This is a genomic window from Kitasatospora sp. NPDC059462 (assembly GCF_042749955.1).
Classification (GTDB): domain Bacteria; phylum Actinomycetota; class Actinomycetes; order Streptomycetales; family Streptomycetaceae; genus Kitasatospora.
On the sequence record NZ_JBHYUU010000004.1, the window covers coordinates 1 to 53,549 of the forward strand.

Here is a 53,549-nt window from a genome sequence, read left to right on the forward strand (position 1 = left end):
TTTTATATAATAACATCCTCACACCCCAACCCCCCCCCCCCCCCCCGCCGCCCCCCCCCCCCCCGCGCGGCGGGGGGGGGGGGGCCCCACGCCGTGGAGCGGCACTTCACCTGACCCGGGTCGCCAGGGGGCGGCCCGCGCACCCAAGGGGGATCCACCCATGAGCACGCTTCGTCGTCTTGCCGTGGTCGCCGTGTCGACGGCGGTCGTCTCGGCGGCCTACGTGGCCACCGCCGCCGGCGCCTTCGCCGGAAGCATCGGCAACTGCCCCTGACGGGGCACCACGGGCGCGGACCCGGGCCGTCCACCGATGCGGTGGGCGGCCCGCCGTGCGTCCGGTGGCCGGAATTGACCGGTGCGGGTTTCCGCGGAGGCGGCCTCAGGTGGCGGGGAGGGGCGAGGGGCCGGCCCGGCGTGCTGGTCCGGTCCGTCCCGCGGACTCGGCCCCGGCGGCGCCCTCGAAGGCCGTTCCGCCGACCGGGGCCGCAGGGGTGACGTGCTCGGGGCGGGCGGTCCACTCGCGGCCGCCCTCGGGCGGGCGGAGGTAGTGCTCACCGCCGATGGTGTCCATGTAGATGCCGGTGCGTCCGGTCCTGGTGTCGAGGACGGATTCCCCCACGCGCGGCCGGTAGGCCGCGGCGGCGCGCTTTCGGATGCTCACCGCGCTGCTCCTTGCTGCTCCGGTGCGGGCGCGGCGACGGGTGGCGGCCGGCCCTGGTCGCTGTCGTGGCTTGGCTTGGTTCGGCACTGCTCGGCGACTACCCAGCATCTCTAGAGAAGCTAATATCTCTAGAGATGTCAACGGTCGAACCGGTCCTATCGGCTTACCGCAGACCGAAGGCGCGCCTACGATTTCCGGCGAGGGACGAGGGAGACGGCGATGGTCGGCAGCAGCAGTGGCGAGAAGCAGCCCAAGTACCAACGGATCGCCGACAGCCTGAAGGCGGCCATCGACGCCGGCGAGTACCGCGCGGGCGACCGGCTCCCCGGCGAGAACGACCTGATGGACACCTACGACGTCGCCCGGATGACCGCCCGCCAGGCGCTCGGCGTGCTGCAGAGCGAGGGCATCGCCGAGGCCCGCCGCGGGGCGGGCGTCTTCGTCCGGGACTTCCGGCCGCTGCGCCGGCGCGGCATCCAGCGGCTCGCCCAGGGCCAGTGGGGCTCGGGCCGCTCGATATGGTCGGCCGACATCGACCGCCGCAGCCTCGTCGTCGACCAGGTCTCGGTGAGCGAGCGGGGCGCGCCCGAACACGTGGCCCGGGTGCTCGGCGTGGACCCGGGCGAGCCGATGTGCGTCCGGCACCGGCGCTTCGTCCTGGACGGCAAGCCGGTCCTGCTGTCGACCTCCTACCTGCCGGCCGGCCTGGTCGCGGGCACCGCCATCACCCGTGAGGACACCGGCCCCGGCGGCACCTACGCCCGGCTGGCCGAGATCGGCGCCAAGCCCGTCCACTTCCGCGAGGAGGTCCGCTCCCGGATGCCCAGCGCCGACGAGTCCGCCCGCCTCGACCTCTCCGCCGGCACCCCGGTCATCCTCATCTGCCGCACCGCCTTCGCCGACGAGGGCCAGGTCGTCGAGCTGAACGAGATGACCCTGGACGCCGCCTCCTACGTCCTTGAGTACGACTTCGACGCCTGACGGCGCACGACCGTCACCGGTAGTGGTAGCGGGCCTTGAGGATCTTCACTTCCTTCTCGTCCGCCCGGTAGACGAGGCGGTGCTCGTCATCGATCCTGCGCGACCAGTAGCCCGCGAGGTCGCCCTTCAAGGGCTCCGGTTTGCCGATCCCGCTGAACGGGTCGCGCTGGATCTCGCCGATCAGGCGGGCGATCCGCTGCGCGGTCCTCCGGTTCGAGCCCAGCCAGAACAGGAAGTCCTCCCAGGCGTCCGGATCGAAGTGGACGCTCCTCACACCTCACCCGCCAGGGCTTCCAACTCCTCCATGGTCCGGGTGACGCCCGGATCGCCCGCCCTGTCGCGGGCGACGGCCGCCATGAGGCGCTGGGCGTTCGCGGGGGAGCGCAGCAGGTAGATCGTCTCCTGCCAGGAGTCGTAGTCCTCGGCGGACATCAGGACGGCGTCACCGCCCCTGGAGGTGATCCTTATCGGGACGTGGTCGTCGTTGACCTTCTTGATCAGGGGAAAGAGCTGCGTGCGTGCGTCGCTGGCGCTGATCGTCATCGGTGTGCCCTCCTCGGACGGCTGATCCCGTACCACAATGGTACGGGTTTCCGGTACGGGGTGCGAGGCCGAATCCGGGTGGGAACGGGCCCGCCCCGGGCGCGGGGGGCGGCCGGGGCGGGGGCGGTGTGCGGGGGAGGGCTACTCCTTGGAGCGGACGCGGAGGTTGGTGATCAGCGGGCCCTCGGTGGTCTCGCGGAAGAAGTCGTTGCCCTTGTCGTCGACCACGATGAAGGCCGGGAAGTCCTCGACCTCGATGCGCCAGACGGCCTCCATGCCGAGCTCGGCGTACTCCAGGACCTCGACCTTCTTGATGCAGTCCTGGGCGAGGCGGGCGGCGGGGCCGCCGATGGAGCCGAGGTAGAAGCCGCCGTGCTGGGCGCAGGCGTCGGTGACCTGCTTGGAGCGGTTGCCCTTGGCGAGCATGACCATCGAGCCGCCGGCCGCCTGGAACTGGTCGACGTAGGAGTCCATCCGGCCGGCCGTGGTGGGGCCGAAGGAGCCGGAGGCGTAGCCCTCGGGGGTCTTGGCCGGGCCGGCGTAGTAGACCGGGTGGTCCTGGAGGTACTTGGGCATGCCCTCGCCGGCGTCCAGGCGCTCCTTGATCTTGGCGTGGGCGATGTCGCGGGCGACGACCAGGGTGCCGGTGAGCGAGAGGCGGGTCTTCACCGGGTACTTGGAGAGCTCGGCGCGGATCGCGGACATCGGCTGGTCGAGGTCGATGCGCACCACGCCGTCGTCGCCCCCGGCGGAGCCGCTGACCAGCAGGGCCTCGTCGGTGGTGTCCGGCAGGTACTTCGCCGGGTCGGTCTCCAGCTGCTCCAGGAAGACGCCCTCGGCGGTGATCTTGCCGAGCGCCTGGCGGTCGGCCGAGCAGGAGACGGCCATCGCGACGGGCAGCGAGGCACCGTGGCGCGGGAGGCGGACGACGCGCACGTCGTGGCAGAAGTACTTGCCGCCGAACTGGGCGCCGATGCCGATCTTCTGGGTCAGCTCGGTGACCTTGGCCTCCAGCTCCAGGTCGCGGAAGCCGTGGCCGGTCTTCGCGTCGCCGGAGGTCGGCAGGTTGTCCAGGTAGTGCGCGGAGGCGTACTTGGCGGTCTTCAGCGCGAACTCGGCGCTGGTGCCGCCGATCACGATCGCCAGGTGGTACGGCGGGCAGGCGGCGGTGCCCAGCGAGCGGATCTTCTGCTCCAGGAACGCGAGCATGCTGGCCTCGTTCAGGATCGCCTTGGTCTCCTGGTAGAGGTACGACTTGTTGGCGGAGCCGCCGCCCTTGGCCATGAAGAGGAACTTGTAGGCGTCGCCGTCGGTGGCGTACAGCTCGATCTGCGCCGGCAGGTTGTTGCCGGTGTTCTTCTCGTCCCACATGGTCACCGGGGCCATCTGGGAGTACCGCAGGTTCAGCTTGGTGTACGCGTCGTAGACGCCGCGCGCGACGGCGGCCTCGTCGCCGCCCGCGGTGAGCACGTTCTGGCCGCGCTTGCCCATGACGATCGCGGTGCCGGTGTCCTGGCACATCGGCAGGATGCCGCCGGCCGAGATGTTGACGTTCTTCAGCAGGTCCAGCGCGACGAAGCGGTCGTTCGGGCTGGCCTCCGGGTCGTCCAGGATGCGGCGCAGCTGGGCGAGGTGGGCGGGGCGCAGGTAGTGCGAGATGTCGTGCATCGCCTCGGCGGTGAGCAGCCGCAGGGCCTCGGGCTCCACCTGGAGGAAGGTGCGTCCGCCGGCCTCGAAGGTGGAGACGCCTTCGGAGGTGAGCTTGCGGTAGGGGGTCGGGTCAGCGCCCAGGGGGAGCAGGTCGCTGTACTCGAAGTCCGGCGTGGGAGCCATGGGGGCGGTCCTTAGGTGTCCAGTGTTGCCGGTGTTCCGGCTGCGTCGGCGAAGCACCCTGGAGGGGCGAAAGCACCCTCAAGGGTAGGACCCGCCGATATCCCGCACGCGGGAAGGTCCGCCTGCGTGACCAGGGTCACCCGGGGGCGGTACGGGGGTTGCCCCGTTGACTAGGCTTGCCCCCGTGGACAACTCGCCGTCGAAGGACCCGCAGGACCAGCAGATGGACGATCAGGGGCAGGGGCCCGTACCGATGACCAAGCCCGCGGCGGCGCCGCCCGCGCGGGCCGCGCACGCCCCGGTGGCGGAGGCCGAGATGCGGGCCTCGGACGCCGACCGCGAACGGGTGGCGGAGCTGCTGCGCGACGCCTACGCCGAGGGGCGGCTGGACGTCGAGGAGCACGCCGAGCGGATCGAGGCGGCCTACGCGGCCAAGACCCTGGGCGACCTCGTGCCGCTGACCCGGGACCTCCCGGTGCACCGCGAGGTCTCCTTCGAGAAGCCGCCGCTGGGCGGCCCGGAGCAGGCGGCCGGCCCGCGGCCGGAGGGCCCGGTGCGGCTGCCGGCCCGCAACGAGGCGCCGACCATGCTGGCGGTCTTCGGCGGCTCCTCCCGCAAGGGGCGGTGGCGGGTGGGTTCCCACCTGCGGGCCGTGGCGATCTTCGGCGGGGTGGAGATCGACCTGACCGACGCCGTCTTCGAGTCGCCCGAGGTGGTGATCGACGTGGTGGCGATCTTCGGCGGGGTGGAGGTCAAGGTGCCGGAGAACGTCAGCCTGCACGGCGGCGGCGTCGGCATCTTCGGCGGATTCGACGTCAAGGAGCAGACCGCGGCGGACCCGTACGCGCCGGTGGTGCGGGTGAAGGGCACCGCCGTGTTCGGTGGGTGCGAGGCCAAGCCGCGCCGGGGCAAGAAGCTCAAGGAGTGGGTGCGCAAGCAGCTCGGCGCCGACTGAGTCGCGCGTGCGGGACGGGCCCGGTGCCCGGTCGGAGGCAACTCCCGGCCGGGCACTTGTCGTTGCGGCGGGTGCAGGCTGTAGTCGTTTGCGTGCAGTGTGCATGAATCCCGCGGGCGCGGGGTAGTTCCTCTGGCACATCGCTTCTTGTACGGCTGCGTACCGGAGGCGGCCTGAGGCCGGCCCGGGGGTGTGAACGGGGGCCCGCAGCTGGGCATGGGAGCGAGCCTTCCCCGTGTCCGAGAGCCTCGTCAGGAGTACGGCCGTGCTGCATCCGATCGAGTCCCGCACCACCTCGTCCGCCGCCACCGCGCCGGCTGCCCCGTCGCCGGTCGCGCGGCCGTCCACCGCGGCCTCGCCGGTGCTCGCGGCCCAGCTGATGGAGCGGCGCCCGGCCCCGCAGTCGGCGGGCGAGGACAACCCGTGGCACACCGCCGCGGCCTGTCGGCGGGACGAGGTGGGCCTGTTCTTCGCGCCGTCCAAGGAGCCGACCGCGGCCCGGCTGTCGCGCGAGGAGCAGGCGAAGCAGGTGTGCGCCCGGTGCCCGGTGCTGCTGGACTGCCGGGAGCACGCGCTGGCGCAGCCGGAGCCGTACGGGGTCTGGGGCGGGCTGACGGCGGCCGAGCGCCGGGTGGTGCTGGCGCGGCGCCGCCGCCGCGACGTCGAGCTGCGCGAGGCGGCCCGGGTGCCTGGGGCGCGCGGACTGATCGCCGGGTGACGCCGGGGCGCCCGGCGGAGGACGTCCCCGAGGAGGACGCGCCGACGGGGGACGTCCCGGCGGAAGACGTCCCGGCGGAAGACGCACCGCGGTCCCGGCGAAGGGGGATTTCGCCGGGACCGCGGACCGTGTGGTGCGTCAGTTGGCGCGGTCGAAGTCGATCGCGCTGTAGGCCCGCAGCTTGGACAGCTTGTGGGTGGAGTGGATCTCCCGGATGGTGCCGCTCTTGGAACGCATCACCAGCGAGCTGGTGGTGGCGGTCTCCTGGCGGTAGTGCACGCCGCGCAGCAGCTCGCCGTCGGTGATGCCGGTGGCGACGAAGAACACGTTCTCGCCGCTGACCAGGTCGTCGGTGGAGAGCACCCGGTCGAGGTCGTGCCCGGCGTCCAGCGCCTTCTGGCGCTCGGCGTCGTCCTTGGGCCACAGCCGGCCCTGGATCACGCCGCCCATGCACTTCATCGCGCAGGCGGCGATGATGCCCTCGGGGGTGCCGCCGACGCCCATCAGCAGGTCGACGCCGGTGCCCTCGCGGGCGGCCATGATGGCGCCGGCGACGTCGCCGTCGGAGATGTACTTGATCCGGGCGCCCGCCTCGCGGATCTCCTGGATCAGGCCCTGGTGGCGCGGGCGGTCGAGGACGACCACGGTGACGTCCTCGACGGCGATGCCCTTGGCCTTGGCGACCCGGCGGATGTTGACGGCCGGCGGCGCGGTGATGTCGACGAAGTCGGCGGCCTCCGGGCCGGCGACCAGCTTGTCCATGTAGAACACGGCGCTCGGGTCGAACATGGTGCCGCGGTCGGCGACGGCCAGGACGGCGACCGCGTTGTTCATGCCCTTGGCGGTGAGGGTGGTGCCGTCGACCGGGTCCACCGCGACGTCGCACTCGGCGCCGGTGCCGTCGCCGACCCGCTCGCCGTTGTAGAGCATCGGGGCCTCGTCCTTCTCGCCCTCGCCGATGACGACGACGCCGTTCATCGAGACGGTGGAGACGAGGGTGCGCATGGCCCGGACGGCCGCGCCGTCGGCGCCGTTCTTGTCGCCGCGGCCGACCCAGCGGCCGGCCGCGAGCGCCGCGGCCTCGGTGACCCGGACGAGTTCGAGCGCGAGGTTCCGGTCGGGAGCCTCCGGCGCGACCTCCAGGGCGCTGGGCAGGTGGTGCGGGTACTGCGTGGTCATCGTCGTTACCTCTCTGTACGCGACGGCCAGTGAGCGCCCGACTACTGCCTGGTCGAACGCCGTGGTGAGGGTGTTGCGATCGTATCTGCCCCCGGCAGGGGTGTCTGTGGCGCGGTCCCCCCGCGGGGGCGGCGGGGGCTGGTTCCGCCCCCGTTCACCCGGACGCGGACACCCCGGGTGCGGGGGTGCGCGCCGCCATGAGTCACCATGTGGGGGTGGCTGGAGAGAGCAAGGGCATGAGGGGCCGGCAGACCGTACGGGACATGATCCTGTCGATGCTGGCCGTCGGCGTCGTGGTCTGGGTCGGGTACCTGTTCCTGCCGCACGACGCGGACGGCGACGGGGTCCGCACGGTGGAGTACTCGGTCGCCGCGGCCTCGGCGAAGCGGGCCGCGCCGTATCCGCTGCTCTCCCCGGAGGGCCTGCCGGCGCAGTGGCGGGCCACCTCGGTGACCTACAACCCGGCGTCGATGAGCGGCGGCAAGGGCAACGCCTGGCACCTGGGCTTCGTCACCCCCTCCGGCCAGTACGCGGCCGTGGAGCAGAGCGACGCCGCGCCCGAGGACATGCTCAAGGCGGCCGTGGCCGGCGGCAAGCCGGACGGCACCGCGGAGGTCGCCGGGCAGACCTGGGAGCGGGTGCAGGGCCCCAAGGCGCGGGCGCTCACCGTGCAGTCCGGCGGCGCGACGACCGTGCTGACCGGCACCGCCTCCTACGAGGAGCTGGCCGAGCTGGCGCAGGCGCTGAAGTAGGCCGGTTTCCGCCCGGGGAGCGGAGACCTCCGCTCCCCGGGCGCCCCGTGGAGGGCGAACGCGGAAGGGCCCCGCACACCTCGTGTGCGGGGCCCTCGCGCTGTCCGTCCGGACCGGGATCAGACGGTGGTGACGACCTCGTCGTAGGCCAGGCGCGGGGAGCGCGGGTACCAGGCGTTCTCGCCCGGCTTGCCGATGTTCACCACGGCCAGCACGGAGTGCTCGCCGTCACCGAAGAACTCCTTGTTGATGCCCTCGGCGTCGTAGCCGGTCATCGGGCCGGCGGCCAGGCCGGCGGCGCGCACGCCGATGATGAAGTAGCCGGCCTGCAGGGCGCCGTTCATCGCGGCCGAGGACTCACGGGCCGGACGCTCGGCGAAGAAGTCCTTGGCGCCGGGGAAGTGCGGGAAGACGGTCGGCAGCTCCTCGTGGAACTCGTTGTCCACGGCCAGGATGGCGGTCAGCGGGGCGGCGGAGGTCTTGGCCTTGTTGCCCTCGCCGAGGTGCTGGACCAGGCGCTCGCGGGCCTCGGCCGAACGGACCAGGACGACGCGCAGCGGCTGCTGGTTCATGGCGGTCGGGCCGAACTTCACCAGCTCGTAGATCGCCTGGACCTGCTCGTCGGAGACCGGCTCGTCGGTGAAGGTGTTGGCGGTGCGGGCCTCGCGGAACAGCAGGTCCTGGGCGGCGGCGTCGAGAACCAGGGCGTCGGTGGTCATGTCTTTGCACCTCAAGGAGGAAGGAGAACGGTGGGGTCCGTTTGTCGGTACGACCGGCCGGGGCCGGTCACCAGGTCCCAACATGGATGAACCTTCAACTGTTCCCCCTTCCGGATGTGACCTGCATCACACCCTCGGGGTCGCGGCCCCGCTCCCGGGTCAGCCCTGCGGCGGGGCCGCCTCCTCGGCGGCCAGCGCGGCGTCCAGCCGCTCCCGCGCGCCGTCCAGCCAGCGCTGGCAGACCTTCGCCAGCTGCTCGCCGCGCTCCCACAGCGCCAGCGACTCCTCCAGCGAGGTGCCGCCGTTCTCCAGCTGCCGGACCACCTCCAGCAGCGCGTCCCGGGCGTGCTCGTAGCCCAGCGCGTCGTCCGCGGTCGGGGTCCGCACGGCGGCGGCCGCCGCGTCCTGCTCCTGATCTGCCATGCCAGCCAGCGTAGGGGGCCGGACCGACAGCGCGGACCGGCGACCCGGCGCGCCGCCGCCCGGCCGCCCGCCGCTCAGCCGCCCGCCACCGTGACGTCGAAGCCGCCGCCCGCCACCCGGGCGTGCAGCGCCTCGCCCGGCGCGGCCTGCGCCGGATCGGTCACCACCGTGCCGTCGCCCCGCTGCAGCACCGCGTAGCCGCGCTCCAGGGTGGCCGCCGGGGAGAGCGCCACCACCCGGGCCAGAGTGTGCCCGAGATCGCTCTGCGCGTGGTCCAGCCGGTGGCGCAGGGTGCGCCGGGCCCGCTCCAGCAGCCCGTCCACCTCCTGTCCGCGCCCGTCCAGCATCCGCTGCGGCGCGGCCAGCACCGGGCGGCTGCGCACCCCGTCCAGGCCGTGCTGCTCGCGCTCCACCCGGGCCAGCACGTGCCGCCGGGCCCGGTCGCGCAGCTGGCGGACCTTGGCCAGCTCCTCGCCGACGTCCGGGACCACCCGTTTGGCGGCGTCGGTCGGGGTGGAGGCGCGCAGGTCGGCGACGAAGTCCAGCAGCGGCTGGTCCGGCTCGTGGCCGATCGCGCTCACCACCGGCGTCCGGGCGGCCGCGACCAGCCGCACCAGGCCCTCGTCCGAGAACGGCAGGAGGTCCTCGACGCTGCCGCCGCCCCGGGCCACCACGATCACGTCCACCTCGGGGTGCTCGTCCAGCTCCCGGACGGCCGCGCTCACCCGCTCCACCGCGCTGACGCCCTGCACCGGCACGTTGCGGATCTCGAAGCGGACGGCCGGCCAGCGCCGCCGGGCGTTCTCCAGGACGTCCCGCTCGGCCGCCGAGCCCCGGCCGGTGACCAGGCCCACGCACTGCGGCAGGAACGGCAGCGGCTTCTTGCGGTCCGCGGCGAACAGGCCCTCGCCGGCCAGCCGCCGCTTCAGCTGCTCCAGCCGGGCCAGCAGCTCGCCCAGCCCGACCAGCCGGATCTCGGCGGCCCGCAGCGAGAGCTGGCCGCGCGCCGCGTACCACTCCGGCTTGGCGTGCACGATCACCCGCGAGCCCTCCTGCACCGCGTCCGCGACCTGGTCGAAGACGGAGCGGAAGCACGTCACGGTCAGCGAGACGTCGGCCTGCGGGTCGCGCAGCGTCAGGAACACCACGCCCGCTCCCGGACGCCGGCTGAGCTGGGTGATCTGCCCCTCCACCCAGACCGCGCCGAGCCGGTCGACCCAGCCCCCGATCAGCGCGGAGACCTTGCCGACCGGGAGCGGCGCTTCGGGAGAGCTGGGGTTGGCCATGCGTACGAGGCTATCGGCGTCCGCCGACAGCGGAAGCCCGCCGCCCGAGCAGCACCAGCAGCCCCACCGCCAGCCAGACCAGGCCCACCACCTGCGCGGTGCCCGAGGCCTCGGCCACCACCGCGCCGATCACCGCCACGCCCAGCACCGGCACCAGCACGTCCGCCACCCGGTTGCGGGAGCGGTGCTTCACCGCGTACCAGCCCACCACCGAGGCGTGCAGCAGGGTGAACGCGGTGAGCGCGCCGATGTTCACCACCGAGGTCAGCCGGTCGAGACCGTCGTCCCGGTTCGCCGCCCAGACTGCCGCCGCCAGGGTGACCGCCGCCGACACCAGCAGCGCCCGCCGGGGCACCGCCGAGCCCGGGTCGACCGCGCCCAGAAAGCGCGGCAGCCGCCCGTCCCGGCCCATCGCGAACAGCAGCCGCCCGGCCGCCGCCTGCCCGGCCAGCGCCGCGAACGCCGCGCCGATCGCCTTGCTCGCCGCGACCAGCAGGTGCAGCCAGTGCCCGACCGAGGCCTCCACCGTGTCGTAGAACGCCGAGCCCTGCGCCGCCGGGTCCGCCGCCAGCTGCTGCGGGGTGAGCGGTTCCAGCAGCGCCGCCAGGTACGTCTGCGCCACGAACAGCACACCGGACAGCGCCAGGCACCACAGCACCGCCCGGGCCACCGCCGCCGACGCGCCGACCGCCTCCTCCACGAAGCCCGCGATCGCGTCGAAGCCCAGGTAGGACAGCACGGCCACGGAGACCGCCGAGAGCACCGCGGTCGTCGAGAAGCCGCCGACCGCGGTGAACGGGCTCGCCCAGTCGCGCCGCGCGTCACCCTGCGCCAGCACCACCACGGCCGCGACCACGAACACCGCCAGCACCGCGAGCTCCATCGCCAGCACCGCGAAGCCCACCACGGCCGCCGTCCGCACCCCGGCCAGGTTCAGCGCGGTGGTCAGCACCACCGCGAGCGCCGTCCACACCCAGCGCGAGACGTCCGGCACCAGCGAGTTCAGCGCGATGCCGGAGAACAGGTAGGCGACCGCCGGGATCAGCAGGTAGTCGAGCATCGCCATCCAGCCGGCGACGAACCCGGCCGCGTCGCCCAGCCCGGCCCGGGCGTAGGCGTACACCGAACCGGTCTGCGGCACCGCCCGCACCATCCGGGCGTACGAGACGGCGGTGAACCCCATCGCCACGGTGGCCACCAGGTAGACCGCGGCGACCGCCCCGTGGCTCTTGGCGTCGAGCACCCCGAACACCCCCACCGGGGCCATCGGGGCGATGAACAGCAGCCCGTACACCATCAGGTCGCGCACGCCCAGGCTGCGCCGCAGCCCACCCCGCCGGTCCCGGCCGCCCGGCTCGACTCGCTCGCTCATAGCTTCCACATTTGAGCACCCGTGACCGCTTCCGGCCGGAACGCGGCTCCCGTCGGCGCGGCCGCGCCGCGCCCGTACGATGGAGCCATGTCCTCCAACACCGCGCAGCGCCGTGTCCTGCTCGCCGCCCCCCGGGGCTACTGCGCGGGCGTCGACCGCGCCGTGATCGCCGTGGAGAAGGCCCTGGAGCAGTACGGGGCCCCCATCTACGTCCGCAAGCAGATCGTCCACAACAAGTACGTGGTGCAGACCCTGGAGAAGAAGGGCGCGATCTTCGTCGACGAGACGGAGGAGGTGCCGGAGGGCTCGATCGTGGTCTTCTCGGCCCACGGCGTCGCGCCCTCGGTGCACGACGAGGCCCGGGCCGGCAAGCTCGCCACCGTCGACGCCACCTGCCCGCTGGTGACCAAGGTGCACAAGGAGGCCGTGCGCTTCGCCGACGAGGGCTTCGACATCCTGCTGGTGGGCCACGAGGGCCACGAGGAGGTCATCGGCACGATGGGCGAGGCCCCGGACCGGATCCACCTGGTGGACGGTGCCGAGGACGTCGCCAACGTGCAGGTCCGGGACGAGTCCAAGGTCGTCTGGCTCTCCCAGACCACGCTCTCGGTGGACGAGACCATGGCCACCGTCGGCGAGCTGAAGAAGCGCTTCCCGCTGCTGGTCAGCCCGCCCAGCGACGACATCTGCTACGCGACCCAGAACCGCCAGGTCGCCGTCAAGCAGATGGCCCCGGAGACCGACCTGCTGATCGTGGTCGGCTCGAAGAACTCCTCCAACTCCGTGCGCCTGGTCGAGGTCGGCCTGGAGTACGGCGCCAAGGCCGCCCACCTGGTGGACTTCGCCGAGGAGATCCGGGAGGAGTGGCTGGAGGGCGTGACCACGGTCGGCCTGACCAGCGGCGCCTCGGTGCCGGAGATCCTGGTCGAGGGCGTGCTGGAGTGGCTGGCCGCGCGCGGCTACGACGAGGTCTCGGTCGTCAAGACGGCCGAGGAGCACCTGACCTTCTCGCTGCCCAAGGAGCTCCGCCGCGACCTGCGCGCCGAGGCCGCGGGCAAGCTGTAGGAACGCCCGGCGGGCGTTCGGCCCCGGACCCGGCGGCCCCTCGGGGTCGCCGGGTCCTCCGCTGTGCGCGGCCGGGCCGGTTCTCGTAGGTTCGACCCAGGGGCAGGTCCTGTGCACAGGCCTGTGGACAACTTCGGCGGAGGGCGGTCGTCATGACGGCGGTATTCGGTGTGGACATCGGCGGGTCGGGCATCAAGGGGGCCCCCGTCGACCTCGCCCGGGGCGTGCTCGCCCAGGAGCGGCACAAGGTCCTCACCCCGCAGCCCTCCGCCCCGGAGGCGGTGGTCGCCGCCGTCCGCGAGGTGGTCCGCCACTTCGGCCACCGGGGCCCGGTGGGCCTGACCTTCCCCGGCGTGGTCGTCGACGGGCGCACCACGACCGCCGCCAACGTCGACAAGGGCTGGGTCGGCCTGGACGCCGCCGGCCTGTTCCGCGAGGCGCTGGACCTGCCGGCCGTGGTGCTCAACGACGCCGACGCGGCCGGCCTCGCCGAGACCGCCCACGGCGCCGGGCGCGGTCAGGCGGGCGTGGTCCTGGTCCTGACCTTCGGCACCGGCATCGGCAGCGCCCTGTTCGTGGACGGCGTGCTGGTGCCCAACACCGAACTGGGCCACCTGGAGCTGCGCGGCAAGGACGCCGAACGGCGGGCCTCCTCGGCGGCCAGGGAGCGGCACGGGCTGAGCTGGCCGCAGTGGGCCGAACGGGTGGACGAGTACCTGGACCTGGTGGAGAAGCTGTTCTCGCCGCAGCTGATCGTGATCGGCGGCGGGGTGAGCCGCAAGCACGAGAAGTTCCTGCCGCTGCTGCGCGAGCGCGGGGCGCGGGTCGTCCCGGCGGAACTGCGCAACGACGCCGGCATCGTCGGCGCGGCCATGGCGGCGGCCCGCGCCGGCGGCTGAACCGGTCGCCCGGTCCGCCGCGCGCGCCGGACCCACCGCCGCGCGCCGGATCCACCGCGCGAGCGGAGGATCAGCGCGCGCGGTGGATCTGGCGCTGGGCGACGAACCGGGCCAGCACGATCGCGGCAGCAAGACCGGTGCCCGTGAACAGCCAGCCGGAACGGGTGGCCAGGTTGGTCGCCAGCGCCACCAGCTGCGCCGTCACCCCGGTGGAGGTGACCGGCCCGAACAGCAGCAGCGCGGCGGCGAAGGCGATCGGCCCGCTGATCGGCGCGGCCAGCAGGTCCGCGTACCGGACCCGGACCGCCAGCTGGAAGCAGACCAGCAGGTAGCCGACGCCGAACAGGATCCCGATCCCGCCGAAGGCCAGCCGGTCCAGGCCCGCCACCGCCAGCGTCGCCACCAGGGCGGCCACGCCGGTGCCGACCGCGGTCAGCCGGGCGGGCCGGCCGGTGCGCCGCCGCCCGTAGAGCCGCCCGGCGATCCGGGGCCGGTCCGGGGGCCCGGACACGGGGCGTAGCCGGGACCCGGGGCCGGCGCCCCGTCCCGCGGCCTTGCCCGGGGTCTTCCCGGCGGTCTTCCCCCGGGCCTTCCCGGCCGGGGAGGCCGGTTCCCCCGCGCTCTCGCGGGCCCGGCCCGGCCCGGGGACGGCGGCCCCGGCCGCGCCGTTCGGCGGTCGGCGTCTGGGCCCTGGCGGCTGGGTACGGATGCTCTGCTCCACCCACCCAACGTACGGTCCGATCATCGCCACACTGTGTAATGGGCCGTCGGGGCTTGGTCCGTGTCCCCGGACGGCGTATTGGTGTGACCGTCGCTCAACTGCCCGGAGGGAAGGGATGACCAGCGGCTTCTCGTTCGAACGCCCCCGCCGCGCCGGGCCGGCCTCCCGCCGGGGCCGTCCGGGATTCCCGGTGGGCGGCCCCGACGGCCCGGACGCGCTCGCCGGGGGCGGCGGACGTCCGAGCGGCTGCCCGTAGACTGGGGGATCGGTCCGGTGGACGGGCCGCCCAACTCCTCCAAGCCCACGGGACTGCGCTTCATGTCGCTCACGATCGGAATCGTCGGCCTGCCGAACGTCGGCAAGTCGACCCTGTTCAACGCCCTGACCAAGAACGACGTGCTGGCGGCCAACTACCCGTTCGCCACCATCGAGCCCAACGTCGGCGTCGTCGGCGTCCCGGACGAGCGGCTGAACAAGCTCGCCGAGATCTTCGGCTCGCAGCGCATCCTCCCGGCCACCGTCGACTTCGTCGACATCGCGGGCATCGTGCGCGGCGCCAGCGAGGGCGAGGGCCTGGGCAACAAGTTCCTCGCGAACATCCGCGAGTCGGACGCCATCTGCCAGGTCGTGCGCGCCTTCACCGACCCCGACGTGGTCCACGTGGACGGCAAGGTGTCCCCGAAGGACGACATCGAGACCATCCACACCGAGCTGATCCTGGCCGACCTCCAGACCATCGAGAAGGTCCTGCCCCGGCTCCAGAAGGAGGCGCGCCTCAAGAAGGACACCGCCCCCGTCCTGGCCGCCGCCGAGGCCGCCCAGGCGATCCTGGAGACCGGCAAGACCCTCTTCGAGGCCGGCTTCGACACCGCCCCGATCCGCGAGCTGCACCTGCTGACCGCCAAGCCCTTCCTCTACGTCTTCAACGTGGACGAGGACGAGCTGGGCGACGAGGCCTTCAAGGAGGCCCAGCGCGAGCTGGTCGCCCCGGCCGAGGCGATCTTCCTCAACGCCAAGATCGAGTCCGAGCTGATCGAGCTGGACGACGCCGAGGCCCTGGAGCTCCTCCAGTCGATGGGCCAGGACGAGCCCGGCCTCGCCACCCTCGCCCGCGTCGGCTTCGACACCCTCGGCCTGCAGACCTACCTCACCGCCGGCCCCAAGGAAGCCCGCGCCTGGACCATCAAGAAGGGCGCCACCGCCCCCGAGGCCGCCGGTGTGATCCACACCGACTTCCAGAAGGGCTTCATCAAGGCCGAGGTCATCTCCTTCACCGACCTCGTCGAGACCGGCTCCCTCCCCGAGGCCCGCTCCAAGGGCAAGGCCCGCATCGAGGGCAAGGAGTACGTCATGCAGGACGGCGACGTCGTGGAGTTCCGCTTCAACGTGTGACGGGTGACATAGCACGGAAGTGCTGATCTGGCAAACATGCAGGTCAGAGGGGGTCTGTTCCTTTCGGTTCAGGCCCCCTCGTTGCTCCCGTGCTGACTTGGTGCTGACTTGGAGACACCCCTGATCACCCCTCGTCAGCCGTCCGGTGCTGACTTCGTGCTGACTCCGGCGGTCAGGGCTGCCAGGCGCTCCGCAGTGCTGGCGATGTCGTACCGGCGCGCGTTGTCCAGTCCGGCTCGGATCAGGGCGTTGCGCCAGTGAACGTCACGGGCCAGCTCGTCGAGTGCGGACGCCAGGCTCGCCGGGTTGCCCGCTGTGAACGGGCTGCCCGCGTAACGCAGCGTCTCCGCGATTCCGGGCAGGTTCGCGTGGGCGACGGGGAGGCCGTGGGCCTGTGCCTCGACGGCCACCAGGCCGAATGCCTCCGAGCCGGCGGTTGTGAACACCAAGGCGTCGAACTCGCGAAGGCGAAGCCACAGCTCATGGCGGGGCAGGAAGGGCACGAACTCCACCCGTTCTTGGATGCCGAGGGCACGAACGCGCCCGCGCAGCGCTTTCTCCTCGGGGCCCTGGCCGATGATGGTCAGCCGGTGCGGCTGGCTTGTCATCGCGACGGCCTCGATGCCGGTCACCGCGGACTTGTTGGCGTCCAGGCGCCCGGCGTACACCAGTGACAGCGGTCCGGTGCCGGTGGACGGGTAGTCGCGTACTCGGACGTCGTTTAAAGGGATGCCCCAGGGAATCACGGCGATCCGGTCGACGTGCCGCCTCCCGGTGAGCTGATCGATCCGGCCGGCGAGGGCGGCGGTCGGCGCCACGACCCAGGCGCTCGCGGCGACGACCTCGCGAAGCAGTCCGCGGTCCCGCTCGTTGCGCTCAGCGACGATCACCTCCGGGCCGTGGGCGACGGAGATCACCGGGATGCTGCCAGCAGCTTGGACGAGCGCCAGACTGAGGGCGAACCCGGGGTTCTGGGCGTGGATCACGTCGGGGCGGATCTGCTCGATGAGCGCACCGACCTCGCGGGTCAGCCGAGCGAGGTAGGCGTCGAATTCGGGGCCCTGGGGGCGCTTCGGCGTGGTCAGGGGGATCAGTTCGTCGAACGAGTAGTTCCAGGCCGGATCGACCGGTTCCCGGCCGAGGAACGTCGTGCTGAAGCCCGGCATTGCGCCGTAGATGTCGTTCACGATGATCGTGCTCCCGGACGACGGCCCGGAAGGCCGATTGATGCCGGTCAGAATGCGGAGCTTGGCGGTCATGCGGCTACCTCGTTCATCTCGCGCTGACGGGGAGGCGCCCACCACGACGCCAGGTGGGGTGTGACAGCGGCCTGGATTTCCGCGACCGGATGTAGAAAGCCCCTGGCGTCCCGCTCCGCTGTCCACACGCGGACCAATGCCCTGGGGTAGGCGGGCTGAATCCCGATTTCCCCTTTGGGGAGGATTCCATTGAAGGGCGTGGGAATTCCGTGCTGATTCCAGAAGGCCCAGGCCTCAAGGGCCTTGGCCTTCTCGAAGTAGTGGTACAGCTCCCCGTAGCGGGGGAGGTAGCGGACCTCGCGGAAGAGCATCTGGCCGATCAGTCCCGGTGCGAACTCCTGAACGGTCCTGAGATCGGCGCCCTGGAAACTGACCGCCGCCGCGTCCTGAAGCGGGTGCAACGCAGTCCGGGCGAGAAGGTGGGACAGCCGCCGCCGTACGTACTCGGGGGCCCCCTCGCTGAGACCTGGTTCGATCCCGCTGATCAGCCGGACGAGCCGGTCGTGACGCGGTGCGAAGCGGGACAGGTCGAACAGTTTGCCCATGGTCTCCACCGCGGAGAACGCCAGCGACTTGTAGAGCCGGCAGTTCAGCTCCCCGGCCTGGGCGAGGGACTTGGTCTCGGGGGTGGTGGAATGGAGCATCAGGTACTCGGACAGCACCTCGAAGTACAGGTAGCCGAGGAACGGCACCATAACCACGGCCTCGGACAGGCGGTCGATGAACTCCGGCGCCGCAGTGGGACGGCCGGAGGCGTTGCGAAGGGCGAGGTCGAGGAACTCGGCGGCCCCGCGCAGACCGGCCAGCACGATCCGGTCGATCCGGCCGGTCTCGGCCGGGGTGAGGAAGCTCTGGTACAGCCGGTAGATCCGCAGGTGGACCGCGCCGAGATGCAGGTAGTCCACGCCAAGGGGCCGGATCGGGGCGTCCGGGGCGACCTCGAAGATCAAGGGCCGAGTGGAGGGCTTCGTCTCCATCAAGTAGGCCCCGAGGTTGTGGGGTCGCAGCCCCTCACGCTCGGCGGTGAGGGGTGAGCAGTACAGGGCCCCGACCAGACAGCCGGAGGAGACGTGGAACTGTCGGCCGGCCTGGATGGCGTCCAGGCCTCGGGTGGTGTGCAGCAGGTGCAACGGCCGGCCGCTCACCAGGGCCTCGGTCAGGGCGTTGCGCCGGAGCAGCCACCCATTGGGCGTCGTCTCCAGGTACTGGCGCCAGTCGCTTTCGCTGTCGACCAGCGAGGCGGGGGCGCGACGCTGCACGGGCAGCGTGAAGTCCGTGTGGGCCTGTTCCCATTCGGCGCGCAAGGGAGCTCCTGGAAGTGGAAGGCGGCAGGGAGTCCGGGGCTAGAGGACCTCGACGTTCGCACCCGACAGCCGGTTTCGGCAGTCGAGAACGTAAGCCGCGTGTTCCTGGACCATGTCGAGGTCGAAGAGGGCGTGGTCCATGAGCAGCACCACCGCGTCGGCACCGGCGATCTCGTCCAGGCTCGCGTCCACCCGGAGCACGGCCGGGTCCGCGTGGGCGCCCTCGGGAAGGTTGGGGTCGGCGCCGCGCACGTCGGCACCCAGGTCGCGCAGAAGGGCGGCCACCCGCAGGGACGGCGATTCCCGAAGGTCCGTTGCGTTCACCTTGTAGGTGAGGCCGAGCAGCAGAACCCGGGCCCCGTCAACGGGAATCCGCCGCCTGTAGAGGGCGTCCAGGAGGCGTTCGACGACGTACTCGGGCATGTGGCGGTTCACTTCGGTGGCGAGTTCCACGAACCGGAAGGGGGTGCCCGTCTCCCGCTCGGCCTTCCAGGAGAGGAACACCGGGTCGATGGGCAGGCAGTGTCCGCCGACTCCCGGCCCGGGGGTGAAGCGGGTGAAGCCGAACGGCTTGGTCGCGGCGGCATCGATCGCCTCCCAGACGTTCACGCCGAGGGAATGGGCGAGCATCGCCAGTTCGTTGATCATGGAGATGTTCACCAGCCGGAACGTGTTCTCCAGCAGCTTGGCCATCTCGGCGACCTCGGGACTGGAGACCGGCACCGTGATGTCGAACAAGGTGTCGTAGAAGCCCTTGATGGCGTCGAGGGACTTCGCGTTGATCCCGGACACCAGCTTGGGCGTCTCCTCGAACGAGAACCGCTTGCTGCCGGGGGTGATCCGCTCGGGGCTGAACCCGGCCAGGAAGTCCCCGGCCCGCAGGCCCGACGCCCCCTCCAGGATCGGTACCAGCAGTTCCCGCGTGGTGCCCGGGTAGCTGGTGGACTCCAGGACCACGGTCGCGCCGGAGCGCAGGTGTTCGCCCAGCGTCCGGGCGCAGGACTCGACGAAGGAGAGGTCCGGCGCGCCGTCGCGGAGCGGCGTCGGCACGGTGATCAGCGCTATGTCGTAGCCGCCGGCCAGCGTGACAGCGTCGGCGGTCACGGAGTAGGTCCCGGCGTCCAGCACCGCGCGCAGCCGGGCGGAGGTCACGTCCTGTACGAACGACTCACCGGCGGCGAGCTGCTTGGTACGGTGCTGGTCCACGTCGTAGCCGACAACGCGATGGCCCCTTTCGGCGGCCCGCACAGCAAGCGGCAGACCGACATAGCCTTGTCCCGCGACAACAACCTTCATGACGACTCCAACCAGGTAAAGGAGCAGCTGTGCCGCTCGTGTCTGTCGTGATGCCGGTACATAACTCGGCCTCCACCGTCGGCCCCGCGGTTCGATCGGTGCTCGCGCAGACGCACAGCGACGTGGAGGTGCTGATCACCGACGACGCGTCCACCGATGACTCCTGGGACCTGCTTCTGGAGCTTGCCCGGCAGGATGAGCGGGTCCTGCCGCAGGCAGCGCCTGAGCAGGGCGGGGCGGGTCGGGCGCGCAACCTCGCGATGCAGCGCGCCCGGGGGGAGTGGATCGCCTTCCTGGACGCCGATGACTTGTGGCTGCCGGGGAAGGTGGAGAAGCAGCTCGACCTGGGAGCCACCGCCGGCGCACTTCTCACGTACACCTCGTATTACAAGATGGACGCCGAGTACGCCGGCGAGGCTGCCGACTTCGTTCCGAACGGACGGGTGGTTCGGGCGCGCGATCGGGTCACCCATCGGGCGATGCTGTTGCAGGACCATATCGGGTGCCTGACCGCGATGTACTCCCGGAAGGTGCTGGGCACGCGGTTGATGCCGGAGATGCGGCGGCGGCAGGACTACGCGCTGTGGCTGTCGATCATGCGTGACGGCGTCGAGGCGTGGGGGCTGTCGGAGCCGCTGGCGGTCTACCGGTCCGGCCGCGCGGGGTCGTTGTCCAGCAACAAGCTGTCACTGGTCCCGTACAACTGGGAGCTGTACCGTCGGCACGAAGGGTTGTCGGTCATCCGGTCGGTCGGGGCGCTGGCCGGGGCGACGTGGGCCAGCGTGCGGAAGTCGCGGATTTAGCTCGGCTTGCCGACGTCCCGCAGGAACGCCTGAAGAAGCAGCCTGCGAGCCTCCGGCGCCACGTCGTGCTGTCCTTCGCCCAACGCCTGACGGCCGTGTAGCACGCGGTGGTGGTTCAGGAACAGGAGGTCGCCGCCCCTGAGGGTGAAGACCTCCTGTCCGGCGATCAGCTGCGACGCCAACTCCTGGGCCGCGCCGGCATGCGGCTCGTCCAGGCCGGACCGGGTGAGCATCTTGCCGGTGAAACGGACGAAGCCCCGGTCGTGGGGTTTGCCGTCCAGGACCGGGAACGGACGGAACTCCTCGCCGACGCCGGACAGCTCGAAGAACCGGCCGTAGGTGAACACCTGCTCGGACAGCAGCTCGCGGCTGGCCTTCGTCAGCCGCCCCACGGCAGCGCGGGCGTCGGAGACGATGCTCGCGCCTCCGCCGAGCGGGTCAGGCCGGACGCACAGGAGCGCCGTGTAGTCCGGTGGCATCGTCGCGTTGACCAGGTCGATGTGGTGCGCCTGGTAGCCCGTCCCGCTGGTCATGTTGGGGTCTTTGCCGGGCTGGGTGCCGATCGGCTTCCACAGCTCGTACCGCTGCAAGGGCTGGAACGGCACGGCGACTTCGGCGAGGATCGCCGTCACGAGGCGCAGAAACTGGCCCTCGCCCAGGGCCGGGGCGACGCATCCCAGGCGCACGACGGCGTAACCGGAGCCCGTGCTGCTCAGCGTGGCGCGCAGAGAGACGAGGATCTCGGCGAGCTCCGGGATCGAGGCCAGCCTGGACCGGTACTGCTCGACCGCGGAGTCCGCCAGGAAGGTGCCCTGCATCTCCCAGGCCGGGAGCAACCTCCCGGTTGTGATCAGAGCGTCTACCAGGGGGTCCGGGAGGTCGATGATGGCGTCGTTGGGCCCGGGGTCCAACCCGATGGCCATCAAAGCGTCGAAAGGGGACATGGCTTCTCCTCTCCCGACTCCCCTCCAGCGGGTTCGAAGGGGAGTCCTTGTGGTGGTGCCCCGGCACGCCGTTGTACCGGGGCCCGCCCCAGGTCATGCCTTGTGAGGAATGGCCGGTCTGGGGCGTTCCGCCCGGCTGCTGCGCTGTACGACTGCGGGCGGAGGTCAGCGGAGGGTTCGTTGAGTGCGGTGTGCACCGCCGGTTTGACGAAGACCTCCGTCCGGCCGGCGGTGCACCTTCCCGGCCCCACAGCCGGGGCCTGGACCCGCCCCAGTCATCCGCGGTGACCACCGTCACGCCACCGGGGCGGGGTTTCCGGTCGGAGGTCAGGTCCTCCACCGGAGTCTCAAGGGCCCCGTCGAGTGTCAGGCGACGAGGCGGGGGCGGTATCCGGCAGGCCAGCAGCGTGGGGGAGGAGGCCGGCCTGCCGGAGTCTTGGATGGGTCAGCCGCCAGCCGGGACGCCGCGCAGGAGCATGGGCAGGCGCATGCCTGCGTCGAGCGCGGTCAAGGCCTGCTGGACCCGTCGAAGCTGGTCCTCCTCCATCGCGGCCGAGAGCTCAGACCGACTCCTCCAGCACAGGTCAGTGATCTCGATGGGGGAAGGAAAGTGGTGCCTGACCACCATCTCCTGCTCCTCCGTCAAGATGCCTCCGAGGTAGACGAAGTTGACCCCCTCGGGGTATCGCTGGGCGGCGACGTAGTCGACGGCGAGGACATCCCGAAACGGCAGGGTGAGCCCAGTCTCCGCCTCAACCTGCCGCCTCACCGCGAGGTGCGGCAGTTCTCCCCGCTCAGCGCTGCCGCCCGGCAGCAGAAGACCGCGCCTATACGTCGTCGCGACCAGCAGCACAGCGCCAGCGGAGTTGAGGATGAGGGCCTGGTGACCCAGCCGTCGACGAGGCGGGAGGGCAAGAATCTCGTCCATCACGGCTCGATTCGCATAGAGGGTGGCTGGGAGAAGCCCCCCCCCCGCCGCCAACGCCGGGGTGACGGGCGGCGGGGGGCGCCCACGGGAGGAATCGCCCGGAGCTTCCCGGAGGGGCTCAGCGCCAACTTCGCCGCCTCCGGGCATTGGTGCCCACCGCGCTGCTCCGGCGGCCAGTGGCGCGGTGGGGGCTTGGGTCAGGCCGACCGGCGTCCGGGGGCCGGAGGGCGCCGGACACGCAGGATGCATCCCTCGTGGTCGACCTCGGCGGCCTCGGTGCGAAACACGGCCACACCGGCCGAGTCCGACGAACGGCGGCGCTGGCGCTGGTACGTCATGCTGCCGAGCGTGGCGCGCAGACCGAGCTGGAGTCCGCGGACCTCCTCGTCCGAGGGGAGCCCGGCGCTCGCGTACAACGCGGCGAGCCGCTGCTCGAAGTCGGGCGGCCGGCCGGTCACGTACGCACCGCCTCCCGCGCCCGAGGCTGCACCGTCCTCTCCGAGCGGTTCGCCAGATCCTTGATCTCGAAGATCGCGGTGAGGAACCTCTCGTGATGCGCCCTGCAACTCAGGAGCGTGACGTAGTTCCCGTTGACGTCCGGATACGCCAGGCCCGGGGCAACCAGGGCTCGTCGACCGCCGCAGGGGACGCAGGGGGCGAGCCGCCAGAGTCTCGGCCCGGGCAGGTTCGCCGCGACGGCCTCGATGAACTTCTTCGGAATCGCCGCCTCTTCGCCGGGGGTGTGGGGGCGGTCGTTGTGGTCGCAGGGGGTGGGCGGCAGGCGGTCAGGACTGGCAACCGGTTGCGGCTGGGCCGGACTGGCCCGGCCGCTGAACCGAATGAGAAGTGCGCTGATCGCCACTGCGGCCAGATGGATCAACCGGCGTTTCTGCTGGCGCGGTTGGCTCCTCACGCGGCCTCTCCAATCGATTTGCCGTATGTGCGCGGCGGGCTCGGGTGTTGCACCTTGACGAATCGGGGTTCAACGAGCGCCAGGACCTTGTTCGGGTTGGCGGCCCACTCACACCCGCCGGCCTCGGGACGGAGGTAGTACTTTCCGCCCCAGGACCCCATGTAGACGCCTTCAGCCGACTTGCCGCTCGGTGTCCGCTTCGCCAGGTCCTGCACCACCTCCCCCACCACGGGGCGATAGGCGCGGTTCGACGTTCTGGCCATGGGGGCCGCTCCCTTCTGTAGCCGTTTCACTACCGGGGCGACTCACTGTGGCCTAGGCTCGGCAACTGTTCAACTTGTCCTGACGGAAAGTGGAATTGGTGATCCTCTATGAACCGTAAGGAACTTGACCCAACGTCATCGCCACGTGAGGCCTTTGGTGCACAACTGCGCAGTTCGCGGGAGGCTCGGGGGTGGACGCAGGGGCAGTTGGCCGAGGAGACCGGGTACTCCGACAGTTACATCTCAGCCGTAGAAACGGGCCGCAAATCCACCTCGCGCAAGTTCGTCGTCAGGGCAGACCTGGCACTCGGGACCGGGCAGACACTCGAACTGATGTGGATCGGCCTCAAGCACAAGGGCTTCATCGAGGGGTTCCCGGAGCATGCTGCTCAAGAAGCACGCGCGGCTGAGATTCGGATCTTCGAACCGAACATGATTCCTGGACTGTTCCAGACGCGCGCCTACGCCTCAGCACTTGAGGCTGCAGCAGTGGAGCGCGGGAGCAGCACCCCGGACCAGGCCAACGAGCGAGTCAAGTTCCTCGTTACCCGGCAGCGTCTCCTCAAGCGGCCCTCTCCGCCTCAGATTCATGCGGTGATAGACGAGAGTGGCATTCGACGTTCAGTGGGCGATCATGCCACCATGGGTGCTCAGCTCGATCATCTGGTGGAGATGGCCTCACGGCCACACGTGGTGCTTCAGGTATCGCCATTCACTCTCGCCGAGCACGCTCCGTTCAGGTCCTTCGTCACCCTGCTGAGCTTCAGCGACCGATCGGTGGTGGGCTACACCGAGTCGGCCGAACAGGGCTACGTGGTACGCACGGACGAGACGGTCAGAGCATGGGAACGGGCCTACGATCGACTCCAGGCGGATGCGCTGACCAGAGCCGCATCCCTGGACCTAATCCGCAAGGCACGGAAGGAACTGCACCCATGATCGCCCCGGACCTCTCCCGCGCGTCTTGGTTCAAATCGAGCCACAGCGGCAACGGCGGTTCGTGCGTTGAAGTCTCAGCCGACTTCTCCGGCATCGTCCCTGTTCGTGATTCTAAGGACCCGAACGGCCCTGCGCTTGTGTTCCCGGTCAACGCCTGGCGGGCCTTCGTCGCTGGTGTTCAGACCGGCGAGTTCGGCGAGGCCTGACGGCTGGCAAAGGGCCCCCGCTCACGGAGCAGGGGCCCTGGCCTAGCTGGTTCACTCCTCCGCGGCTGGCTCGTCGTAGCCGTCCACGTACGGGACCCCGTTCAGGTGGGCCGTGATCTTTCCGACTCCTCGCTCACACCGGTAGCGGACGCCTCGGCCGGTGACGCCTTGGAGCTCGCCGGCCTCCTCGTCCGGGAGGTCGGCGCCGTACCGCAGGAGGAGGGCCTGGCGCTCGCCGAGCGAGAGCGGCGCGGTGGCCCACCCCTGGCGGATGTCGGCGAGGTGGGCGAACAGCGCGCCGGCGGTCCTCTTGTCGACGGTTCCCTTCGGCATGTCTGCGTCCGGTGCCTGCGGGTTGCGGATGCCGTACGCCGCCTCGGCGTCCCAGACGGCCGGAAGCAGGTGCTCGACGAGCCGTCGGTCGTAGCCGCTCACCGGTCCGCCTTCTCGGCGGCCAGGCGGGCGGCCTCGTACGAGGTGTGACTGGACCGGCGGCGGGCTTCGGTGAGCCAGCGGTCCCGCAGGCGCTGGGCGAGCCAGCGGTGCAGCAGACCGGGGCCGCCGTCGGAGAGCACCTGGCGGGCCTGTGGTGCCCGCTCCGCCATCACCAGGTAGGCCTCCTGGAGCGCGTCGTCGTACTCCAGGGTGAGCCCGTAGTCGCGCGACACCGAGCGGGCGACCGCCTGGGTGACGCTGTCGACCTGCGGCTCGGAGAGCACGGACCAGTCGACCGCCGGAGCTTCGACCGATTCGAGTTCTGCGAGATGCAGCATCATCGGACCACCTCCTTGACGGGGGTGTGGCCGTCCTTGGTGATCGCCACCATCAGGCCGGGGGCGCCGGTGGTGCCCTTGGCGTGCCGCCACCAGGTCGACTCCGACTCCATCGCGGGAGGCTGGAGGAAGGTCCGCGGGCCGTCGGTGTCCACGTGCTCGTGGTGAAGGTGGCCGGCCAGCAGGAGATCGGCCTGGTGCATCGCGGAGTGCTTGTTGAACGCCTGCCCCTTCCACCAGTCGAAGTGCTTGCCTGCCCGCCACTGGTGCCCGTGGGCGTGGGCCACGGTGGTGCCCGAGCAGTCGACGACCACGGTCAGTTCGTCGGTGTCCGGTACGAAGAACTCGACGTGTCGGAACTTCTCGGGCGCCAGGGCGGCGGCGTCCTTCACCGCGATCAGCGACTCGGTGTCGTGCGAGTCGTCGTAGCGGGTCACGCCCTTGCCGCCGAACCGTACGGCTTCGCCGTGGTTGCCGGGGACGGCGGCCATCGTCACTCGCTCAGCCAGCGGGGCGTACGTGAGGAGCGCATGGAGCATCACGCGGCGGGTGAGCCGGATCTGCTCGGAGAGGGTGAGCTGGGTGCGCCAGGCGTTTGCACCGCCCTGGGACTGGAAGCCTTCGACGTGATCGCCGAGCCACCCGATGTGGACGTGGCCGATGCTGAAGCGGCCTCGGTAGAGTTCCAGCAGGTCGGCGGCGCGGTTCAGGCAGTCGATCGTGCGCTGAAGGGTGCCGGCTGGCCCGTCGCCGTCGACCTTGCCGAACTGCATGTCGCCGAGCGCGATCACGTACGTGTGGTCGCCGCCGGTCAATGCGTGGGGCACCCACGGCCTGTACGTCTCGACGGCGGCCAGCAGCTCGTCCAGCGGGGGGCGTTCGCCTTCCGCGCTCTTGGTGCGGCTGAAGGAGAACCGCGTGGAGACGCCGAGCTCACCGTTCGGAAGCGTCCATTCGGAGCTGCGGAAGCCCGTGGCCTGCCAGTCGGCCGGGTCGAGGCCTTGGGTTCGCAGGTAGGCGGCGGCGGAGTCCTCGGTGACGGTGTCGGCGGCGCCCTGGACGGTGATCTCGGCGGCGTCGCCGCTCACCTCGATCTGGCGGGTGAAGTCGGCCGGTCCGGAGCGGGGTGCGACGGCCGGGCCGACGGGCTTGGAGAGGAGTTCGTCGAGCAGGTCAGTCACTCGGGCTCGCTTCCTGGCGCAGGCGGCGCCGGTAGGTGCGGATGGTGGAGGCGGACACGTGATGTCCGTGTCGGCCGAGAATCCAGACGATGTCCTCGGCGACGGTGTTCTGGAGGAGATGTCGTTCGAACGCCTCCCTCTCGGGCCCGGAGAGGGCGTCCCAGATGGACTGGAGGCGGGGGCCGGGCGTGCCCGGCAGGCCGGTGCTCACCAGCCCCGCCGAGCGCGGTAGGCCCGAAGTGCCTCGTTGCGCAGTTCCAGGACCTTGCTCATGGGCCTCGGCTGGGCCCGGCCGACAGCCTGCCTGGCCTCCGTCTCAGACCAGGCGGAGCCGCCGTGCATGCCCGAGAGGTGATCGCGCAGACGCGCCCTCGCGCCGGGAAGATCGCCCACGATGGGTTGGATGTGCCCGCAGCCGCGTCCCTCCAAGAAGTCGGGGCAGGTCAGGACACTCGTCACTCGGCCTCCTCGGGGTAGACCAGGGCGAGGCCGCCGTCGTACTCGTACGTCCCGTAGTAGTGGCAGTAGGAGCGGGACGACCAGGCCTCGATCAGATACCGGCCGGGGCGGAGCGCGATGGAGTCGAACGACGGCTGGTCGCCGGGAACCGCTCGGCGGAACCACCAGTCCAGCCCCTCGTCCTCGTGGTAGGCGACGTCGCATCCGATGTCGCCCCGCTCGTTGAGGCATGCGTCCGTATGTTCGACGGTCAGTGCGTCCTCTTCCTCGTCCTCGACGAGGAGCCAGTGCGGCTGGCCGCTCGCTGGGATCTTGCCCGGGTAGATCACCTTGCGGTCGTCCGGGGCGGGGGCGTCCAGGGCCTCGAAGATGTTCATCCTGCCGCCTGATCGAGCTGCTCGACGGCGGCCGTGGCGAGCGCCGCAACCTGAACCAGTCCGGCACGGGCGACGGCGGTGTCCGCGGTGGCGATGGCGGCGTTCAGGGTGGCGAGGAGTTCGGCGTCCCAGCCCGGCCGGCCGGCGAGGCCGCGGGTCGCGGCGATGTCGGCCCACCGGTCGGCTTCGCGGCGGTGGTGAAGGCGGGCACGGTCGGGTCGAAGGCCGCCGCCGAGCGGCCGGGGGTCGTCGCCCAGGAGCTGGCGCTCGGCTCGGACCTCGGCCAGGACTGCGGTGGTCGGGTCCTTGCGCGCCGGGCGGCGCTTGGTGGTCGTCTCGGTCACTTCGACTGCTCCTTCTCGTAGATGTCGTGGAGGGCCTGGAAGCCGCCGGCCTTGTAGGTCTCGCTCACGTCGCCGACGTGCAGCCGGAGCCCCTTGGCGGACCGCAGCGCGCGGCAGACCTTGGAGGTGAAGTTGGCGCCTGCGTCGTCGGGGTCACCCCAGATCCAGACCCGGGAGAAGCCGGCGAGCATCCTGCGGTGGCGGCCGAAGAACATCTCGGCTCCGGGAGCTGCGACTGCGGGCCAGCCGGCCTTGCGGAGGATGATCCGGTCGAACTCGCCTTCGGCGAGGTGGATCTCGTCGCCAGCGGTGTGGATCGAGTCGACGCCGTAGATGCGGGGCGGGTCGCCCGCGAGGGTGTTGTACTTGCCGTGTCCGTGGTCCCGGTGGGGATGCTCCTCCAGGCAGCGGAAGCGGATCGTCAGCGGCTGGCCGTCGCGGTCGAGGTAGGGGATCGCCAACATGTTCCGGTAGCGGCCGTGGCCCGGGTGGGGGTCAGCGACGACGCCAAGCCGGTACGTATCCGCCTCGGCCGGCCCGATCCCTCGATCGGCCAGGTACTGTGCGGCGGCTGGCGTAAGAGCTGCCTGATAGCTGCTGGTTGCCTCCTCCAGCATCTCGCGTTGCGAGGGCGAGAGAGGCCGCAGTGGTTCGCGCTCCGGCAAAGTCGGTGCTCTCCTTCATCATGATCAAGCTGTAGGAATCCCCGCCCTCGCCGCAGGAGTGGCACTTCCAGAGCTGCCGGTCGAGGTGGTAGCTGAGGGATGGGGTGCGGTCGTCGTGGAGGGGGCACGGAGCCATGCCGATCGAGCGCTCCGGGTTGAAGTCGACTCCGTAGTGCTCGAAGACGGCTTCCAGCGTCGGCCTCAGGTCGTCTTCGCGACCGCTGTCAGGGATCTGGTTGAGCCTCACGGGAGCATCCACTCCAGGTCAGCCATGTCGATGTCGAAGAGCTCTTCGACCGCGAACAGGTGCCGGGCGTCGAAGGCCGGGTCTTCGAGGGCGTCGAGGAAGGCGTCGATCGCGAGGGCATCGTCGCGAGGTCCGATCACGCCGCCTCCGGCGGGAGGTCGAAGTACTCCTCGACGGTGGTCAGGACGTACGCCTTGCGCCAGCTCGCGCCTCGGCGGCGGACCGCCACGACCACGTCCACGTCGTCCGGATCGAGGCCGCGGTGTCCGGCGAAGTTGTGGCGCTCGCGGAGCGCCTCGCCGATGAACTGCCCGGGTTCGAACTTGGCGTTCTTGGCCTCGATGACGAGGAACGGCCGGCGCCGGATGGGCGCCAGCCACCGGACGACGTGGTCCCCCTCGTCGTCCTTGCCCGCGAGCCGGAGACGCTCGATGTCGAGGTCGGCACCACGGAGGCCGTCGCGCAGCTCGCTCTCCCAGCTCGCACCGCGCCGCTTGTTCCTGCGGTTTCGAGCCGCAACGTCAGTCAACTCTTGCAATCCTCGCTCACTTCAGGGCGTCGAGCGGCGACCAGGAGCGCCGGGACGCGGGTGGGGTGATCGGTTCGAGGCGCGGCTCCAGCGGGGAGAACCGGGTGCTCTCGGGGTGGCAGCGCAGGGTGGCGTACCGGCGGGCGGTCGGGTCGCAGGGGCCCATGCGGGCCTTGATCACCGCGATCCGGTACTCCAGCGAGGTCGGGTCCAGCGCGACGGACAGGGACAGCTCCGGCTTCTCGCTGAGACCGCCCTTGACCTGATCCCTGCTGGGCGGCGCCCAGGGGTCGCTCTTGGCCTCCCAGCTCTTGTCGCTGGCGTGGTGCAGGATGATCACGGTGGCCCCGGTGGCGCGGGCGAGTTCGGTGACGCCGGACATCACCGCCATCTGCTCGGCGTAGTCGCTCTCGGCGTTCTCGAAGTCCATCAGGTTGTCGAAGACGATGACCAGCGGATACGCGTCCCAGAGTTCAACGTACGCCTCGATCTCCTCGTCCACGGCCTGCCAGGTGATCGGCGAGCCGAAGGCGAAGGTGATCCGGCTGTCGGCCAGGGCGTCGATGTACGCCTGCCGGTGCCGGCCGCCGGCCGCCATCCCGGCCGAGACCATCTCCGCCGTGTCCCCGGTCGCCATGGAGGCCAGCCGCGACGATGCGGTGAAGGCCGACATGTCGGCCGAGAAGTAGAGCGTGGGGAGGCCCATCTGGGCCGTCCAGTACAGAGCGAGCCCGGACTTCTGGGTGCCGGACCGCCCGGCGATCATGATGACCTCCCCCTGGCGGGGGCGGCAGCCGAGGTTGTAGAGGGCCCGGAAGGCCTCAATGCGGGGAAGCTCGCGGCCGGTCTCGGCGTGCAGGGTCAGCGAGCGTCCAGGGGTGAGCACTCGTACGGCTCCAATCAGGGGAGGGGAGGGGGCGGCACGGTGGCCGCCCCCTGCTGCCGGCCGGTGTCAGTCGAAGTCGGGCGCGCCGCTCACCGCGGCCTGCACGGCTGCGTCGCGCTGCGTGGCGTAGGCGATGACCTGCTTCGTGATGCCGGGGTCGGTCACCTGACGCCAGACCCAGGCCGGGTTGGCGCCGGGCTTCTTTGCCGGGACCTGGTCGATGGTCACCAGAACCGCGCTGCCGACAACGCCTTCGAGGTCGCGGGCGAGGACCGTCTGCTCGATCCGCTGGCCCTGGCTGACCTCGGGAGTGAAGGACTTGAGCTGGTCGGGGGTCTTGAAGACGGTGATGTCCGCCAGGACCGAGTCCTTCGGGCCGTTCGGGGTGGGGCGCTGCCGCTCGAATCCGTTGACCTCCAGCAGGATCGCGACGGCGTCCTTGCACTCGGCCGGCTTGAACCAGCCGCCGTTGGCGGTCGGGAGGGTGTTGAGGGCAAACGTCACTGGCTATCTCCAGCCTGCCGGTACACGGCGTAGGGGATGGGGGTGGTGGTGCGGGGGGCGGTCAGCGCGCCGACCGCAAGGGCCGCCGCGACGGCGGCGACCAGGAAGCGGCGGCTCACGCTGCCGCCTTGAGAGACCTGCCCCGCGCCTTCCAGGCGTCCATGACGGCCGGATCGGCGAAGGCGGCCTGGTTGGTGGCCCAGAGCTCCTTGAGGGCCTCCACGTTCGGACACCGCTCGATCAGCTCCAGCAGGCCTCCGGCCGGGTTGGCCGGCGCGGGGCCGGCAGGAACGGACTTCGCGGGGGCGGGCTGCGGGACGATCCGGGCGTCGAGGCCGCGGACGAGCATGGTGGTGCTCTGCGCCGTCCGGGTCGCCTCGACGACGAGCTCGCTGAGAGCCAGTCCAGTAACACTCTCGCGATCGAATCCGAAGTAGGTTGTGATGTCCTTCTCGACCTGCTCCGGCGAGCCGCGAAAGACGGCCCAGCTGTCCTCGAATCCCTTGCCGTACTTGATGGTCACGGTGATACGGCCCTCGTCGGCCACGCGCACAACCTCTCGTGTGATCGGGGCCGGCGCCCCGCTTCGCTAGTCACACTATCGCAATCAGGTCGCGAAGGGAAACTCGATCAGGGCACCCCTGCGCGACCGCATGCGGCGGATATCCAGGGCGAGTCGGGCCGCCTCCCAGCCCAGACGCAGATCGGCCCAGTAGAGCGTGCATCGGGCCTCGCCTGCGGGCAGGTGGATGATGATGCCCCAGTCCCTGCTGACGCGCGGCAAGGGGGTGTAGGCCGCCGCAGCGGAACTCGGCGACACCTCGGTGCGCTTCCATGCTGCGAGCGCCTTGGCGTCCCCCTGGTCGACGGGATGGACGGCGTGGTCGTAGATCTCGCCGTGGGCGTACACCGCGAGCTGTGCCGCCATCTTGAGCCCGCCGTACTCCACGCTGCCCGTCTTCAGGTCGCCGATGAACAGGCCGTCGACGAACCCGCCGTCCGGGCCGGGGCCGCGGTAGCGCAGTACCCGGTCGGCCGTCCCGCCCACGCCGAGCGCGTCGATCACGACGAACTGTTCGACCGCCACCACCTCGAACGCGCTGGTCGCGATCTTGTAGGCGGCCATGTCCGCCAAGTCGGCCGCCGACGCGCTGGCCGGCAGCGCCTCACCCCGGTCGACGAACTCGGACAGTAGGTGAAGGTGGGTGCCCTGCTCGCGCCGGTCGTTGGCCCCGGAGACCTCCACCGCCCGGCCGACGGCGAGGTCGAGGGCCGCGCGGCCCTCTCGGCTGGCAGGGTTCAACTCTCGCAATCCGGTCAGCAGCGAAGGCTGGCGCGCCGCGCCGACCAGGGTCATGCGCTTCCCCCAGGATGCGAGGCTCGTCTTGTCCTCGATGCAGTCGATGAAGGTGGTCACCCTGGTCAGGCTCCACGGCCGCCCGCCGGCCTTCGGGATCACCAGGGGGCGCCCCCTGCCGTCGCGCGGGACACCCTCGTGCGTCGGCAACGTAATCAGATTCAGTGACACTCGCTCACTCTCCAGGGTTAGGCCGCGGCCTTGAGGTACAGCCTGATTCGGCCGTCGTCGAGGATCTCCGGCTCGCACTCGTCCTGGTCGAGCAGGCTGAGACCCCACCGTTCAGCGAAACCAAGCACGAAACGAAGATCGGCTTTCCTGTGCTCGGATTCCACTGTTATGTGGAAGTCGAGCAGACTGTCATCAATGTGGAGCCATACACCACCAGGGGTCAGCTCGGTGGCGGTCGCCGCCAGGTGGCTGCGCTGCATGCGCAGGCTCCTCTCCCCATCGCGCCGAGCGTCGGTGAACGGCGCAAGAAACTCACTCGTGCAAAATTGTACGTTGAGTAAGGGGATGGTCAACTCGCTGAATTAATTGAGTCATGGATCACAGGCACCCCCCTGGTGTGCCGGCCAACGAGCTGTGGACAGCCTGCCACTCGGCTCTGACAGGAGGTGCCAGCTCGGCGCCTGTCAGTGGCTTCTGCAAGACTGTGGAGAATGGAGACCGAGCGAGGATTCCGCGCAGCGGGGGACGCAGTGTGCCCGCCTGCGCGTGGGCTGTCTAGGCCGCTGAGCTGGGGCAATCCAGGCGGCGGCGCTGGGGCGCTCGGGGTAGCAGAAAGGGCCCCAATCTGGGGCCCCTATCAGGCGTTGCCGTCGGCGGGAGTGGCCTTGACCCTCCGGGGGGCCCGGATGAGGTCATTATCCTGCTTCTCGCGCGGAACATAGAAAAATCCGTCGTCCGTGTCAGGGACGTAGTGGACGACCAGTTTGTCATCCCTCAGCATCTGCTTCCAGGAGTCCAAGCGACTCTGGTCCACCTCGCTGATGTCGCGGCCTTCGCGCAGTCTGGCTTCGAACCTAAGCATCACCACCGGATAGGCCCAGCGGTGTTCCATCCGAACTTCCCAAGGGATGAGATTCTCATCTCTGGCAATCTTGCGCGGCAAGCCATTGCGAGCCCGGAAGGACGCCCACATTGAGACGGTTGTCTCTATGTTGTACTTCTCGCGGTACTTCGCAACCATCCACTTGTAGTCACGGCCCTCATCGACCAGCCAGCGAATAGCCTCCGCCCTGTCTTGCACCAAAGTCTTGGCGGGCATGTCATCCCCTTCTCAAATGAACCCCCTCACGGCCCAGTGTCTCGGCCGTACACTCAATCTCTACATTGACATGCGAGAGTTGAACAGGTCAAGCCACGGAGGGCGTGCAGTGGTAGAGGTGACAGTCCTGGTCTGCAACAAGTGCGAGCAGCTCGGGAAGCCGGTACGAAGTTACACTATCGCAGAGGGTGATCGGAAGCGGAGGGTCGACCTCTGCGAGGACGACGGCCGCCTCGTCGAGGAGCTGATGGCCACAGGCGAGCCTGTCGAACAGGAGCCAGCCAGCTCCGATGCTGCTCAAGCCCCGGCGAGGAAGGCCGCCCCCGCGAAGAAGGCGGCCTCGGCGAAGAAGACCAGCGGGGCCAAGGGTGCGGCCCGGAAGTCGGCTCGGCGAGGCGCGCAGACCCTGACGCTGGAGGAGATCGAGGCGCTCCGCTTCAAGGAGTAGGCGCGAAGAAAAGGCCCCACCGAACCAAGGGCTCGGTGGGGCCAAGATGCTACTCGGGGTCGGACTCATCCGGGGCGACGACGCCCAGCGCGGTCAGGATCTGCACCGCCAGCGCGATCTCCGGTCGGTCGGCGTACGCGACCGCCAGCGCGGAGACGATGACGCCGATCAGCGCGAGCACGGCGCCGACACGGGAGCGGTAGCGCACCGGCAGCAGGCTCACCAGGGTCACGGGCTTGAAGCCCGGCGGGGTCAGCTTGCTCATCGGCCGGCCTCCTGCTGGAGCAGAGTGAACCCGCGCGCTCCGATCGCGTAGTCCTTGGAGATGCCCCGGGACTTCAGGTCCGGGTGCCGGTCATGGAAGCGCGCCACGGCGTTCTGGGTGGCGGGGCCGTAGTAGTCGGTCACGGCGCCGGGGATCGGGCCGTAGCCCGTCTTGAGCAGCAGCTCCTGGAGCTCGCGCACCTGCGGGTGCCGGGCGCCCGGCTTCACCCCGGCCGCCAGCGGCACCAGGCCGCCAGCGCCGCCACCGTCGCCCGGGGCCGGCATGCCTGCCTGCACCCAGGAGTACAGCCGCCGTCCGGGGCACTCGGTGGCGAAGCCGTCCTTGTGGCCGCGCATGGCCAGCGTCCGGCCCGTCTTAGCGGACGCGAGGTCGTACAGCGCGCGGGCGGAGCGGAGGGCCGCGTCGGAGGGTGCCTGGTCGCCGCCGACCGCGATCTGGACCCCGATGCCCGAGCGGTTGTGGTCAGGACAGTGTGCGCCCTGGAGGTTCCAGCCGCGGCCTTCGTAGACGGCGCCAGCCTGGTCGATGACGAAGTTGTAGCCCACGCCAGCCCAGCCGTTGCCCAGGTGCTCGCGCTCGATGGCCCGAGGGACGTCAACGCCGGTCCGGCCGACCGGGTGCGCGCCGTCGTAGTGGATGAAGAACTCGGTTCGCGCGTCCAGCGGGACGGTCGCCACGTTGCTGGTCCACGGCTTCGCGCCCCAGGCGCCGCGCGAGATGATGTTGATGCTCAGTGTGTGCCTCCAGGCAATGGGAAAGCCCCCGCCGTCGAGCGCGCGGGGGCATGTGGACGCCGGCCCGTTCGATGGCGGGCGGGCGGAGGTCAGGCGGTCTGGTTCAGGTGGGAGTCGAGCCGCTCGGCGACGGCCAGGCGTTCGGTGCGCTCGTGGGCGATCTCTCCGCGCAGACTGGCGAGCTCGGCGTTGTGGCGCTCCTGGCCGTCGAGCACAAGGCCGAGGCGCTCGATGACGTGGTCGAGGTCATCGCGCAGGTTGGTGCCGTGCGAGTTCGCCACCTGGTCGCGCACTTCGGCGACGGTGCTGCCTTGACGGCGCACGAGTTCGACAAGGACGCCGACCAAGGCGGCGGTGATCGCCCCGCCGGCCGAGACGAGTGCCACCTGGACGGTGGGCTCGATCACGGCGCGGTCAGGCCTTCGACGAGGCTCTCCAGCTCCTTGATGCGTCGCTCCTGGTCCTGCACGACCGGCAGCAGGGCGAGGCCGAGGAGGTCGTAGCGGACGCTGTCGATCTTGCCTTCCTCGTCGCGCACGACGATCTCGGGCAGGGTCTCGTCGACCTCCTCCGCGATCAGGCCGACCTCGTCGCGACGTCCTTCGATGTGCTCGCCAGCGTCGTTGACGGTGGGCTTGCGGTCGTAGATCCGCGGCCGGAGAGCGAGGACGTTCTGCGGGCTGATCTCGATGTCGCGGACGTTCTCCTTGAAGCGGATGCTCGACGTGTTCCGGCAGAAGTTGTGGTTGCCGTCCACCCAGACTGCGTACCAGGTAGAGCCGGTCGGTCCGTAGGAGTGCGGGCGGTCGGAGCCGTTGGCCCGGTTGATCGTGCCCCACGATTCCAGGTACTGGCCGTGCCAGTGGTCAGTCGGAGGGAACTGGCCCGGCCTGCCGAGGATCTGGTCCCACCAGTGTGCATGGGCCGACGGCGGGAACTCGCGAGGGACGCCCAGGAGCTGGTCGTACCAGTGCTGGTGCCAGGTCGGGTTGAACTCGCCCGGCCTGCCGAGAATCTGGTCCCACCAGTGCGCGTGAGCGGCGGGCGGGTAGTCGCCCGGCTTGTTCGAGATCTCGTTCCAGGAGTGGCCGTGCGGGGTCGGCGCGAAGGCCGCAGGCTTGCCGCCGATCGAGTCCCAGGTGACCGCTGGGGCAAGGGTGGTCCAGGCGGAGCCGTTCCAGAACTCCCAGGAGCCCGAGGTCTTGTTCAGGCCGAGCGCGCCGAGGCGAGGGGCCGCCGGCCGGGTCAGGGCGGTCCAGGCGCCTACGCGTCCGCCGACGAACTGGCGTGCGTCCAGCACCTGCTCGGCGGTGATCGTCGTCCCGGACGCGCCGACCGCCACGGTGGCGAGGGGGATCTCGTAGATGCCGGTGTCGGTTTGGGTGAGGGCCGGGGTGCCCGTGCCCGGGCTGCCCTTGACCACGCCGATGGTGATGGCGTTCCCGGCCGGGTCGAGCCGGAGCACGACGCGGTCGATCCGGCTTGCGGTGTCGGCGGCCGGGATCGTCACGACCTCGACCGCCGTCGACTGGATCGCGTGGCCGCGGACCAGGGCGAAGCCCGGTGCGACCTTCACGGTCATGCCGGTGCTGTCCGCCGTGACACGGAAGGCCGGGGAGTCGGCGGAGGCCGCGATCCCGCTGTCCTGCAACTCACGGAAGAGGTGGCTGTACTGGGTCTCCGTCGCGGCCTGGCCGTCGAACGGGTAGGAAGTGATCGCCAAGAAGGGTCTCCTTTCTGCCGGTCAGATCACGGCGCCGCCCTCGTCCGCGATGATCAGCTCGGATTGGGTTCCGACCAGGTAGCGCACGTTGCCGTTGGTCGCTGCGGGCAACCGGCTGTTGAGCGTGACGCCGATGGTGACCAGGCCGGCGGGAGGGTTGTTGATGTAGAAGTCGCTGCACAGGCCGAGTGAGGTCCGGCTGTCGTCGTTGAAGGTCGTGGAGTAGATCTCGCCGACGGCCTTCCCCGTGTCGGCGGTGATGGTCGTTCCGGAGGCCCACCGGACGGCGGTGACGGCCTGCTGCTTGGCCTGGCGCACCGTGGCCAGGTTGTCGCCGATGTTGTCGGTGTCGACCGAGGCGATTCGCAGGCTGACGCGGTAGACGCGCTTGGCCTCGGCGGTGAACGTCTGGGTGTAGACGACGGTCGGCGCGTCGCCGACGTACGGCGTCTCGCTCAAGATCCTGATCGTGACGACACCGCGAGGGGTCCGGTCCTCGAACGCGACCTTGCGCCAAGGCCCCCAGCCGCTGTTGTTGCCGCCGCGCACCCATTCCTCGTGGGGGCTGGTGGGGGAGTGCACCATGCTCCACCACTGGCGGACGTCGTTCCCCGGCCAGTGGCGGGTGGTGACGAAGCCCCACTTGCCCCCGAAGTCCCAACCTCCTTCGGTGGCAACCGTGTTAGTCAGGTAGAAGCAGGACTCGCCCATCGGGTAGGCGGAGGGGTGATCGCCCTGACGGTGGGCACCGAGTTCCAGCATCCGCGCGCCTGCCGGGGGCATCTCCGCCTTCCGTTCCAGGGCGGACACACGCTGTTCGGTCACCTGGGCCTTCTGGCGGCTGGCGGCGCCCGGGTCGAAGCCGACCGGGTCACCGATCAGCGCACCGGCCTGGAAGCCCGCCTCGTCCGCCTTGATGAGCAGGCCGGTCACTGTGGACGTCAGCTCCTGGCCGCCGACGACCACCGTGACGTGGTCGCCCATGCCCCAGTCGACGCCGAGCCGCATGGAGCTGTCTGCCACCGGGACGGCCTGAATGGCGGTGGTGGTGGCGCCGCCGTCTGCGAGCGCCTCGTCGCCGGCCTGCCGGAGCTCGGCGGGGTCGGCGGCCTGGCGCTGGTCGACGAACTTCTCGATCCTCCGGCCCCACTCGGCTTCGGCCGCGATCGAGGCTGCGTTGTCGGCCGCGAGGATCGTCCGGGCTTCCAGGTCGCCCTGACCGCCGACCAGCACGCGTGTCACACCGGGCGGGGAGACGGCGACGCGCTGGCCGGCGAGGGTTCCGGCCTCCACGTCGAGGCGGATCTCCCGGGAGCGGTCGGTGACGGCGTAGGTCTCGAAGACGAGGTTGCCACCGCGTTGGACGACCCGGAAGCCGAGGCTGGCCGCAGTAGCGATCTCGGTCAGGAGTTCGCCGAGCACCGGGAAGCGGGCCGCCTTCGTGAGGACGGGCCCGCGCCCCCGGCTCCTCCCCAGGACCAGCCCGGCCTTGCGCCTGGCCGGAGGGGCTTGCGGGCCGCAGTTGGCAGCGACGTAGTCGTGCAGCAGTGTCTCGGCCGGACCGGTCCTGGTGTCGTGGCCGAGCTGCTGGCTGCCGGCGTCCGGGTTCGATGGTTCGGGCCAGGCCAGCATGTCGGCCAGGACCACGCTGTCCGAGACGCCTTCGAAGACGACCGATCCGCGGCGGTCCTCGGGGGTGGCCGCGTACTCGGGCCTCGTCACGGGGCCGGACATCAGCACGTCGTCCGGGCCGGTGACGATCAACCCGGCCCCCGGGGTGCGCAGGGCGTCCGCCAGCGGGTGCTCCATCGGCAGGGTCAACTTCCAGACGCCGACGTTGTTGAAGGCGTCCCGGAGCTCCAGGGCGAGGTCTTCGGGGCGGATCAGGCCAAGGCGGGCCAGGGAGCGGTTCCGCACCTCGACCGTGAGGTCAGAGAGCTTCAGTGGTCAGATCACCATCCAGCGTCGGGCCCGCCAGGAGCAGGAGATTCGGGACTCGGCCGTGGTGTCCTGGAGTTCGGCCTTGGCGGTGGACGTGCCGGGCGGGACCGTCCAGAAGCGAGGCGCTGGTGCCAACTCGGCGTACCTGTTGGCTCCCTTGCCGTCCACGACGGTCGCCGCCCTGGTGTCGATGATCAGCTTCTCCCCGGCGGCCAGGGTGCCGGTCCAGCGCAGTTCGTCCCCGGTCGGCGAGGCCACGTGGAGGTCGCGGCCGGGGCCGAGAACCTCCCAGACGGGGTACGCCGCCACGTCGCCGTCGTTGGTCAGGCTGATCGTGCCGATGGCCTGAGACGCGGCCACGGGCAGGGCCGCCAGCTCGGACAGGAACGAGCGGGTTCCGGCGTCGCCCCGGACGGCCTGGGTGGTGACCGTCGAGGCCGTGAAGAACGGGTCACCGGCCCTCAGCGTGAGAACCATCTGGATGTCCCGGCCGCCGTCGAGGGTGTACTCGCCGCCGCCGACGCGCTGGACCGTGGTGGTCCAGCGGCTGCCGTCGTCCTCCACCAGGGCGAGCGTGCACTCGGCGGTCAGCAGCCGGGCGAGCCGCCCGATGAGTTCCCGCAGGTGCTTGCGGTCGCGTCCCACGATGTCGAGGGGGAGGTCGATGTCTCGGCCGAGGACGCGCTTGCTGCGGTACCGGGAGCCGTCGCCCGCTCCTTCGAGCCACTGCACGGTGACGGGCGGAAGGCCGAGCCCGGTGGCGCCGGCCGTGGCCTGGAAGCCGAAGCCGGTCTCGGCGACCTCGTTCAGGTTCAGGTCGTCGAGGTCGCCCTCCAGAAGGAGGGTGGTCATGTGCTCACCACCCCATCCGTGCCCGGCCCGCCGCCGTGAAGAGGTCCTCTTCGGCGCCGAACGAACTGCCGGGTGCTGCGTAGTAGTTGAGGACCTTCGTGACCGAGGCGCCGGACTTGGCGCCGAGGCCGTCGGCGACGGCCGTTGAGGCGGCGCGGGCGGCGCGTGCGTAGTCGGCGATGCCAGGACGCGAGGTGATCGCGTCGACCGCGTTCGCCACGCGATCGGACTCGCTGGCGATGCCGCGTGCGAAGCCCAGGCCGACGAAGCTGCCGAGCTTGGTGAAGACCCGGGAGGGGGAGTGGATTCCGAGGTCGGCGCGGACCCTTTTCACCATCGAGTCGGAGATGGCGGACATCTGGGCTTCGACGGCGGCCTGCTGGCTGGCCAGGCCCTGCGCCAGGCTCTCGCCGAGCGAGGCGCCGTGCGCGTACATCTCCGAGGTGGGGATGTCGGTTCTCGGGATCGTGTCGGTGAGGTCGGCGAGCGTGCCGCGGACCGAGCCGTACCCGGACTGCAGCCCGGTGACCAGGCCCTGGATGATCAGGCGGCCGGCGCCCCGGAGCAGGATGCGGTCCTTCTTCGGCGGGCCCTTCCAGTCGGTCAGCTTGCTGGTCAGGTCGCTGAGCGTGCTCTTGACCGAGTCGAACTTCGACTTGATGCCGTTGACCAGGCCCTCGATCAGCGACTTTCCCGCGCCGATGAGCGTGGAGCCGATGTTGCTGAGGGCCTCAGCGGCCTTGCCGGGGAGCTCCTTGACGAGGCTGACCGCCGAGGAGACGCCGGACTTGACGACCTCGGTCGTGGCGGTCCACGCGCTGGAGCAGGCGTTCTTGACGGCGGCCCAGCCCTCGTCCCAGAGGGACTTGATCAGCCGGAGGCCGTCGTCGATCAGGCCCTTGAGCCCGGTCACGAAGAACTGGCCGCTCCCCCGGATCGCCGCCCAGATGCTCTCGCCGAAGGCCTTGATCGCGCCCCAGGCGGCTTCCCAGCCGCCCTTGATCAGCGCCATCCCCTTCTTGAGGATGCCGGCCATCGCGAGGACGAGGACCGCCTCGAAGATGCCCTTGATCAGCTCCCAGATGCCCTGGAAGAGCTGCTTGACGCCGTCCCACATCCGGCCCCAGTCGCCGGTGAAGAGCCCGGCGAAGATGTTCCAGATGCCGAGGATCGCGTTGACGACGCCCCGGAAGATGTTCTCGACGGCGTTGATCGCGGTGACCAGCGTGTCGGCGAGCATCTTCGCGACGAACTCGATGGCCGGCGCGAGGACGGGCATCAGGAAGTTGACGACCGCCAGCAGGGCTTGAAGGAGCGGCTGCGTGGCGTCCGCGAGCGCGGCGAAGGCCTCCGCGAGGGGCGGCAGGCACTCGGCGATGATGTTCTGGAAGACCTCGATCAGCGGGGTCAGGATCGCCGTCAGGAGCTGGAGTAGGACGGCGATGACCGGCTGGAGCGCGGTCATGATCGTGACCCACGCCTGGGCCACGACGGCGAGGATCGGGCTCAGCCCGGAGACCAGCTGCTCGATCAGCGGCGCGACGGCGGCCAGGATCTGGCCGAAGGTCGCGGCGACGAGGGGCAGGACCGCCGAGAGCGCCTGGAAGGCGGCGCCCAGCAGGTCGCCCACGACGGGAACGAGCTGCTGGAAGAACGGGGCGAGCTGCTGGAGGGCGGCGGTGAGGGCGCCACCCAGGAGCTGGATGATCGGGATGATCGTCGGCGCGAGCGCCGTGAACGCCGCCGCGAGCGGGACGAGGGCCGCCGCGACGAGCGGGCCGAGCATCGCCGCGAAGGCGCCGACGACCTGCATCAGGGCGCCGAGCGCCTGGCCGACCGGCGCCATCGCGGGGGCCAGGGCGGTCACCGCGGCCTGGAGGCCGGCGAACATCGCCGTGACCCCGGCGCTTACGGCGGGCTGGGCCAGGGCCGAGGCGACGGCGTCGAGTGCCGTCCCGATGGTCTGTCCGACCTGCGGCAGAATCGTTTCTGCAAGCGCGCCGAGCGCGATGAACAGCGCCTTGACCGCCGGTCCCGATCGGGTGGCGATCTCGTTCATCGCCTCGTGGGCGGCGCGGAAGACGTCGGTCAGGCCGGACTGGAAGCCGGGCGAGTCGACCGTGGTGTGGATGCGCTCCAGCGCGTCCGCCAGCGTGCCGAGCGTCGAGCCGCCGGCCGCCTCGGCGGCGCGGGAGATGCCCGCGAGAATGCCGCCAGTGTTGGAGAGGACCGACCCCAAGTCCTTGAGGGACTGGATACCTTCGTCGATCCACCCCTTGAGCCGGCCGTCGCCCTCGGAGGCGGTCAGGAACGCGGAGAAGCGCTCCGAGATGTCGACGAACCACTGCGCGAGCGCGGGCAGGTAGCTCGTGCCGACCTTGCCGAGGACGGCGATGATGTTCGCGAAGGCGCTGGTGCCGGCCGTCGCGATGTCGATCGAGGACGCGAGGTCCGCGAACATCTGGGTGAGCGCCGGATTGAGCGCGCCCTGGAGGGACGTGGCGAGCCCACCGAAGAAGCCGCCGAGCTGGTCGGCGGTCTTGGCGACACCGGCCGTGAACTCCGGGAGGAGCTCGTCGACCATGGCGCGGATCGGCTCCGCGGCCTTCGCCCAGAAAGACTTGCTGATCGTGTCCTGGAGGGCCGAGAGCTGGCTCTTGACCTCCGGGAGGACCTTGTTGAAGTCGCGGAACGCTGCGACCGTGACGCCGAGCCCGACCGCCATCCCGCCGAGAAGTCCGGGCAGGAGCAGGGAGGTCGCGCCGATCTGGGCCAGACTCGCCGACAGGGCGGCGAGGTTCGAGGCGGCCGAGATGCCCCATCCGGCGAGGCCCGCGATGGCCAGCGCCAGCGAGCCGATGACCGGAACGCTCTTGTCGAGGTTCTTCAGCGTGTTCCCGAGCCGCTCGAACATGGAGCTCAGGACGCGGTAGCCGGAGAGCGCGGCAAGGCCGGCGGCCACCCGGGCAACCGCGCCGTCGTCGAGCTCGGGCAGGATTGGGACGGTGCGCGGCCGGGTGAGGACCTGGAGGCGCGCGGAGACGGCGGCGCCGGCACCGTTCGCGATGTCCAGGGCGACGGTGACCTTGAGCGGCGACACATCATCGGCCCAATCCTGAAGCTGGCGCTTGGCCTTGTCCGCAGACTGCTGGTCGAGCTCCAGCTCGATTCGGCCGGTCGCCTTGAGGTCGTCGACCTCGAACCGCGCCTTCTGCCCGTTGGCCTTGAACTGGAGCTCTCGGACCGCATTGCGGACGGCGGTGGCCATCCCGTCGGTGGAGATCGTGGTGTAGAAGCGGATCTTCCGGGCGTCCATCTGCCGGTTCCGCGCGTTGATCTTGCGGAGCTCGGCGACGAAGTCGCGACTCGCGCCGGACATGTCCACCTTCGTGGACACGGTGAGCTTGAGCTGGCGCTCGATCCGTTCGAGCTGGGCCCGAGCGTCCTCCTTGAAGTCGGAGGTGTCCGGCATGACCTTGACGGCCACGCGGCCGACGACCTGGCTCTGTGCCATCGCTCACCCCCTACCTTCCGGTGAGCTGCTGGTAGATGGCCGCAACGGTCTTCGGCGGCTTCGCGTCGCCTGTGGACTTGCGTCGGTCCTTGGCGGCCGGGCGGGGCCACGACGGGATCTTGGGGGCCTTGCCCCGTCCCCACTGACCGGTCGCCCGGGTGTTGAGGTTGATCGCGTCGTAGAGATCGGCGATCAGGTGGCGGTCCTGGCCCCAGCCAAGGAGGTGCCGGCCGCCTGCCGCGAGGGCGGCGGTGAGCGAGGTATCGGGGAGCCTCTGCACGAGGGCGAGGACGAGCGCGGGGGCCGGGCCGCGGCCTGCGATCACGTCGGCGAGGTCGACGCCGAAGTAGTACCGCAGGTCCGCGTACAGGCCCTCGCCGTAGTCGTCGATCAGGCGGCAGAGGCCGAGGCTTCCCCCGCCTGGGTGCCCTTGCCGTACCGGTCGAAGATCTCGGCGAGCACGGCCAGGTCGCCGCCCACGGCGGTGAGCAGCTTCTCGGCCTGGACGGCGTGCTCGGCCACGAGCCGGATCGCGTCGGACAGGAGCTCCTCCTGGTCCGCCTCGTCGTCGCCGAGGAGGACCTGAAGGTCGGTGAGTTCCTCGCGTGCGTGCTTGGGCAGGCGGAGCGGGTTGAGAAGGCGGACGACGTCCCCACCGACAGCGATGTCGGTGGAGCCGTACTTGGCCTCCGCAGCGGCGCGGATGTCGTCGAGGGAGTACTGGGCCATGGGGGCGACCTCCAGGTCAGGAAGAGAGGGAAGGGGGGGAGGGGAGGCCGCCGGTCAGGGCGCCTTGCCGGCCGTCCAGGCGGTGCCAGCCCAGTAGGCCGAGCTGCCGTCGCCGAGCGCGACGAACTTGCCGCCGGTCCAGGCCGTCGCAGGAGAGGCCGAGACGTTCGCCAGAGCGGCGAGGTTGGCCGGGGTGACGGCGCCGGGCGGGGTGAAGGTGCCGGGCGTACCTGCGGTGGCGCCCGTTGCGCCGACGCTGCCGAGCGGGGTGACCGAGTACGTCCAGGCGTTGGAGCTGTAGGCCATGGGCTTGACTCCGAGCGGCAGGCCCGCGAGCGACTCGGTGTCCGCGATCGACATGTCGTCCGCGCGGTAGATCTCGGCACGCGGGGCGTAGAAGGCGAAGTGATTCTCGCCGTCGATGAAGATCGCGAGAAAGGCGGCCTGGGTGGGCACGGGGTCGGCGGGCACGCCGATCGAACCGTCCGGCAGCAGCGGGGCATTGGCACCGAAGTACAGGCGCAGGCCGGCCGCGTCGAACTGCTGGAGGGTGAACGTCATCGTCTCCACCCGCGCGGAGTACTTCGTGCGCAGGCTCTTGTTCTGGAGGCTGCCGATGGTGGTGGCCTCGCCGCCTTCGGACGTGACGGCGAAGACGTCCTCCAGCGAGGTGTGGCCGACGGGCTGCCACGGGGAGACGGGGACCAGGAGGTCGGTCGGCAGGGGGGTGCCGACCGGGGCCGTCAGGAAGTTTCCGCTTCCGACGACGAGTGTCGCGTTGTCGTTGAGCGCCAAGAAGAAGCGTTCCTGCTTTCGGGCATGAAAGAACCCCGGGGCAAGGCCTCCGGGGTTCGTGGTGCGGATGGGCTAGGGGGCGTAGGGGCGCTGGCGCGGGCGTCGGATCTGGATGTCGTAGATCGACTCGTAGCGGATCACGCCGGTCGGCAGGTCCGCGTACTGCACCGGGCCGGTTGCGGTGGCCCAGTCCGCGGCGCGGCGCGGGGCGGAGTTCATGTCCACGCGGATGATGTGGCCGAGACGCGGGTAGACCTGCTGGCTCAGCCAGGCATCGCGCAGGACGACGCGCACGGCTTCGCCGAGGATCGCGGCGTCCTCGTCGCCGTCGGGGTCCGGGGCGAAGGTGTGGATCACGACGCGGGCGGCGTCGGTGAACCGGGTGTCACCCTGCCACTCGCCCCACGTCGGGTCCCGGCGCACCAGGACCAGCGGGAACTCCTGGTGCCGGGAGATCAAGGACTGGACGCGCACGCCCGGGAGGCCGTCGCGCAGCACGGCGAGCAGAAGGTCTTCGACGGGTGAGAGCTCGGCGAGCGCCTTGATGTGGTCGGGGAGTCCGGCCATCAGAGCTTCACCTTGCCCTTGCGCTTCATCGGCAGGCCGGCGGCTCGGGCCAGGATGAACAGGCCTTCGGACGGCGGGATCACATCGAGGTAGCGGGTGCCGTCCTTGCGCTCGCGCACAATCACGGATTCCTGGCGGCCGTACTCGATCGACAGCGCGGCCTTCTGGCCGCGCTCGTCGGAGAGGATCACGTACTTGTCGACCTCACCGGCGTCCACGTCGATGTCGGCGTGGCCGTCGGCGCGGTGCTGGACGAGCAGTTCCTCGGCGCGGACGGCGATCTCGAACATGGTCTCTTCGAGGGCGTCTTGGACGCCCGGCAGCTTGGCGAGCCGCTTGGTGAGCTTCTTCCCGCCGGAGCGGTCGTAGATCACTGCCATCAGGGCCGCTCCCGGATGTCGAGGGACCAGTGCCGGGTTCGCCGGGTGCCGTGGTGGTAGGCGGGCGGGGAGACGATGTCCCACTGGCGGCCTGCGTACTCGACGCGGGACCACAGCGAGACGCCGTCGAGGTGGGCGTCCACGATCATCCTGGTCACGTTGATCTGCTGCTGGCCGGGCACTTCGGCGCGGGCTGAGCGCTGCGGGATGAAGGCCGCCCGGACCTCGATCGGGCCGCCGGGGTCGGCGACCGTCACCGCGTTGCCGCGATGGTCGACGGTCTCAACCGTTCGCCAGACCCTGGCCGGCTGGCCGCGTCGGCGTTGCACGCTCACCAGGGCCCCCGATCGTCGGCGAACAGCGGGAAGCGGTCGCCGCCCGCATAGTCGACCGGGACCGTGCCTCCGGCGCCGGGGCGCATCCTGGTAGACCAGGCCGAGACGGGGACGCTGCTCAGGGTCGGCCTGCGGCCCGCGAGTTCGGCCAGGAGCCGGATCTCCTCGCGGGTGAAGTAGACGGTGCCGGCATCCCGCCCGTGGGCGTCGGACCAGGCGAGTGTCTCGTCACCCGCCCGGCTCTGGGTGTAGCCGGCGGGGTTGCGCAGGTAGCGGCTGGTCGCCTTGAGGACAAGGGTGCGGACCAGGCGCGGCACACGGTCCGGCGGCCAGTCGCGGCCGTACTCGGCAGCCAGGTCGGAGGCGTCCTCCAGCGCGGCGGCAGCGATCCTCAGCTCGTCCTCGTCGAGCTCCCAGTCCAGGCGCCCCTTCAGGTCGTCGAGGGTGGCGTAGGCCAAGCCCGACCTCCTTTCAAAGGGGGCGGGCCGTGCTGCCGGGCGTCAGGCAGCACGGCCCGCTTCTGGTCAGGCGTTGGCCGGGTCGGTCTCCGGCTTGATGCCGGCCGGGGTCCACACGCGTGCGTCGGACACGCCGGTGATCTTCGCGAGTTCGGAGGCGGCGGCCGGGTAGTCGCTCTTGCCGTCGAGGGTGAGCTTGATGCCGCGCACGAAGTGCTCCTGGGAGCTGATGATCTCCTTCTCGGCTGCGTCGTCCCAGCCGACCAGGATGTCCGTCACGCTGCGGAACCCGTTGTAGGTGTTCACGACCGACCGGTCCTGGAGGTACAGGGAGTCGTAGTCGCGAATCCAACGGAGCGCGATGCCCTCGAAGCTCGTGGTCGCGCCGTAGGGAACGGACTGCGGAACGCTCGGGGCGCCGGACAGGAAGATGAACGCGCTGGACGCGAAGGCGTACGCGGTGTCGCTCGGGATGGTCTGGTCGACGACGATGCGGAAGCCCATGCGCTCACCGATCGTGGCGGTCCGGAGTGCCGACTCCGCCTCGCTGTCGCCCACGTTCTGCGCCAGGTTCAGCTTGTCGTCGTTGAGCAGGGCGGACTCGAAGTCGGAGCCGACCAGCAGGTACCGGGACTCGCGTGGTGCGTGGAAGGCGTTCAGGATGCGGCGGGCCTCGATCAGCGCGGCGCGGAGGTTCTGCTGGGCGTTGCCGATGGTGACGTTGTACTGCTGGCCGGTGAGGGTCTTGACGGCGCGGCGCTGGAGGCCGCGGCCGACTGCCTTGACCTGCGGGCGGAGCAGCTTCGACCACTGGTCGATGTCGAAGTCGTTCTGCTCGTCGGTCAGCTTGACGGCCGAGTACGAGTTGCCGCCGAAGGTGACGGCGATCTTGCGCTCGCTGTACTCGTCGAACTGAATCGGGGACGAGCGGTCGTTGCGCCACGCGTAGTCGTGGAAGGGGAGGATGCCCTCGACCTTCATCGAGATCGTGTCGTTGTCGGCACCCTTGAACTGGTCGATGCCGTGACGCTGGAAGAGCGCGGGAACGAGAAGTTCCTGCTCCAGCATGCCGACGGCGGTGTTGACGAGCTTCTGGGGCTTAACTACCTGGTGCTGGGTGGTGCTCAAGTGCTGCTACAACTCCGGGGGCATAGAAGAACCCCCGGCGGGGGCACGGGGGCGGGAGGAACGTTCTGCTGGCGCGCTAGAAGCGGCGGGATCGGCGGGCCAGCCTGCGGGGGTCCATCTCCCCGTCGTCCTGGTCGGACGGGTCGAGGCCGCCGCCGAGGGAGCTGGGCGCGGGCGGAGCGAGCAGTGCCTGAAGCGCTTTGGCGTCGGCCTCCAGCTCTTCGGCGGTCGTGCCGTGCAGCCGGGCGGCGAGTGCCTCCGGCAGGTCGAAGCGCCGGGCGACACTACCCGCCAGGACGGCATGTTCGAGCTCGGCGTTCTTCGCGGCCACTTCAGCGAGGGCGGCCTCGAACTCCTCGGGGCTCTTGGCCTTCGTCAGCCGGTCCTCGGCGTCACGCAGGCGTGTGCGATACGACGCAGCCTCAGCGCGAGTGCGCGACAGCTCGCGGCGAACCCAGTCGGGCAGGTCGTCTTCTGGCGACGCGGACGGCGTCTCGGGCTGGTCGTCGTTCTTCTGCTCGTCGATCGGTTCGGGGGTCTGTTCGGTCACGGTCACGCCTCCTGGGCTGTGGTCGCTCGCCGGGCCGCCTGGGCCTCGGCCTTGAGGTCTGCGCGCTGCTGGGCGCGGAGGAATCGGCGCCACGCGTTCAGTGCCGCCCTGCCGCTGTGGCCCTTGGTGACCTTCGGCCACAGGAACTCGTACTGGCGGTTCAGGGCGAACAGTGCGCTGGCACCGTACTGCTGGCGGTTGAAGATCGGCACCGCGTAGCAGTGGCAGGCGTCGTGGAAGAGGTCGCCGTCGCGGTACGTGGCGCTGGCCGAGGACTTGTAGGCGATTCCGCGGCTGATGAGCATCGCGCACCAGCCGCACGGGGTGCCGGAGCGGCTCACCCGGACGTATCCGAGGGTGCGACCGTCGCGGCCGGTGTGGTGCCACAAGGCGGACCGGCCGCCGTTCATGGCCACGCGGGAGGCCGTTGCGGCCTGCTGGGCGCCAGCCTTGCGGTGCGCTTCGCCTCGCTCCCGGTCGGCCGTCTCGGCGGTCTGCTGGTCGTCGACCTGGGCGAGCCGGCGGTCGAGATTGCGGGTGCCGAGCGCGTCAAGGACCGTCCGGAGTTCCTCCTCGGCCTCCCGCTCGATCCGCTCTTCCTCGCCCCGCAGGCCCTCCAGTTCCTCGACCAGGATGCTCTCCCAGTCCTCCGCGGCCTCGTCGAGATGCCCGTCGTCGTCTTCGGCCTCCTGGACCTCAGCGGACGGTGCGGACTCGGGCGGGCGCGGCGGCCCGGACGGAACGGACGCCTCGGAGTTCGGCGGGGTGTAGGTGCCGGCCAGCCCGGCGAACTGCGCGCGGAGGTCGCCCAGGGTGATGTGGGACGGCTCGGGATGGTAGGGGTCCGCCACCGTGGTTCCGGTCTGGAGCGCGCGGGCGAGCCGGTAGTAGGCGCGCGCGAGGTCCCGGGACTGCCGCCTGCGGCTCATCACCAACGTGATCGCTCGGCGAAGCCAGCTGGCGGCCGTGGCCGCGCGTTGCGCGGCCGGGACCTCGGACCACAGGGTGAGCGCCTCGACGGTGGTGGCGGCGCCGATCTCGGTGAGCGCGACGTGGAAGGCGGCCGACGCCTGGTCGGTCTCCTCCTGCCGCGTCGGCCGGGTCAAGCCGCCGCCAGCGCGGGTTCGGGTGTTGCCCGCTTGAGGGCGGTGGCGAGTTGGCCGACGGGGTCCTCGTCTTCGGCGTGCTGTTCCCAGTCCTCGATCTCGGTCTGGGTGACGCCCGGCACCCGCCGCCACAGTCCTCGGGCAGGAATGCCGAGTTGCTCGCGCAGCTTGCCGAGTGCATCGGCTGCCTGGGCGAGCGAGCGGGACTCCATGTCGCGCCAGATGACCTCGCCCTGGTAGTCCTCGGCGGAGGAGGTGTGGCCGGCCAGGTCAGCCGCCAGCCTGAACACGCGTTCCCACGACTCGCCGAACGCGACGCGGAACTCCGCGATCTTGCGGCTCAGGGCCTGCTCGGCGGCCAGGAGCGCCTCGGCGGACAAGTTGGCTATCTGTCCCAGGAGGTGATGGGGCGGGGTCTGGGAGACGGCGGCCAGGTGGCGTATCGACATGTCTACGCTGTCGATGAAGCCGCCGAGCGGGGTTTCGTCCAGCGAGCCGAAGCGCACGTCCGGGTCCTCGGCGAACAGGAACCGGCGCGCGTTGTGGTTGATCGGCAGGGGGATCGGGTTGCCGGCCGCGTCGAGCACGGCCTCGCCGGTCTCCGGGTCGCGCTGGACGGGCGGCGCCATCCCGGTGACCGTCCTGACCTTGGTGGAGCCGTAGGTCTGGCTCAGGAGCAGGTCGAAGATCGTCTGGTTGATTCGGTCTTGCAGCGCGATCATCGGTTCGATGACGCCGACCGTCCGCCCCTCCAGGTCGACGAGTGCGGCGAACCGGGTGATCGGGCACTCCGAAGCGCCATGCCGCCGGGCATCCGAGACCGTGATGCTCTTCCTGTCGTCCAGCGACTTGAAGGTGACCGCGTACTCGCGGCGGGAGTCCCACAGGCGGGCCCGGCCGATGCTCTCGGCCGACGGCCAGACGGTGACCGTGAGCGCGGCGAACGGGGTGTCGTCGTTGGCGGCATCCTCGTAGAGCGCGGCCGTCCGCAGGGCCGAGAGCCCCTTGGTGCGGACGCGTCCGGCCCGGTTCCGCTCGGTCAGGGTGAAGCTGTGGCCGTAGGCGAGCGCGCCCCGGTAGACGGCGGCCTGGCGGGCGTCCAGGCGGCTGTGCTGCCAGTGCGCCCACTCCGCGGTGGTGCTGTCGGCCTCGGCCGGCAGGCCCTGGCCGGTCGTGCCGGGCCGGAATCCGTCGACGTACAGCGACTGGGCGGGCGTGGACACCAACAGCGGCATCCAGTTCGAGATCGACCGGCGGGCCAGCAGCCGGTACTCGTCGTCCGCCTGCGGCGGCATGTACGGGTCGTCGTGGCGGCCGTGGAGGTAGTCGTCGATCCGGCGGAGCCGGTCGCGGTCCCTGTTGAGCACGGCGAGAAGCTGCCGGGCGAGGGAGGCGGGCGAGAGCGAGGCGGCCAGAAGATCACCACCTTAGTTACACTCTTGCAATCGGGTCAAAGGAAGAAGCCCCGGCCGGTCCGCCTGCGGACCTTCTTGCCACGGGCCCGCAGGTCGATCAGGGCCTCGTGGGCCAGCATCAGCGCGGCGTACGCGTCGACCTTGCGGGGCGAGTCCTTGCTCTCCTTGCCGAAGGAGATGCCGTAGTTGTTCGTCCGGCGGACTGCGTTCAGCACATGCCGGCGGAGCGCGCGGTCGCCGTCGTGGGCGAGCTTGCGGTCGAAGACGGACCGCATCAGCCGCTCGTGGGCCATCGTGGAGGTCTTCAGCGAGGAGCGCATGTCCCAGCCGATCGCGTCCCGGCCGAGCGGCGACTTGACGGCCAGGCCCTCGCCGTACGTCTCGGACCACTCGGAGATGTAGCTCTCCCACAGGGCCACGTCGGCGAAGAAGCCCTGGACGTCGAAGAGGCGGAACGCGTCGTGCACGGCGGAGTCGACCTGGTCTCGGGGGACCTCCCACCCGTCGCCGCGCGGGCCGTCGGGCCGCTCCCAGAGGCCTAGGGTGAAGGCGCACATGTCGCTGACGCGCAGAGCCATGAGGCACGTCGCGTCGTCGCGGAGGCCGCCGTCGAAACCCAAGGTGATGGTGTCGCCGGCCTGGAGCGATTTGGAGATGTCGCGCAGCACATCCCACTCGGCCGGGCCGTAGAGGGCATCCTCGCTGGCGACGATCTGGTTCAGCCACATCCGCCGTGAGCGGGACGGGGACAGCGTCGTGTCGAGGATGGACTGCAGGATCGTCTCGACCCGCAGCCAGACGGCGTCGCCGCGGATCTTCGGCAGGACGATCCGGATCGCCTCTGGGGTCAGGGGCGTCGAGGCGTGGGCCTCGATCGAGTCGTACATGAACCCGATGTCGGCGGCGCGGCCTTCCAGGATCTTCTCGTACGCCTCGCGCATCTGCTCGGCAACGGAATCTTCGCCCGGAAGGTACGCGTTGGTGATGGCGAGATACCGCGAGTCCTTCTTGGTCGCGTTGCCGTCGATGGTGGCGTACATCTTGTCGCCGTTGTTGCCGACGATCCAGTGATGCGTTTCGTTCAGGACTACGAACGTGGCCCGCTAAGGACCGCGCCCCTTCCAGGGCGCGGTAACTACTTGTCACCGCCTCAAGGCGCTGCTTGCCGCCGTTCGCGCGGATCAGCTCCGCGCCGGCCTTGATGCCGTACGTCTCGATCAGCCGGTCCGACATGAGAGACGGCATCAACGTCATCGTGTTGCGCGTCTGGTCGCGGCTGACTGCCGCCACCTGCACCCAGGCCTGCGGGTGGGGCACGCCGACAGGCTCGCCGCGGTCATCCCAGTGGGAGAACCTCGACGGCCCGACGAACTCCACCAGGGCCATGACCGCCAGCAAGGGGTCCTTGCCCGGGTGGGCCCCAGCCCTTGAGGCGCTGGAGGACACCCTTGCGGTTGATGAACCGACCGTTCTGGTCCAGCGCCCACCAGTGGAGGATGAAGCGGAGCTGCTCGGGGGTGAACCGCCAAGGACCGCCGTCTTCGGCGCGCAGGTACTCCGCGCACCATCCGGCGATCTGCCAGCCGAGGGTGCGCTCCGGCAGAAGCCAGGAGCCGTCCTCGGCGCGTTGCCAGGTGGGGCCAAGGAACGTGTGCTCCAGGGCCTCGATCTCCTCCAGGGTCAGGGCTGAGATGGGACTCACCTCCCCCCTGGTGATCGGGCCGCCGGGTGGGCGACTCAGCCGACGCCGAGCTCCCGCTTGTAGTCGGCGATGGCCAGCACCGCGGCCGACTGGACGTCGGGTTCGGGTTCGTGGAGCTCGATTCGTACGCGGCGGCGGTCGCCCTCGGCTACGAGGAGCCGCTCGAAGGCGGAGTAGATGGTCTGGAGCATTTGGCCGGACCTCTTCCCCGAGTTCTTGTAGTGCGAAAGGTCTTCGCAGAGGGAGTAGGCGAGAGCCCAGTCCGACTGCTGGTAGAAGTCGGCCTGTCCGGACAGCTTCAGGGAATCCCAGAGTCGGCGGGCGATGGGATGCCAATCTCGGTCGGCGTTTGGGATCTTGACTTCCCGCATCACGCCCTTGGTGACAGGCTGAACGTCGCCGCCCTTGCGGGCCCTGGGGCGGGCGAGGTCGGCTTCGCGGTTCGGCACAGGTCCGGGCACTCGTCCACCCCCTTCATCAAGTCGAGGCCCCGAGGGAGGGCTCGGGGCCATGCGCGGCTCGACGGGACATCCCGGAGCGGCGCGCTCATCGCAAGAGGCCGGGGTGTTCCTCGGCCCTGCGGAATCGCCGGTCGTGCCGGCGGCGGGCTGCCGCTCGTGCAGCGGCGCCTTCGCGGGAGGACTTGACCCGGTGATGCCACCCGCAGAGCGACTGAAGGTTGGCCTCGCGGTGGTCGTCACCGGGTCGGATGTGGTCTATGTCGGTGGCCGGCTCGGTGCAGCGAACGCTGTACTGGTCCCTCGCTGTGCAGCGGTGGCCGTCGCGCGCAAGAACGCGGAGCCGAATTCTCGGCCAGTCGGCGGGCAGTCGAGCTCTTCGGTCGGACGTAGTCCAGGACATGGGCCTCCTGCGTCGGCCGGAAGCACCGGCGGGTAGGAGGGCCCGCCGGCCCTCAAGAGGCAGCGGCGAGGAGCTTCGGGAAGCGGGCGCCGAAGGCGCCCCCAGAGGGGAAGCCCCAGCGGGCTTGTCCTTCCACTTCTATATACGGAGCCGGGCCCGGGATCTGGAAAGGGGCAACCGGTGATCGCAGTCACACTATCGCAAACGCCGCTGGCTTGATCGACAACTCTTGCAATGAAGTGACACTCTCGCGTATGGTCCGGGGCGACACCCCGTCAGACAAGACGGGCCCCGGGAGCGCAGCCACGCCCCGAGGCCCTTCGCGACCTAGAGAAGAGACCTCTAGATGCGAGTGCATCGTAACCGCCACGAACACAGCTACGTGATCGTGCCCAACGCCGCCGCCCGACACGACCGGCTCTCCCTCGCCGCCGTCGGCCTGCTCGTCCGCCTGCTGTCCCTCCCGGACGGCGCGGCCGTCACCATCGAGAAGATCGCCGAGCAGGTCGCCGAGGGCAAGACCGCCGTGAGCCGCGCGTTCCGAGAGCTGGAGGCCGCGGGCTACCTGCGCCGACAGCGCACCCAGGACCCCGAGACCGGCCTCTGGAGCACCCAGACCCACGTCTCCGACATACCGATGGACCGCATCCCGGCGGTCGGAGCACCGGAGGTTCGGGCCGTCGGCGATCTCCCCGAAGGGGGAAAGGACCAGGTGAAGAACCTCCTCCCCGCCGCCGTCGCGTCGGACGCGCCGGACACGACGAAGGAGCCGGAGGAGGAGACCGACGCAGCCGAAGACCAGGGCGACCCGGTCGCCGCCGAGACGGGCCGTGCCGCCGCGCTGCTGGCCCGGCTCGGTGAGCACGACCAGCGGCTCGCGCTCGGTACGGCCGACATCCTCCGCCTTGCTCCGCTGGCCGCAGGGTGGCTGCTCGACGGGCACGCCCCAGCGAAGGTGATCTCCGTGCTGACCGCCCGCCTCCCGGAGCAGGTCGACGCCCCGGCCGCCCTGCTCTCCTACCGCCTCACCCACCACCGCCCGACCGCGCCAGCCCCGAAGGCCGCCCCCGCGCCGGACA

General features: G+C 70.5%; 68 protein-coding genes (1 of these 68 running past the window's edge). 12 read left to right on the forward strand and 56 right to left on the reverse strand.

Going from position 1 to position 53,549, the window contains the following annotated elements:
- Positions 1 to 379: 379 nt before the first annotated feature.
- On the reverse strand, positions 380 to 661 hold the full coding sequence (locus ACFXAM_RS01805) for a hypothetical protein (RefSeq protein ID WP_380286997.1): 282 nt from the start codon (positions 659 to 661) through the stop codon (positions 380 to 382).
- A 219-nt stretch (positions 662 to 880) separates the two neighbouring features.
- Between ACFXAM_RS01805 and ACFXAM_RS01810 the strand changes: the two genes are divergently transcribed.
- A complete protein-coding gene (locus ACFXAM_RS01810) occupies positions 881 to 1,642 on the forward strand; it encodes a GntR family transcriptional regulator (protein WP_380286999.1) in 762 nt (253 codons plus the stop codon).
- 13 nt (positions 1,643 to 1,655) lie between these two features.
- Here ACFXAM_RS01810 and ACFXAM_RS01815 read toward each other — a convergent pair whose 3' ends face one another.
- The 3 genes from ACFXAM_RS01815 to ACFXAM_RS01825 form a co-directional block, all read right to left on the reverse strand.
- On the reverse strand, positions 1,656 to 1,916 hold the full coding sequence (locus ACFXAM_RS01815; RefSeq protein WP_380287001.1) for a Txe/YoeB family addiction module toxin: 261 nt from the start codon (positions 1,914 to 1,916) through the stop codon (positions 1,656 to 1,658).
- A complete protein-coding gene (locus ACFXAM_RS01820; RefSeq protein ID WP_380287002.1) occupies positions 1,913 to 2,185 on the reverse strand; it encodes a type II toxin-antitoxin system Phd/YefM family antitoxin in 273 nt (90 codons plus the stop codon). Before ACFXAM_RS01820 ends, ACFXAM_RS01815 begins: the two co-directional genes overlap by 4 nt.
- A 141-nt stretch (positions 2,186 to 2,326) precedes the next feature.
- Entirely contained in the window at positions 2,327 to 4,018 is a 1,692-nt protein-coding gene (locus ACFXAM_RS01825) for a fumarate hydratase (protein WP_380287004.1), read from the reverse strand.
- 223 nt (positions 4,019 to 4,241) lie between these two features.
- Here ACFXAM_RS01825 and ACFXAM_RS01830 point away from each other — a divergent pair, with 223 nt between their 5' ends.
- Positions 4,242 to 4,973 carry a DUF1707 domain-containing protein gene (locus ACFXAM_RS01830; RefSeq protein ID WP_380287133.1) on the forward strand — a complete coding sequence of 244 codons (732 nt, stop codon included), beginning with the start codon at positions 4,242 to 4,244 and terminating at the stop codon, positions 4,971 to 4,973.
- A 379-nt stretch (positions 4,974 to 5,352) separates the two neighbouring features.
- Positions 5,353 to 5,691 carry a WhiB family transcriptional regulator gene (locus ACFXAM_RS01835; RefSeq protein ID WP_380287134.1) on the forward strand — a complete coding sequence of 113 codons (339 nt, stop codon included), beginning with the start codon at positions 5,353 to 5,355 and terminating at the stop codon, positions 5,689 to 5,691.
- Positions 5,692 to 5,829: 138 nt separating this feature from the next.
- Here the strand turns inward: ACFXAM_RS01835 and glpX are convergent, their stop codons facing one another.
- Positions 5,830 to 6,870, reverse strand: coding sequence for a class II fructose-bisphosphatase (gene glpX / locus ACFXAM_RS01840; RefSeq protein WP_380287006.1), 1,041 nt, complete (start codon positions 6,868 to 6,870; stop codon positions 5,830 to 5,832).
- A gap of 215 nt (positions 6,871 to 7,085) precedes the next feature.
- Here glpX and ACFXAM_RS01845 point away from each other — a divergent pair, with 215 nt between their 5' ends.
- Positions 7,086 to 7,622, forward strand: a complete 537-nt coding sequence (locus ACFXAM_RS01845; protein WP_380287008.1) for a DUF4245 domain-containing protein — start codon at positions 7,086 to 7,088, stop codon at positions 7,620 to 7,622.
- 119 nt (positions 7,623 to 7,741) lie between these two features.
- On the opposite strand, the gene ACFXAM_RS01850 is transcribed toward ACFXAM_RS01845, so the two are convergent.
- The 4 genes from ACFXAM_RS01850 to ACFXAM_RS01865 all read right to left on the reverse strand — a co-directional run bounded on the left by ACFXAM_RS01850 (position 7,742) and on the right by ACFXAM_RS01865 (position 11,422).
- Positions 7,742 to 8,341 carry a malonic semialdehyde reductase gene (locus tag ACFXAM_RS01850; protein WP_380287009.1) on the reverse strand — a complete coding sequence of 200 codons (600 nt, stop codon included), beginning with the start codon at positions 8,339 to 8,341 and terminating at the stop codon, positions 7,742 to 7,744.
- 159 nt (positions 8,342 to 8,500) lie between these two features.
- Positions 8,501 to 8,764, reverse strand: a complete 264-nt coding sequence (locus tag ACFXAM_RS01855) for an exodeoxyribonuclease VII small subunit (RefSeq protein ID WP_380287010.1) — start codon at positions 8,762 to 8,764, stop codon at positions 8,501 to 8,503.
- A 74-nt stretch (positions 8,765 to 8,838) separates the two neighbouring features.
- Complete coding sequence (gene xseA / locus ACFXAM_RS01860; RefSeq protein ID WP_380287011.1) at positions 8,839 to 10,050, reverse strand: exodeoxyribonuclease VII large subunit; 1,212 nt, start codon at positions 10,048 to 10,050, stop codon at positions 8,839 to 8,841.
- Between the two features lie 10 nt (positions 10,051 to 10,060).
- Positions 10,061 to 11,422 carry an APC family permease gene (locus ACFXAM_RS01865; RefSeq protein WP_380287012.1) on the reverse strand — a complete coding sequence of 454 codons (1,362 nt, stop codon included), beginning with the start codon at positions 11,420 to 11,422 and terminating at the stop codon, positions 10,061 to 10,063.
- Positions 11,423 to 11,509: 87 nt separating this feature from the next.
- Here ACFXAM_RS01865 and ACFXAM_RS01870 point away from each other — a divergent pair, with 87 nt between their 5' ends.
- The gene (locus ACFXAM_RS01870; protein WP_380287013.1) at positions 11,510 to 12,487 is read left to right on the forward strand and encodes a 4-hydroxy-3-methylbut-2-enyl diphosphate reductase; all 978 of its coding nucleotides are present in this window, start codon (positions 11,510 to 11,512) and stop codon (positions 12,485 to 12,487) included.
- Between the two features lie 152 nt (positions 12,488 to 12,639).
- Positions 12,640 to 13,386, forward strand: coding sequence for a polyphosphate--glucose phosphotransferase (ppgK, locus tag ACFXAM_RS01875; protein ID WP_380287014.1), 747 nt, complete (start codon positions 12,640 to 12,642; stop codon positions 13,384 to 13,386).
- A gap of 70 nt (positions 13,387 to 13,456) precedes the next feature.
- On the opposite strand, the gene ACFXAM_RS01880 is transcribed toward ppgK, so the two are convergent.
- Positions 13,457 to 13,897 (reverse strand): DUF6542 domain-containing protein, encoded by a 441-nt coding sequence (locus tag ACFXAM_RS01880; protein ID WP_380287015.1) that lies wholly within the window; start codon positions 13,895 to 13,897, stop codon positions 13,457 to 13,459.
- A gap of 528 nt (positions 13,898 to 14,425) precedes the next feature.
- Between ACFXAM_RS01880 and ychF the strand changes: the two genes are divergently transcribed.
- Entirely contained in the window at positions 14,426 to 15,499 is a 1,074-nt protein-coding gene (gene ychF, locus ACFXAM_RS01885; RefSeq protein ID WP_380287135.1) for a redox-regulated ATPase YchF, read from the forward strand.
- Positions 15,500 to 15,633: 134 nt separating this feature from the next.
- Here ychF and ACFXAM_RS01890 read toward each other — a convergent pair whose 3' ends face one another.
- From ACFXAM_RS01890 to ACFXAM_RS01900, 3 genes are read right to left on the reverse strand one after another with little or no spacing between them, the layout of a single operon-like run.
- On the reverse strand, positions 15,634 to 16,758 hold the full coding sequence (locus ACFXAM_RS01890; RefSeq protein WP_380287016.1) for a glycosyltransferase family 4 protein: 1,125 nt from the start codon (positions 16,756 to 16,758) through the stop codon (positions 15,634 to 15,636).
- A complete protein-coding gene (locus tag ACFXAM_RS01895; RefSeq protein WP_380287017.1) occupies positions 16,755 to 18,062 on the reverse strand; it encodes a hypothetical protein in 1,308 nt (435 codons plus the stop codon). Before ACFXAM_RS01895 ends, ACFXAM_RS01890 begins: the two co-directional genes overlap by 4 nt.
- A gap of 39 nt (positions 18,063 to 18,101) precedes the next feature.
- Complete coding sequence (locus tag ACFXAM_RS01900) at positions 18,102 to 19,358, reverse strand: nucleotide sugar dehydrogenase (RefSeq protein ID WP_380287018.1); 1,257 nt, start codon at positions 19,356 to 19,358, stop codon at positions 18,102 to 18,104.
- Positions 19,359 to 19,387: 29 nt separating this feature from the next.
- Here ACFXAM_RS01900 and ACFXAM_RS01905 point away from each other — a divergent pair, with 29 nt between their 5' ends.
- A complete protein-coding gene (locus ACFXAM_RS01905; RefSeq protein ID WP_380287019.1) occupies positions 19,388 to 20,161 on the forward strand; it encodes a glycosyltransferase family 2 protein in 774 nt (257 codons plus the stop codon).
- On the opposite strand, the gene ACFXAM_RS01910 is transcribed toward ACFXAM_RS01905, so the two are convergent.
- From ACFXAM_RS01910 to ACFXAM_RS01930, 5 genes are all read right to left on the reverse strand, one after another.
- Positions 20,158 to 21,105 (reverse strand): TauD/TfdA family dioxygenase, encoded by a 948-nt coding sequence (locus ACFXAM_RS01910; RefSeq protein ID WP_380287020.1) that lies wholly within the window; start codon positions 21,103 to 21,105, stop codon positions 20,158 to 20,160. The genes ACFXAM_RS01905 and ACFXAM_RS01910 overlap by 4 nt on opposite strands.
- 445 nt (positions 21,106 to 21,550) lie before the next feature.
- The gene (locus tag ACFXAM_RS01915) at positions 21,551 to 22,033 is read right to left on the reverse strand and encodes an NUDIX domain-containing protein (protein ID WP_380287021.1); all 483 of its coding nucleotides are present in this window, start codon (positions 22,031 to 22,033) and stop codon (positions 21,551 to 21,553) included.
- 197 nt (positions 22,034 to 22,230) lie between these two features.
- Positions 22,231 to 22,491, reverse strand: coding sequence for a hypothetical protein (locus ACFXAM_RS01920; protein ID WP_380287022.1), 261 nt, complete (start codon positions 22,489 to 22,491; stop codon positions 22,231 to 22,233).
- Positions 22,488 to 22,946, reverse strand: coding sequence for a hypothetical protein (locus ACFXAM_RS01925; protein ID WP_380287023.1), 459 nt, complete (start codon positions 22,944 to 22,946; stop codon positions 22,488 to 22,490). Before ACFXAM_RS01925 ends, ACFXAM_RS01920 begins: the two co-directional genes overlap by 4 nt.
- A complete protein-coding gene (locus ACFXAM_RS01930; protein WP_380287024.1) occupies positions 22,943 to 23,209 on the reverse strand; it encodes a hypothetical protein in 267 nt (88 codons plus the stop codon). Before ACFXAM_RS01930 ends, ACFXAM_RS01925 begins: the two co-directional genes overlap by 4 nt.
- Before the next feature lie 108 nt (positions 23,210 to 23,317).
- Here ACFXAM_RS01930 and ACFXAM_RS01935 point away from each other — a divergent pair, with 108 nt between their 5' ends.
- Positions 23,318 to 24,148, forward strand: a complete 831-nt coding sequence (locus ACFXAM_RS01935; RefSeq protein WP_380287025.1) for a helix-turn-helix domain-containing protein — start codon at positions 23,318 to 23,320, stop codon at positions 24,146 to 24,148.
- On the forward strand, positions 24,145 to 24,354 hold the full coding sequence (locus tag ACFXAM_RS01940) for a DUF397 domain-containing protein (RefSeq protein ID WP_380287026.1): 210 nt from the start codon (positions 24,145 to 24,147) through the stop codon (positions 24,352 to 24,354). Before ACFXAM_RS01935 ends, ACFXAM_RS01940 begins: the two co-directional genes overlap by 4 nt.
- 51 nt (positions 24,355 to 24,405) lie before the next feature.
- On the opposite strand, the gene ACFXAM_RS01945 is transcribed toward ACFXAM_RS01940, so the two are convergent.
- From ACFXAM_RS01945 to ACFXAM_RS02025, 17 genes are all read right to left on the reverse strand, one after another.
- On the reverse strand, positions 24,406 to 24,789 hold the full coding sequence (locus ACFXAM_RS01945; RefSeq protein ID WP_380287027.1) for a hypothetical protein: 384 nt from the start codon (positions 24,787 to 24,789) through the stop codon (positions 24,406 to 24,408).
- Positions 24,786 to 25,130 (reverse strand): hypothetical protein, encoded by a 345-nt coding sequence (locus ACFXAM_RS01950; protein ID WP_380287028.1) that lies wholly within the window; start codon positions 25,128 to 25,130, stop codon positions 24,786 to 24,788. The genes ACFXAM_RS01945 and ACFXAM_RS01950 overlap by 4 nt, the downstream gene beginning before the upstream one ends.
- Entirely contained in the window at positions 25,127 to 26,308 is a 1,182-nt protein-coding gene (locus ACFXAM_RS01955) for a hypothetical protein (protein ID WP_380287029.1), read from the reverse strand. Before ACFXAM_RS01955 ends, ACFXAM_RS01950 begins: the two co-directional genes overlap by 4 nt.
- Entirely contained in the window at positions 26,301 to 26,519 is a 219-nt protein-coding gene (locus tag ACFXAM_RS01960; RefSeq protein ID WP_380287030.1) for a hypothetical protein, read from the reverse strand. The genes ACFXAM_RS01955 and ACFXAM_RS01960 overlap by 8 nt, the downstream gene beginning before the upstream one ends.
- 244 nt (positions 26,520 to 26,763) lie before the next feature.
- Positions 26,764 to 27,144, reverse strand: a complete 381-nt coding sequence (locus ACFXAM_RS01965) for a hypothetical protein (protein ID WP_380287031.1) — start codon at positions 27,142 to 27,144, stop codon at positions 26,764 to 26,766.
- On the reverse strand, positions 27,141 to 27,488 hold the full coding sequence (locus tag ACFXAM_RS01970) for a hypothetical protein (RefSeq protein ID WP_380287032.1): 348 nt from the start codon (positions 27,486 to 27,488) through the stop codon (positions 27,141 to 27,143). The genes ACFXAM_RS01965 and ACFXAM_RS01970 overlap by 4 nt, the downstream gene beginning before the upstream one ends.
- Positions 27,485 to 27,952, reverse strand: a complete 468-nt coding sequence (locus ACFXAM_RS01975) for a toprim domain-containing protein (protein ID WP_380287033.1) — start codon at positions 27,950 to 27,952, stop codon at positions 27,485 to 27,487. The genes ACFXAM_RS01970 and ACFXAM_RS01975 overlap by 4 nt, the downstream gene beginning before the upstream one ends.
- Before the next feature lie 31 nt (positions 27,953 to 27,983).
- A complete protein-coding gene (locus ACFXAM_RS01980) occupies positions 27,984 to 28,400 on the reverse strand; it encodes a CHC2 zinc finger domain-containing protein (RefSeq protein ID WP_380287034.1) in 417 nt (138 codons plus the stop codon).
- Positions 28,397 to 28,540: a hypothetical protein gene (locus tag ACFXAM_RS01985; protein WP_380287035.1), complete on the reverse strand. Its 144-nt coding sequence runs from the start codon at positions 28,538 to 28,540 to the stop codon at positions 28,397 to 28,399. The genes ACFXAM_RS01980 and ACFXAM_RS01985 overlap by 4 nt, the downstream gene beginning before the upstream one ends.
- On the reverse strand, positions 28,537 to 28,929 hold the full coding sequence (locus tag ACFXAM_RS01990; RefSeq protein WP_380287036.1) for a hypothetical protein: 393 nt from the start codon (positions 28,927 to 28,929) through the stop codon (positions 28,537 to 28,539). Before ACFXAM_RS01990 ends, ACFXAM_RS01985 begins: the two co-directional genes overlap by 4 nt.
- Before the next feature lie 16 nt (positions 28,930 to 28,945).
- On the reverse strand, positions 28,946 to 29,815 hold the full coding sequence (locus tag ACFXAM_RS01995) for an AAA family ATPase (RefSeq protein ID WP_380287037.1): 870 nt from the start codon (positions 29,813 to 29,815) through the stop codon (positions 28,946 to 28,948).
- Between the two features lie 66 nt (positions 29,816 to 29,881).
- Positions 29,882 to 30,319, reverse strand: a complete 438-nt coding sequence (locus ACFXAM_RS02000) for a hypothetical protein (protein WP_380287038.1) — start codon at positions 30,317 to 30,319, stop codon at positions 29,882 to 29,884.
- Complete coding sequence (locus ACFXAM_RS02005; protein ID WP_380287039.1) at positions 30,316 to 30,438, reverse strand: hypothetical protein; 123 nt, start codon at positions 30,436 to 30,438, stop codon at positions 30,316 to 30,318. Before ACFXAM_RS02005 ends, ACFXAM_RS02000 begins: the two co-directional genes overlap by 4 nt.
- Positions 30,435 to 30,842: a hypothetical protein gene (locus tag ACFXAM_RS02010; RefSeq protein WP_380287041.1), complete on the reverse strand. Its 408-nt coding sequence runs from the start codon at positions 30,840 to 30,842 to the stop codon at positions 30,435 to 30,437. The genes ACFXAM_RS02005 and ACFXAM_RS02010 overlap by 4 nt, the downstream gene beginning before the upstream one ends.
- An 84-nt stretch (positions 30,843 to 30,926) precedes the next feature.
- On the reverse strand, positions 30,927 to 31,736 hold the full coding sequence (locus ACFXAM_RS02015; protein WP_380287042.1) for a hypothetical protein: 810 nt from the start codon (positions 31,734 to 31,736) through the stop codon (positions 30,927 to 30,929).
- A gap of 128 nt (positions 31,737 to 31,864) precedes the next feature.
- The gene (locus ACFXAM_RS02020; protein ID WP_380287043.1) at positions 31,865 to 32,107 is read right to left on the reverse strand and encodes a hypothetical protein; all 243 of its coding nucleotides are present in this window, start codon (positions 32,105 to 32,107) and stop codon (positions 31,865 to 31,867) included.
- Positions 32,108 to 32,484: 377 nt separating this feature from the next.
- Entirely contained in the window at positions 32,485 to 32,946 is a 462-nt protein-coding gene (locus ACFXAM_RS02025; RefSeq protein ID WP_380287044.1) for a hypothetical protein, read from the reverse strand.
- 16 nt (positions 32,947 to 32,962) lie between these two features.
- On the opposite strand from ACFXAM_RS02025, the gene ACFXAM_RS02030 reads away from it, so the two are divergent.
- Positions 32,963 to 33,394, forward strand: coding sequence for a hypothetical protein (locus ACFXAM_RS02030; protein ID WP_380287045.1), 432 nt, complete (start codon positions 32,963 to 32,965; stop codon positions 33,392 to 33,394).
- A gap of 49 nt (positions 33,395 to 33,443) precedes the next feature.
- On the opposite strand, the gene ACFXAM_RS02035 is transcribed toward ACFXAM_RS02030, so the two are convergent.
- From ACFXAM_RS02035 to ACFXAM_RS02135, 21 genes are all read right to left on the reverse strand, one after another.
- Positions 33,444 to 33,659 (reverse strand): hypothetical protein, encoded by a 216-nt coding sequence (locus ACFXAM_RS02035; protein WP_380287046.1) that lies wholly within the window; start codon positions 33,657 to 33,659, stop codon positions 33,444 to 33,446.
- Positions 33,656 to 34,357 carry an N-acetylmuramoyl-L-alanine amidase gene (locus ACFXAM_RS02040; RefSeq protein ID WP_380287047.1) on the reverse strand — a complete coding sequence of 234 codons (702 nt, stop codon included), beginning with the start codon at positions 34,355 to 34,357 and terminating at the stop codon, positions 33,656 to 33,658. Before ACFXAM_RS02040 ends, ACFXAM_RS02035 begins: the two co-directional genes overlap by 4 nt.
- Before the next feature lie 146 nt (positions 34,358 to 34,503).
- On the reverse strand, positions 34,504 to 34,821 hold the full coding sequence (locus ACFXAM_RS02045; protein ID WP_380287049.1) for a DUF2746 domain-containing protein: 318 nt from the start codon (positions 34,819 to 34,821) through the stop codon (positions 34,504 to 34,506).
- On the reverse strand, positions 34,818 to 36,137 hold the full coding sequence (locus ACFXAM_RS02050) for a tail fiber domain-containing protein (protein WP_380287050.1): 1,320 nt from the start codon (positions 36,135 to 36,137) through the stop codon (positions 34,818 to 34,820). Before ACFXAM_RS02050 ends, ACFXAM_RS02045 begins: the two co-directional genes overlap by 4 nt.
- A 21-nt stretch (positions 36,138 to 36,158) precedes the next feature.
- The gene (locus ACFXAM_RS02055) at positions 36,159 to 38,054 is read right to left on the reverse strand and encodes a siphovirus ReqiPepy6 Gp37-like family protein (RefSeq protein ID WP_380287051.1); all 1,896 of its coding nucleotides are present in this window, start codon (positions 38,052 to 38,054) and stop codon (positions 36,159 to 36,161) included.
- Positions 38,055 to 38,084: 30 nt separating this feature from the next.
- Complete coding sequence (locus tag ACFXAM_RS02060) at positions 38,085 to 38,930, reverse strand: phage tail family protein (protein WP_380287052.1); 846 nt, start codon at positions 38,928 to 38,930, stop codon at positions 38,085 to 38,087.
- A 4-nt stretch (positions 38,931 to 38,934) separates the two neighbouring features.
- Positions 38,935 to 42,444 (reverse strand): hypothetical protein, encoded by a 3,510-nt coding sequence (locus tag ACFXAM_RS02065; protein WP_380287053.1) that lies wholly within the window; start codon positions 42,442 to 42,444, stop codon positions 38,935 to 38,937.
- A 10-nt stretch (positions 42,445 to 42,454) separates the two neighbouring features.
- A complete protein-coding gene (locus ACFXAM_RS02070; protein ID WP_380287054.1) occupies positions 42,455 to 42,769 on the reverse strand; it encodes a hypothetical protein in 315 nt (104 codons plus the stop codon).
- Between the two features lie 65 nt (positions 42,770 to 42,834).
- On the reverse strand, positions 42,835 to 43,173 hold the full coding sequence (locus tag ACFXAM_RS02075; RefSeq protein ID WP_380287055.1) for a phage tail assembly protein: 339 nt from the start codon (positions 43,171 to 43,173) through the stop codon (positions 42,835 to 42,837).
- Between the two features lie 54 nt (positions 43,174 to 43,227).
- Positions 43,228 to 43,968, reverse strand: a complete 741-nt coding sequence (locus ACFXAM_RS02080) for a hypothetical protein (RefSeq protein ID WP_380287056.1) — start codon at positions 43,966 to 43,968, stop codon at positions 43,228 to 43,230.
- Between the two features lie 72 nt (positions 43,969 to 44,040).
- Entirely contained in the window at positions 44,041 to 44,535 is a 495-nt protein-coding gene (locus ACFXAM_RS02085) for a hypothetical protein (protein ID WP_380287057.1), read from the reverse strand.
- Positions 44,535 to 44,915, reverse strand: a complete 381-nt coding sequence (locus tag ACFXAM_RS02090) for a DUF5403 family protein (RefSeq protein ID WP_380287058.1) — start codon at positions 44,913 to 44,915, stop codon at positions 44,535 to 44,537. Before ACFXAM_RS02090 ends, ACFXAM_RS02085 begins: the two co-directional genes overlap by 1 nt.
- Complete coding sequence (locus ACFXAM_RS02095; protein WP_380287059.1) at positions 44,915 to 45,244, reverse strand: phage head-tail adapter protein; 330 nt, start codon at positions 45,242 to 45,244, stop codon at positions 44,915 to 44,917. Before ACFXAM_RS02095 ends, ACFXAM_RS02090 begins: the two co-directional genes overlap by 1 nt.
- Before the next feature lie 2 nt (positions 45,245 to 45,246).
- The gene (locus ACFXAM_RS02100) at positions 45,247 to 45,708 is read right to left on the reverse strand and encodes a hypothetical protein (protein WP_380287060.1); all 462 of its coding nucleotides are present in this window, start codon (positions 45,706 to 45,708) and stop codon (positions 45,247 to 45,249) included.
- A gap of 66 nt (positions 45,709 to 45,774) precedes the next feature.
- Entirely contained in the window at positions 45,775 to 46,836 is a 1,062-nt protein-coding gene (locus ACFXAM_RS02105) for a hypothetical protein (RefSeq protein ID WP_380287061.1), read from the reverse strand.
- Positions 46,837 to 46,912: 76 nt separating this feature from the next.
- Positions 46,913 to 47,386 (reverse strand): hypothetical protein, encoded by a 474-nt coding sequence (locus ACFXAM_RS02110; protein ID WP_380287062.1) that lies wholly within the window; start codon positions 47,384 to 47,386, stop codon positions 46,913 to 46,915.
- A gap of 2 nt (positions 47,387 to 47,388) precedes the next feature.
- Positions 47,389 to 48,492: a hypothetical protein gene (locus tag ACFXAM_RS02115; RefSeq protein ID WP_380287063.1), complete on the reverse strand. Its 1,104-nt coding sequence runs from the start codon at positions 48,490 to 48,492 to the stop codon at positions 47,389 to 47,391.
- Positions 48,489 to 49,859, reverse strand: coding sequence for a phage portal protein (locus ACFXAM_RS02120; RefSeq protein ID WP_380287064.1), 1,371 nt, complete (start codon positions 49,857 to 49,859; stop codon positions 48,489 to 48,491). The genes ACFXAM_RS02115 and ACFXAM_RS02120 overlap by 4 nt, the downstream gene beginning before the upstream one ends.
- 83 nt (positions 49,860 to 49,942) lie before the next feature.
- The gene (locus tag ACFXAM_RS02125; RefSeq protein WP_380287065.1) at positions 49,943 to 50,947 is read right to left on the reverse strand and encodes a terminase; all 1,005 of its coding nucleotides are present in this window, start codon (positions 50,945 to 50,947) and stop codon (positions 49,943 to 49,945) included.
- Positions 50,948 to 51,243: 296 nt separating this feature from the next.
- A complete protein-coding gene (locus ACFXAM_RS02130; protein WP_380287066.1) occupies positions 51,244 to 51,609 on the reverse strand; it encodes a hypothetical protein in 366 nt (121 codons plus the stop codon).
- A 35-nt stretch (positions 51,610 to 51,644) separates the two neighbouring features.
- The gene (locus tag ACFXAM_RS02135) at positions 51,645 to 52,070 is read right to left on the reverse strand and encodes a hypothetical protein (RefSeq protein ID WP_380287067.1); all 426 of its coding nucleotides are present in this window, start codon (positions 52,068 to 52,070) and stop codon (positions 51,645 to 51,647) included.
- 746 nt (positions 52,071 to 52,816) lie between these two features.
- Here ACFXAM_RS02135 and ACFXAM_RS02140 point away from each other — a divergent pair.
- Positions 52,817 to 53,549 carry the 5' portion of a hypothetical protein gene (locus ACFXAM_RS02140; protein ID WP_380287068.1) on the forward strand. It continues 203 nt past the right edge of the window, so only the first 733 of its 936 coding nucleotides appear in the window; the start codon lies at positions 52,817 to 52,819; the stop codon falls past the right edge of the window.

Bases quoted from the DNA above. Each gene is read 5' to 3' on its own strand.
- ACFXAM_RS01830 (WP_380287133.1), top strand. From the start codon at position 4,242: ATGGACGATCAGGGGCAGGGGCCCGTACCGATGACCAAGCCCGCGGCG.
- ACFXAM_RS01890 (WP_380287016.1), bottom strand. From the start codon at position 16,758: ATGACCGCCAAGCTCCGCATTCTGACCGGCATCAATCGGCCTTCCGGG.
- ACFXAM_RS02060 (WP_380287052.1), bottom strand. From the start codon at position 38,930: ATGACCACCCTCCTTCTGGAGGGCGACCTCGACGACCTGAACCTGAAC.
- ACFXAM_RS01935 (WP_380287025.1), top strand. From the start codon at position 23,318: ATGAACCGTAAGGAACTTGACCCAACGTCATCGCCACGTGAGGCCTTT.
- ACFXAM_RS02025 (WP_380287044.1), bottom strand. From the start codon at position 32,946: ATGCCCGCCAAGACTTTGGTGCAAGACAGGGCGGAGGCTATTCGCTGG.
- xseA (WP_380287011.1), bottom strand. From the start codon at position 10,050: ATGGCCAACCCCAGCTCTCCCGAAGCGCCGCTCCCGGTCGGCAAGGTC.
- ACFXAM_RS01870 (WP_380287013.1), top strand. From the start codon at position 11,510: ATGTCCTCCAACACCGCGCAGCGCCGTGTCCTGCTCGCCGCCCCCCGG.
- ACFXAM_RS02090 (WP_380287058.1), bottom strand. From the start codon at position 44,915: ATGGCAGTGATCTACGACCGCTCCGGCGGGAAGAAGCTCACCAAGCGG.
- ACFXAM_RS01915 (WP_380287021.1), bottom strand. From the start codon at position 22,033: ATGGACGAGATTCTTGCCCTCCCGCCTCGTCGACGGCTGGGTCACCAG.
- ACFXAM_RS02075 (WP_380287055.1), bottom strand. From the start codon at position 43,173: ATGGCCCAGTACTCCCTCGACGACATCCGCGCCGCTGCGGAGGCCAAG.
- ACFXAM_RS01900 (WP_380287018.1), bottom strand. From the start codon at position 19,358: ATGAAGGTTGTTGTCGCGGGACAAGGCTATGTCGGTCTGCCGCTTGCT.
- ACFXAM_RS01965 (WP_380287031.1), bottom strand. From the start codon at position 27,144: ATGAACATCTTCGAGGCCCTGGACGCCCCCGCCCCGGACGACCGCAAG.
- ACFXAM_RS02125 (WP_380287065.1), bottom strand. From the start codon at position 50,947: ATGTACGCCACCATCGACGGCAACGCGACCAAGAAGGACTCGCGGTAT.
- ACFXAM_RS01950 (WP_380287028.1), bottom strand. From the start codon at position 25,130: ATGATGCTGCATCTCGCAGAACTCGAATCGGTCGAAGCTCCGGCGGTC.
- glpX (WP_380287006.1), bottom strand. From the start codon at position 6,870: ATGACCACGCAGTACCCGCACCACCTGCCCAGCGCCCTGGAGGTCGCG.
- ACFXAM_RS01940 (WP_380287026.1), top strand. From the start codon at position 24,145: ATGATCGCCCCGGACCTCTCCCGCGCGTCTTGGTTCAAATCGAGCCAC.
- ychF (WP_380287135.1), top strand. From the start codon at position 14,426: ATGTCGCTCACGATCGGAATCGTCGGCCTGCCGAACGTCGGCAAGTCG.
- ACFXAM_RS02030 (WP_380287045.1), top strand. From the start codon at position 32,963: ATGAACCCCCTCACGGCCCAGTGTCTCGGCCGTACACTCAATCTCTAC.
- ACFXAM_RS01975 (WP_380287033.1), bottom strand. From the start codon at position 27,952: ATGTTGGCGATCCCCTACCTCGACCGCGACGGCCAGCCGCTGACGATC.
- ACFXAM_RS02065 (WP_380287053.1), bottom strand. From the start codon at position 42,444: ATGGCACAGAGCCAGGTCGTCGGCCGCGTGGCCGTCAAGGTCATGCCG.
- ACFXAM_RS01835 (WP_380287134.1), top strand. From the start codon at position 5,353: ATGGAGCGGCGCCCGGCCCCGCAGTCGGCGGGCGAGGACAACCCGTGG.
- ACFXAM_RS01850 (WP_380287009.1), bottom strand. From the start codon at position 8,341: ATGACCACCGACGCCCTGGTTCTCGACGCCGCCGCCCAGGACCTGCTG.
- ppgK (WP_380287014.1), top strand. From the start codon at position 12,640: ATGACGGCGGTATTCGGTGTGGACATCGGCGGGTCGGGCATCAAGGGG.
- ACFXAM_RS02035 (WP_380287046.1), bottom strand. From the start codon at position 33,659: ATGAGCAAGCTGACCCCGCCGGGCTTCAAGCCCGTGACCCTGGTGAGC.
- ACFXAM_RS02085 (WP_380287057.1), bottom strand. From the start codon at position 44,535: ATGGCCGGACTCCCCGACCACATCAAGGCGCTCGCCGAGCTCTCACCC.
- ACFXAM_RS02020 (WP_380287043.1), bottom strand. From the start codon at position 32,107: ATGCAGCGCAGCCACCTGGCGGCGACCGCCACCGAGCTGACCCCTGGT.
- ACFXAM_RS01810 (WP_380286999.1), top strand. From the start codon at position 881: ATGGTCGGCAGCAGCAGTGGCGAGAAGCAGCCCAAGTACCAACGGATC.
- ACFXAM_RS01930 (WP_380287024.1), bottom strand. From the start codon at position 23,209: ATGGCCAGAACGTCGAACCGCGCCTATCGCCCCGTGGTGGGGGAGGTG.
- ACFXAM_RS01825 (WP_380287004.1), bottom strand. From the start codon at position 4,018: ATGGCTCCCACGCCGGACTTCGAGTACAGCGACCTGCTCCCCCTGGGC.
- ACFXAM_RS01855 (WP_380287010.1), bottom strand. From the start codon at position 8,764: ATGGCAGATCAGGAGCAGGACGCGGCGGCCGCCGCCGTGCGGACCCCG.
- ACFXAM_RS01865 (WP_380287012.1), bottom strand. From the start codon at position 11,422: ATGAGCGAGCGAGTCGAGCCGGGCGGCCGGGACCGGCGGGGTGGGCTG.
- ACFXAM_RS01820 (WP_380287002.1), bottom strand. From the start codon at position 2,185: ATGACGATCAGCGCCAGCGACGCACGCACGCAGCTCTTTCCCCTGATC.
- ACFXAM_RS01910 (WP_380287020.1), bottom strand. From the start codon at position 21,105: ATGTCCCCTTTCGACGCTTTGATGGCCATCGGGTTGGACCCCGGGCCC.